48 protein-coding genes and 2 pseudogenes (1 of these 50 running past the window's edge) are annotated in these 57,671 nt (G+C 69.5%); 28 read left to right on the top strand and 22 right to left on the bottom strand.

Annotated features, from left to right (window positions below):
* The 3 genes from AB0I18_RS02690 to AB0I18_RS02680 all read left to right on the top strand — a co-directional run.
* Positions 1-546 carry the 3' portion of a sugar ABC transporter permease gene (locus tag AB0I18_RS02690; RefSeq protein ID WP_363103532.1) on the top strand. 384 nt of this gene lie to the left of the window's left edge, so only the last 546 of its 930 coding nucleotides appear in the window; its start codon lies beyond the left edge, outside the window; it ends in the stop codon at positions 544-546.
* A gap of 26 nt (positions 547-572) precedes the next feature.
* Positions 573-1,415 (top strand): carbohydrate ABC transporter permease, encoded by an 843-nt coding sequence (locus AB0I18_RS02685; RefSeq protein WP_363103536.1) that lies wholly within the window; start codon positions 573-575, stop codon positions 1,413-1,415.
* A 112-nt stretch (positions 1,416-1,527) separates the two neighbouring features.
* Positions 1,528-4,029, top strand: a complete 2,502-nt coding sequence (locus AB0I18_RS02680; RefSeq protein WP_363103531.1) for a CBM35 domain-containing protein — start codon at positions 1,528-1,530, stop codon at positions 4,027-4,029.
* Between the two features lie 148 nt (positions 4,030-4,177).
* Here the strand turns inward: AB0I18_RS02680 and AB0I18_RS02675 are convergent, their stop codons facing one another.
* Complete coding sequence (locus AB0I18_RS02675) at positions 4,178-5,032, bottom strand: calcium-binding protein (protein ID WP_363103530.1); 855 nt, start codon at positions 5,030-5,032, stop codon at positions 4,178-4,180.
* 487 nt (positions 5,033-5,519) lie between these two features.
* Here AB0I18_RS02675 and AB0I18_RS02670 point away from each other — a divergent pair, with 487 nt between their 5' ends.
* The gene (locus tag AB0I18_RS02670) at positions 5,520-6,338 is read left to right on the top strand and encodes a hypothetical protein (protein WP_363103529.1); all 819 of its coding nucleotides are present in this window, start codon (positions 5,520-5,522) and stop codon (positions 6,336-6,338) included.
* A gap of 279 nt (positions 6,339-6,617) precedes the next feature.
* Here the strand turns inward: AB0I18_RS02670 and AB0I18_RS02665 are convergent, their stop codons facing one another.
* The 9 genes from AB0I18_RS02665 to AB0I18_RS02625 form a co-directional block, all read right to left on the bottom strand.
* On the bottom strand, positions 6,618-8,054 hold the full coding sequence (locus AB0I18_RS02665) for an aldehyde dehydrogenase family protein (protein WP_363103528.1): 1,437 nt from the start codon (positions 8,052-8,054) through the stop codon (positions 6,618-6,620).
* On the bottom strand, positions 8,051-9,583 hold the full coding sequence (locus AB0I18_RS02660) for a GMC family oxidoreductase N-terminal domain-containing protein (protein ID WP_363103527.1): 1,533 nt from the start codon (positions 9,581-9,583) through the stop codon (positions 8,051-8,053). Before AB0I18_RS02660 ends, AB0I18_RS02665 begins: the two co-directional genes overlap by 4 nt.
* Positions 9,584-9,691: 108 nt before the next feature.
* Positions 9,692-10,657: a helix-turn-helix domain-containing protein gene (locus AB0I18_RS02655; protein WP_363103526.1), complete on the bottom strand. Its 966-nt coding sequence runs from the start codon at positions 10,655-10,657 to the stop codon at positions 9,692-9,694.
* Between the two features lie 185 nt (positions 10,658-10,842).
* On the bottom strand, positions 10,843-11,847 hold the full coding sequence (hpaD, locus tag AB0I18_RS02650; RefSeq protein WP_363103525.1) for a 3,4-dihydroxyphenylacetate 2,3-dioxygenase: 1,005 nt from the start codon (positions 11,845-11,847) through the stop codon (positions 10,843-10,845).
* Entirely contained in the window at positions 11,844-13,331 is a 1,488-nt protein-coding gene (gene hpaE / locus AB0I18_RS02645) for a 5-carboxymethyl-2-hydroxymuconate semialdehyde dehydrogenase (RefSeq protein WP_363103524.1), read from the bottom strand. Before hpaE ends, hpaD begins: the two co-directional genes overlap by 4 nt.
* Positions 13,328-14,260: a 4-hydroxy-tetrahydrodipicolinate synthase gene (gene dapA / locus AB0I18_RS02640; RefSeq protein ID WP_363103523.1), complete on the bottom strand. Its 933-nt coding sequence runs from the start codon at positions 14,258-14,260 to the stop codon at positions 13,328-13,330. Before dapA ends, hpaE begins: the two co-directional genes overlap by 4 nt.
* A complete protein-coding gene (locus tag AB0I18_RS02635) occupies positions 14,257-15,702 on the bottom strand; it encodes a fumarylacetoacetate hydrolase family protein (protein ID WP_363103522.1) in 1,446 nt (481 codons plus the stop codon). Before AB0I18_RS02635 ends, dapA begins: the two co-directional genes overlap by 4 nt.
* A complete protein-coding gene (gene hpaB / locus AB0I18_RS02630) occupies positions 15,702-17,183 on the bottom strand; it encodes a 4-hydroxyphenylacetate 3-monooxygenase, oxygenase component (RefSeq protein ID WP_363103521.1) in 1,482 nt (493 codons plus the stop codon). The genes AB0I18_RS02635 and hpaB overlap by 1 nt, the downstream gene beginning before the upstream one ends.
* Positions 17,184-17,245: 62 nt before the next feature.
* Entirely contained in the window at positions 17,246-17,749 is a 504-nt protein-coding gene (locus AB0I18_RS02625) for a flavin reductase family protein (RefSeq protein ID WP_363103520.1), read from the bottom strand.
* Positions 17,750-17,995: 246 nt separating this feature from the next.
* Here AB0I18_RS02625 and AB0I18_RS02620 point away from each other — a divergent pair, with 246 nt between their 5' ends.
* Positions 17,996-18,541 (top strand): MarR family winged helix-turn-helix transcriptional regulator, encoded by a 546-nt coding sequence (locus AB0I18_RS02620; RefSeq protein WP_363103519.1) that lies wholly within the window; start codon positions 17,996-17,998, stop codon positions 18,539-18,541.
* Between the two features lie 284 nt (positions 18,542-18,825).
* Here the strand turns inward: AB0I18_RS02620 and AB0I18_RS02615 are convergent, their stop codons facing one another.
* A complete protein-coding gene (locus tag AB0I18_RS02615) occupies positions 18,826-19,299 on the bottom strand; it encodes an ATP-binding protein (RefSeq protein WP_363103518.1) in 474 nt (157 codons plus the stop codon).
* An 819-nt stretch (positions 19,300-20,118) separates the two neighbouring features.
* On the opposite strand from AB0I18_RS02615, the gene AB0I18_RS02610 reads away from it, so the two are divergent.
* The 7 genes and pseudogenes from AB0I18_RS02610 to AB0I18_RS02580 all read left to right on the top strand — a co-directional run bounded on the left by AB0I18_RS02610 (position 20,119) and on the right by AB0I18_RS02580 (position 25,649).
* Complete coding sequence (locus AB0I18_RS02610; RefSeq protein WP_363103517.1) at positions 20,119-20,985, top strand: alpha/beta hydrolase; 867 nt, start codon at positions 20,119-20,121, stop codon at positions 20,983-20,985.
* A gap of 33 nt (positions 20,986-21,018) precedes the next feature.
* Positions 21,019-21,825, top strand: coding sequence for a strictosidine synthase (locus AB0I18_RS02605; protein WP_363103516.1), 807 nt, complete (start codon positions 21,019-21,021; stop codon positions 21,823-21,825).
* Positions 21,826-22,096: 271 nt separating this feature from the next.
* Positions 22,097-22,279: pseudogene (locus AB0I18_RS02600) on the top strand (enoyl-CoA hydratase/isomerase family protein); the annotation flags it as partial.
* A gap of 46 nt (positions 22,280-22,325) precedes the next feature.
* Positions 22,326-22,661, top strand: coding sequence for a hypothetical protein (locus AB0I18_RS02595; protein WP_363103515.1), 336 nt, complete (start codon positions 22,326-22,328; stop codon positions 22,659-22,661).
* 150 nt (positions 22,662-22,811) lie between these two features.
* Positions 22,812-23,629 (top strand): annotated as a pseudogene (locus AB0I18_RS02590) (oxidoreductase).
* A gap of 81 nt (positions 23,630-23,710) precedes the next feature.
* Entirely contained in the window at positions 23,711-24,622 is a 912-nt protein-coding gene (locus AB0I18_RS02585; protein WP_363103514.1) for an alpha/beta hydrolase, read from the top strand.
* Positions 24,623-24,962: 340 nt separating this feature from the next.
* Positions 24,963-25,649, top strand: coding sequence for a hemerythrin domain-containing protein (locus AB0I18_RS02580; protein ID WP_363103513.1), 687 nt, complete (start codon positions 24,963-24,965; stop codon positions 25,647-25,649).
* Between the two features lie 60 nt (positions 25,650-25,709).
* Here the strand turns inward: AB0I18_RS02580 and AB0I18_RS02575 are convergent, their stop codons facing one another.
* Positions 25,710-26,492, bottom strand: a complete 783-nt coding sequence (locus AB0I18_RS02575) for a polysaccharide lyase family 7 protein (protein ID WP_363103512.1) — start codon at positions 26,490-26,492, stop codon at positions 25,710-25,712.
* Positions 26,493-26,767: 275 nt separating this feature from the next.
* Between AB0I18_RS02575 and AB0I18_RS02570 the strand changes: the two genes are divergently transcribed.
* Positions 26,768-28,705: a serine/threonine-protein kinase gene (locus tag AB0I18_RS02570; RefSeq protein WP_363103511.1), complete on the top strand. Its 1,938-nt coding sequence runs from the start codon at positions 26,768-26,770 to the stop codon at positions 28,703-28,705.
* Between the two features lie 30 nt (positions 28,706-28,735).
* Here the strand turns inward: AB0I18_RS02570 and AB0I18_RS02565 are convergent, their stop codons facing one another.
* Positions 28,736-29,524 carry an FHA domain-containing protein gene (locus AB0I18_RS02565; RefSeq protein ID WP_363103510.1) on the bottom strand — a complete coding sequence of 263 codons (789 nt, stop codon included), beginning with the start codon at positions 29,522-29,524 and terminating at the stop codon, positions 28,736-28,738.
* Positions 29,525-29,794: 270 nt separating this feature from the next.
* On the opposite strand from AB0I18_RS02565, the gene AB0I18_RS02560 reads away from it, so the two are divergent.
* From AB0I18_RS02560 to AB0I18_RS02515, 10 genes are all read left to right on the top strand, one after another.
* Positions 29,795-30,220, top strand: a complete 426-nt coding sequence (locus tag AB0I18_RS02560; RefSeq protein WP_363103509.1) for a hypothetical protein — start codon at positions 29,795-29,797, stop codon at positions 30,218-30,220.
* 141 nt (positions 30,221-30,361) lie between these two features.
* Positions 30,362-30,565, top strand: a complete 204-nt coding sequence (locus AB0I18_RS02555; RefSeq protein WP_363103508.1) for a DUF2997 domain-containing protein — start codon at positions 30,362-30,364, stop codon at positions 30,563-30,565.
* 35 nt (positions 30,566-30,600) lie between these two features.
* Positions 30,601-31,143 (top strand): 4Fe-4S single cluster domain-containing protein, encoded by a 543-nt coding sequence (locus tag AB0I18_RS02550; protein WP_363103507.1) that lies wholly within the window; start codon positions 30,601-30,603, stop codon positions 31,141-31,143.
* Between the two features lies 1 nt (position 31,144).
* Entirely contained in the window at positions 31,145-32,692 is a 1,548-nt protein-coding gene (locus tag AB0I18_RS02545) for an AAA family ATPase (protein WP_363103506.1), read from the top strand.
* Positions 32,693-32,697: 5 nt separating this feature from the next.
* Entirely contained in the window at positions 32,698-34,554 is a 1,857-nt protein-coding gene (locus AB0I18_RS02540) for a hypothetical protein (RefSeq protein WP_363103505.1), read from the top strand.
* A 5-nt stretch (positions 34,555-34,559) separates the two neighbouring features.
* A complete protein-coding gene (locus tag AB0I18_RS02535; RefSeq protein ID WP_363103504.1) occupies positions 34,560-36,830 on the top strand; it encodes a hypothetical protein in 2,271 nt (756 codons plus the stop codon).
* Between the two features lie 5 nt (positions 36,831-36,835).
* Positions 36,836-38,779 (top strand): hypothetical protein, encoded by a 1,944-nt coding sequence (locus AB0I18_RS02530; RefSeq protein WP_363103503.1) that lies wholly within the window; start codon positions 36,836-36,838, stop codon positions 38,777-38,779.
* Positions 38,776-40,386 carry an Hsp70 family protein gene (locus tag AB0I18_RS02525; protein WP_363103502.1) on the top strand — a complete coding sequence of 537 codons (1,611 nt, stop codon included), beginning with the start codon at positions 38,776-38,778 and terminating at the stop codon, positions 40,384-40,386. The genes AB0I18_RS02530 and AB0I18_RS02525 overlap by 4 nt, the downstream gene beginning before the upstream one ends.
* 44 nt (positions 40,387-40,430) lie before the next feature.
* A complete protein-coding gene (locus tag AB0I18_RS02520; protein WP_363103501.1) occupies positions 40,431-40,838 on the top strand; it encodes a DUF1257 domain-containing protein in 408 nt (135 codons plus the stop codon).
* Between the two features lie 356 nt (positions 40,839-41,194).
* Positions 41,195-41,674 carry a GNAT family N-acetyltransferase gene (locus AB0I18_RS02515; protein WP_363103500.1) on the top strand — a complete coding sequence of 160 codons (480 nt, stop codon included), beginning with the start codon at positions 41,195-41,197 and terminating at the stop codon, positions 41,672-41,674.
* Positions 41,675-41,742: 68 nt separating this feature from the next.
* On the opposite strand, the gene AB0I18_RS02510 is transcribed toward AB0I18_RS02515, so the two are convergent.
* On the bottom strand, positions 41,743-42,630 hold the full coding sequence (locus AB0I18_RS02510) for an endonuclease/exonuclease/phosphatase family protein (protein WP_363103499.1): 888 nt from the start codon (positions 42,628-42,630) through the stop codon (positions 41,743-41,745).
* A gap of 361 nt (positions 42,631-42,991) precedes the next feature.
* On the opposite strand from AB0I18_RS02510, the gene AB0I18_RS02505 reads away from it, so the two are divergent.
* Complete coding sequence (locus AB0I18_RS02505) at positions 42,992-43,627, top strand: hypothetical protein (RefSeq protein WP_363103498.1); 636 nt, start codon at positions 42,992-42,994, stop codon at positions 43,625-43,627.
* Positions 43,628-43,848: 221 nt separating this feature from the next.
* Complete coding sequence (locus tag AB0I18_RS02500; RefSeq protein WP_363103497.1) at positions 43,849-44,637, top strand: SAM-dependent methyltransferase; 789 nt, start codon at positions 43,849-43,851, stop codon at positions 44,635-44,637.
* 131 nt (positions 44,638-44,768) lie between these two features.
* Here AB0I18_RS02500 and AB0I18_RS02495 read toward each other — a convergent pair whose 3' ends face one another.
* From AB0I18_RS02495 to AB0I18_RS02485, 3 genes are all read right to left on the bottom strand, one after another.
* Positions 44,769-46,298, bottom strand: coding sequence for a DEAD/DEAH box helicase (locus AB0I18_RS02495; protein ID WP_363103496.1), 1,530 nt, complete (start codon positions 46,296-46,298; stop codon positions 44,769-44,771).
* A 240-nt stretch (positions 46,299-46,538) separates the two neighbouring features.
* Entirely contained in the window at positions 46,539-46,742 is a 204-nt protein-coding gene (locus tag AB0I18_RS02490) for a cold-shock protein (protein ID WP_100580096.1), read from the bottom strand.
* Between the two features lie 369 nt (positions 46,743-47,111).
* Positions 47,112-47,489 (bottom strand): helix-turn-helix domain-containing protein, encoded by a 378-nt coding sequence (locus tag AB0I18_RS02485; protein WP_363103495.1) that lies wholly within the window; start codon positions 47,487-47,489, stop codon positions 47,112-47,114.
* Between the two features lie 107 nt (positions 47,490-47,596).
* Here AB0I18_RS02485 and AB0I18_RS02480 point away from each other — a divergent pair, with 107 nt between their 5' ends.
* Both AB0I18_RS02480 and AB0I18_RS02475 read left to right on the top strand, forming a co-directional pair.
* Complete coding sequence (locus AB0I18_RS02480; protein ID WP_363103494.1) at positions 47,597-47,962, top strand: DoxX family protein; 366 nt, start codon at positions 47,597-47,599, stop codon at positions 47,960-47,962.
* A 288-nt stretch (positions 47,963-48,250) separates the two neighbouring features.
* Positions 48,251-49,165, top strand: coding sequence for a class I SAM-dependent methyltransferase (locus AB0I18_RS02475; protein ID WP_363103493.1), 915 nt, complete (start codon positions 48,251-48,253; stop codon positions 49,163-49,165).
* 144 nt (positions 49,166-49,309) lie between these two features.
* Here AB0I18_RS02475 and AB0I18_RS02470 read toward each other — a convergent pair whose 3' ends face one another.
* Positions 49,310-50,407, bottom strand: a complete 1,098-nt coding sequence (locus tag AB0I18_RS02470) for a saccharopine dehydrogenase NADP-binding domain-containing protein (protein WP_363103492.1) — start codon at positions 50,405-50,407, stop codon at positions 49,310-49,312.
* Between the two features lie 112 nt (positions 50,408-50,519).
* Between AB0I18_RS02470 and AB0I18_RS02465 the strand changes: the two genes are divergently transcribed.
* The gene (locus tag AB0I18_RS02465; RefSeq protein WP_363103491.1) at positions 50,520-51,443 is read left to right on the top strand and encodes an NAD(P)/FAD-dependent oxidoreductase; all 924 of its coding nucleotides are present in this window, start codon (positions 50,520-50,522) and stop codon (positions 51,441-51,443) included.
* A 118-nt stretch (positions 51,444-51,561) separates the two neighbouring features.
* On the opposite strand, the gene AB0I18_RS02460 is transcribed toward AB0I18_RS02465, so the two are convergent.
* From AB0I18_RS02460 to AB0I18_RS02445, 4 genes are read right to left on the bottom strand one after another with little or no spacing between them, the layout of a single operon-like run.
* Positions 51,562-53,589, bottom strand: a complete 2,028-nt coding sequence (locus tag AB0I18_RS02460; protein ID WP_363103490.1) for a condensation domain-containing protein — start codon at positions 53,587-53,589, stop codon at positions 51,562-51,564.
* Positions 53,586-55,022 (bottom strand): class I SAM-dependent methyltransferase, encoded by a 1,437-nt coding sequence (locus AB0I18_RS02455; RefSeq protein ID WP_363103489.1) that lies wholly within the window; start codon positions 55,020-55,022, stop codon positions 53,586-53,588. Before AB0I18_RS02455 ends, AB0I18_RS02460 begins: the two co-directional genes overlap by 4 nt.
* Entirely contained in the window at positions 55,019-56,455 is a 1,437-nt protein-coding gene (locus AB0I18_RS02450) for a class I SAM-dependent methyltransferase (protein ID WP_363103488.1), read from the bottom strand. Before AB0I18_RS02450 ends, AB0I18_RS02455 begins: the two co-directional genes overlap by 4 nt.
* A complete protein-coding gene (locus AB0I18_RS02445) occupies positions 56,433-57,386 on the bottom strand; it encodes an ATP-binding cassette domain-containing protein (protein ID WP_363103487.1) in 954 nt (317 codons plus the stop codon). Before AB0I18_RS02445 ends, AB0I18_RS02450 begins: the two co-directional genes overlap by 23 nt.
* Positions 57,387-57,671: the final 285 nt, after the last annotated feature.

Here is a 57,671-nt window from a genome sequence, read left to right as displayed (position 1 = left end):
GCCGTGTTCTTCCTGCCCGTACTCATCTCGGCGCTCGCCACCGGCTACATCTTCCAGGCCCTGCTGGACCAGGACGGCGCCGTCAACGGCTTGCTCGGCACCAACATCCCCTGGCTCGGCTCGACGACCTGGACGCTGGTCCTGGTCACCGTCATCCACGGCTGGAAGTGGATGGGCCTGTCCATGCTGATCTATCTCGCCGGTCTCAAGGGCATCCCCGGCGAGATGCTGGAGGCCGCGAAGTGCGACGGCGCCAGGCCCTGGCGCACCTTCTGGTCGGTGCGCTGGCCGATGCTGGCGCCCGCCGTCACCTTCAACGTCACCACGGCACTGATCGGTTCGATGAACACCTTCGACATCGTGCAGGCCACGACGGGCGGCGGACCCGCCGCCTCCACCGAGGTCTTCAACATCTACATGTTCCGGATCTTCGGACAGGGCCTGTACGCCCAGGCCTCCGCGATGAGCCTCGTCCTCTTCCTGGTCGTGGTCGCCGTCGCGATCCCCCTGGTCGTCGGGCTGCGCCGAAGGGAGCAACTCCTGTGAGCGCCACCGTGAATCCCGCGTCCGCCATGCGTCGCGTACCCGCCGTGCATCCCGCATGGCGTTACGGCCGCCCCGCCCTCGTCCTGCTGCTCGCCGGTCTCGCCGTCGGCATCCCGCTGTGGCTGGTCGCCGTCACGTCCGCCAAACCGCAGGCCGAGGCGATCAACCCGAACCTGGACCTGCCTCGGCAGTGGCAGCCGGGAAGCAACTACGAGGACGCCGTCAGCCAGGGCGAGATGCTGCGCGGTTTCCTCAACTCCCTGCTCGTCGTGGTGCCTTCGGTCGCCCTCGTACTGATCCTCGGGGCCGGCGCGGCCTGGGTCTTCGCGCGCCGCAAGTCGAAGCTGGTCTCGGCGGCGTACGCGCTGTGCATCAGCGGACTGCTGCTGCCGCCCGCCGTCATCACCATCGTCATGGAGCTGCGGCAGCTCGGCCTCGCGGGCACCCGGCCCGGGATGATCGCCGTCTACACCGGGATGTACCTCTCCACGTCGATCTTCTTCATGACCGGCTTCATCCGGGCCATCCCCCTGGAGCTGGAGGAGGCCGCGCGGATGGACGGCGCGAAGCCGCTGCGGATCTTCCTGCGGATCGTGCTGCCGCTGCTCAGGCCGGTCATCGCCACCGCGACGATCATGGTGATGCTCTACGCCTGGAGCGACATCTTCTATGCCTTCTTCGTCCTCGGCGGCGGAGACAAGGCGACCCTGCCGCTCAACCTCTACAAGGTCGCCAGCGCACAGCTCTACCTCAACAACTGGCATCTCGTCTTCGCGTACGTCGTGGTGATGAGCCTGCCCATGGTCGCCCTCTTCCTGGTGGCCCAGCGAAAGATCGTGTCCGGCATCACCAGTGGAGCCGTCAAATGACTGGAGGTCCAACAGCGTGAGCACCCCCACCCGCACGCCCGACCGTACGAGATCCCGTATCAGGTCCCGCACCCGAACCGCCTTTGTCACAGCCGTACTTGGAGTAGCCGCCATGGCAGGCACCCTCCCCGCGACGGGAACCGCGGCCGCGGCCGCCGACCCGCAGCGCGTCTCGGTCGACCTCGCCGCCTCCGAAGGCCCGGTGATGCGCGGCGCCAACGGAACGCTGTACGGGCTCAGCGACGACGGCGTGCCCAGCGACGCCATGCTGGAACCCCTGAAGATCACCAGCATCTCGCAGAAGCCGGAGGGCGGCGCCCAGCACCCCAACGGCGACGCACTCACCGTCTCGAAGTCGTTCTTCCGCACCGGCGGCGGCGAGATCAACGTGATGATGCAGGACATCTACTCGAAGTGGCCGTACGAGGACCTCGGCATCGCGGACTACCTCCCCAAGGTCGACAAGATCGTCAAGGAGGTGTCGGCCGACCCGAACAGCGACCGCTTCGTCTATATCCCGTTCAATGAGCCCGACCAGATCTGGTACCACCTCGGCACCTCCGACCAGGCCCAGTACGAGGTCAACCGGGACCGGTTCTTCAAGGACTGGAAGACGGTGTACGAGCGGATCCGCGCGATCGACCCCGACGCCAGGATCGCCGGCCCGAACGAATCCGGCTACCACACCCGCCTGCTGACCGACTTCCTCGCCTTCGCCAAGCGCGAGAACGTCCTCCCCCAGATCATGACCTGGCACGAGCTGGACTCCAGCTCGCTGAAGAACTTCCAGGGGAACTACGACAACTACCGCTCGATCGAGAAGAACCTCGGCATCGCGCCGCTGAAGATCAACATCGACGAGTACGCCAACCGCCGCGACCTGTCCGTGCCCGGGCAACTCGCGCAGTGGGTCTCGATGTTCGAGCGGAACAAGGTGTACGCCAACCAGGCCTACTGGGACGCGGCCGGCAACCTCGACGGCAATGTGGTGCGCTCGAACATCCCGAACGGCGGCTGGTGGTTCTTTCGCTGGTACGCCGGACTGACCGGCAACACCGTCAAGGTGACGCCACCGCAGGCCAACACCGTCGACACCCTCCAGGGCCTGGCCTCGTACGACACGAAGCGCCGCCAGGCGCAGGTCCTGCTCGGCGGCTCCGCCGGTGACTCCGACGTCGTCGTACAGAACGTCTCCCGGTCCGTCTTCGGCCGCACGGTCACCGCGACCGTCGCCGAGTCCGCCTGGTCCGGCTACGAGGGCCAGCACGCGACGCCACGTGTCCTCGCCCGTACGAAGGTCAAGGTCGCGGCCGACGGTTCGGTGACCGTCCCGCTGCGCGGCATGCACAAGATGTCCGCGTACCGGATCGTCCTCACCCCCGGCGGCTCGGGTACCCCGTCCACCTCCTCGGTTCCATGGGCGGCGTCGTACGAGGCCGAGGACGCGGCCATCACCGACGGCAAGGTCTACACCCAGGGCACGGTCAGCAACGCCAACGGTTACGCGGCTTCCGGGACGAAGGACGTCGGTTCGCTCAACACGGCCTCCAGCAAGGTCGACTTCACGGTGACGGTGCCCAAGGCCGGGACGTACGACCTGGCGGTCCTGTACGGCAACCAGTCCGGGACACCCGCCACACAGAAGCTGTCGGTCGACGGCGGTGATCCGGTCACGGTCTCCTACCCCTCCACCGAGAACTGGACCTACCGCGCCAAGAAGGACCTCAGCGTCGAACTCCCCGCCGGCACCCATGTGCTGACGCTGGCCAAGGGAGACGCCGAGGTCACCCTCGACCGCATCGACCTGACCGCGCGTACCGCGTCGGTGCCTTCCGCCTCGTACGAGGCCACGCTGGCGGACATCAGCGGAAAGCTGGCCTACGACTACTCGTCGTCGGCCGGAGTGGGCACGGGCTCCCTCGTCCTGCACTCCGGTTCCGGCTCCGGTTCCGGTGACAAGGTGGTCTTCGATGTCTACGCGCCGCGTGACGGCTACTACACGGTGACGCCGCGCACGTCGGCGGCGGTGAAGCTCTCCCTGCACGGAGAGACGGTGACGGCGGCGCCGGGCAAGGCTCTGCGGATGTATCTCGTGGCGGGCAACAACCGCGTCGCGATGACGGCTGTGGGCAGCTACGGGAAGGTCTCCGTCCGCTCCCTCGATGTCTCGGGCGCCGGTTCGACCTCCGGCACACTCTCCTACGAGGGCGCCTCGGCCACCCTCGCGGGCGGTGCCAAGCTCGTCGACTCCGCCCACGCCTCCGCCGGTTCCTACATCGGCTGGCTCGGCAACAGCGCCGACAGCACCGCCGGGTTCACGGTGGACGCACCCAAGTCCGGCCGCTATGTGCTGGTCGTCCACTACGCGCACAACGACCGGCGCGACAACGGCCACTCCTACAACACCGACATCATGTCCCGTACGGCGGACATCACGGTGGGAACGGGAGCGCCTCAGAAGGTCACCTTCAAGAACACCTGGAGCTGGGACGACTACTGGACGCTGGGTGTCCCCGTCGACCTCAAGAAGGGCTCCAACAAGGTGACCTTCACAAACGCGAGTGCGTGGGCCCCGAACATCGACCGCATCGAACTGGGCCGAGTTCTCGGTTAGCCGCCGCGCGACTGGTCGACGTGGTGGCTTCGCCTGCCCGTCCCCGCACCAGTGGATGAGCACGTAGTTCACGCCGGGCCGGATCTCGACAGAGATCCGGCCCGGCGCCACAGCCGGAGGCGCCGGAGGCTGCTGCGGGCGGGTTTCCTCAGTCCTGGTGTACCTGGTTGGTCCCCGGGCCGCCCGAGAGCGTGTCCGTTCCCTGGCCGCCGTACAGCGTGTCGTTGCCGCTGTTGCCGTAGATCGTGTCGTTGCCCTCCTCGCCGTAGAGGGTGTCGTTGCCCCGGCCGCCGTAGATGAAGTCGGCGTCGGTCAGGCCGTGGATGACATCGTTGCCGTCGTCGCCGTACATGTGGTTGTCGGTGGGATCGGCGCCGCCGGTCAGGGAGTCGTTGCCGGCGCCGCCGTAGCAGTCGGTCGCGCAGTCGGTGATGGTGTCGTCACCGGATCCGCCGTAGGGGCCGACGCTCCAGACACCGCCGCCACCGTTGAGGCGGTCGTTGCCGTCGTCGCCGTACAGCACGTCTGCCCCGGAGGCCGTGAGCACGTCGTCACCGGGCCCTCCGTAGATCGAGGAGTAGGCGTTGCTGTCGGCGTCGACCGTCGCCGTGTCGTTGCCGTCTCCGAGGTTGACGTCGTAGTTGTCCGAGTCGTCGGAGCCCAGCGGGGCCTCGGTCGCGCACCGGACGACAGTGCGGTCGGTCGCCGAGGGATATGTGCACTCGTCGATGGCCGCCGCGCTCGCATCGATGGTGATGTCGCCCTGATCGCGGAACGTGAGGACGTGGTAGGACTCCCACTCACCCCTCTCCTCGATCTCCTCCGAGACCGTCAGGTTGTTGACCTGCCCGGCGGCGCCCTTGTACCAGAGCTCGCCTTTCTCGTGGACGACGGAGGCCACCGTCGTGGCCGCGTGGGCGGTGGGTGCCGCGAATAAGGCTCCCCCCAGGGCGAGGGCGAACGTGGCTGTGACGGCAACCGTCCTGGTCCTGTATGTGCGCATGCGGAAGTAACCCTTCGTGGAAGCGGATTCAGTGGTGGCGAGTGGTCAAGGTGGTCAAGGTGGTGGAGGGGCGGTCAGGGCATCGCGGAGGACGCCGCTGAAATCCCTCGCTCCGCGTGGGTCCGGAGTTGTGTATGGGGTGGTTGTTGTTTCCGAACACTCCGTTAGACACCGCACCAGCGACGGGGGTTGCACCGGAGAATGCCTGAATTCCCAGTTGCCGACGGATTGAGGTGAATGGTGAACTCAGGCTTTCGGCAGGCAGAACGGAATGGTGTACGGCCGGGAAACGTGAGCACTTTTCCCTCACCGTCGTCCGCCAACGAGGTTGCCGCTGCCGCAAAACACAGTTTCCGCGCGCAGCCCAGCGAGGTAGCGTCTGCGTTGTGAGGTGATCTCCCAAGCGGCGTTCCCGGACGCCGCAGACGCGGACCGATCTGGTTGTCCGCAGCCGACGCTGCGGAAGTTTCCGCATGGAGTGACCACTATGGGACACCACAGTCCTGCTGCTCTCCGGCTCGTTGCCGGCCACACCCCTGAGTCCACACTCGAAGCCTTCGTCTCCCGAGCCATCGCCGATCCCGGCGTGGTCGGGCTCATCCTGAGCGGTTCTCAGGTGCACGAGGACATGTCGACCGCCTACTCCGACTACGACGTCCATGTCGTCGTCCAGGACTCCGTCACCTCGCCACTCAGCGCACTGGACGGATTCCGCTCCGCTCACCTCGACCTCGTGGTCATGACGCTCGACGAATTCCGCCGTCGTGGCCTGCCCGGCGACTCGCACGGCTGGTACCACTACGCCTACGTCCACGCCAAGGTGCTGTTCGACCGGCTCGACGGGACGATCAGCGAGCTCCTCACCGCGAAACGGACGCCGACCCCCGCCGAAGCGCGTACGGCTGTCGACGGCTACCTCGACGCCTACGTCAACCAGGCCTACCGCTCCCTGAAGAGTCACCGTGACGGACGGGCAGAGCAGGCACACCTGGACGCGGCCGAGAGCATCCCGTACGCGCTGGAGGCGATCTTCGCTCTGCACCAACGGGTCAGGCCCTACAACAAGTTCCTCCAGTGGGAGTTGGAGCGGCACCCACTGGGCGATGGCGAATGGAGCGCCGGTCAGCTGCTGCCCACCATCCGCCGCATCCTGTCCGACGGCGCCCCGGACACCCAGCGCTCCCTCTTCACAAGCATCGAACGGGCAGCTCGCGATGCCGGTCACGACCAGGTCCTCGACTCCTGGGGAGACAGCCTGGATCTCCTCCGCCGACAGACCCTGACCCCGCCCCGCGGCACCGCCTGATCCCGACCGCCTGCCGCAGGTCCAGCGGGTTCAGACACCCGCTGGACCGCTCACACCAGCACGGCACCGCACTGCCACCCCCACCTGTGCCCAGACCGATCGACGATGCACTCACCGAGCCGCGGCGGCTGGTTGCCCATTACCTCCCTCGTTGAGCTCTACCGACCGCCATGCGGCCGCTGTACGAGGACCACGCGTCGGCTGCGTGGTTCTTCGGGGCCCGGACAGCCGCGCGGTCCGAGCCCTCGGGGCTGCCTGTCCGCGCCGGGGGCGGGCACCTCAGGCGAGCGATGTCCACACGCTCTTGACCTCCGTGTAGGCGTCGATGGCTCCGCTGCCCATCTCCCGGCCCCAGCCGCTGGCCTTGTATCCGCCCCAGGGGGCGGCGGCGTCCACGGGGTTGGGCATGTTGATGAACACCGTGCCCGCCCGGACGGAGCCCGCCACGCGGTGCGCCGCGCCCACGTCGCGGGTCCATACGGCCGCCGCCAAGCCGTACTCGCTGTCGTTGGCGCGGGCGACGGCCTCGTCCTCGTCGTCGTACGACAGGACCGACAGCACCGGGCCGAAGATCTCCTCCCGGGCAATGCGCATGTCGTCCCGTACGCCCGTGAACACGGTCGGCCGGTAGAAGAAGCCCGGCAGATCGTCGACGGAGGCCCCGCCGGCGAGCAGTTGGGCGCCTTCCTCGACCCCGCTGCGCACGAGTGCGTGGACGTGGTCACGGTGTTCGCCGGTGACCAGGGGGCCGAGCTCGGTGTCGGGCGCGCTGCCCGCGCCGAGTCGCATCCCGCCGACGGCCTTGGCGCAGCGCTCGGCGAACTCGTCGGCGAGGGAGCGGTGGACGAGGAACCTCGTGTAGGCGGCGCACACCTGGCCGCTGTTGAGCAGCGCGCCCTGGAGACAGCCCGCCACGGCCGCGTCCAGGTCGGCGTCGGGCAGGACGAGGCTCGGTGCCTTGCCGCCGAGTTCGAGCGAGACCCGCTTGAGGTTGCCCGCGGAAGCCCGGACGATGTCCCTGCCGGTCTCGGTCGAACCGGTGAAGGAGACCTTGTCCACACCGGGGTGCTCGACGAGGGCCCGGCCGGCCTCGGGACCACCGGTCAGCAGGTTGACGACACCGTCCGGCACACCGGCCGCCCGGCACAACTCGACGAGCCGCACCGTGGTCATCGGGGTCTGTTCCGCGGGTTTGACGATCACGGTGTTCCCGCAGGCGAGGGCCGGTGCGATCTTCCAACTCGCGATCATGAGCGGGAAGTTCCACGGGGTGATCAGCGCGCACACCCCCACCGGCTCGCGCTTGGTGTACTGCAGCACGCCGGGGATGGACAGTGGCGCCGTCTCGCCGTAGATCTTGGTGACCCAGCCCGCGTAGTGGCGGAAGTGCTCGGCAGCGGTGGCGACGCTGACCGCCATGGAGACGCCGAGCAGCTGGCCTTGGTCGCGCGTCTCCAACTCGGCCAATTCATCGGCGTGTTCTTCGATGAGGTCGCCGATGCGCCACAGGATCCGGGCGCGCCGGGCCGGGGTGAGTCCCGCCCACTCCGGGTTCTCGAAGGCGGCGCGGGCGGCCCGTACGGCCGCGTCGGCGTCCGCGGTCCCCGCCAGGGACACCTGGGCGTGGGGTTGCCCCGTCGCCGGGTCCAGGGTCTCGAACTCCGCTCCGGAGGACGCGGCCTGCCATTCGCCGCCGATGAAAAGGGTGTTGGTCACAGCTGTGCTCCCAGGATGAGGTCGGCGCAGCGCTCGCCGATCATGACGGCAGGTGCGTGGGTGTTGCCGGAGGTGATGGAGGGCATGACGGAGGCGTCCGCGACGCGCAGCCCGGCCACGCCGTGGACGCGCAGCTGCGGATCGACGACCGCCATACGGTCGATGCCCATCCGGCAGGTGCCCACCTGGTGGTGGTAGCTGAGGAGGGTCCGCTTGATGTACGCGGCGACCTCCGCGTCTGTCCGTACGTACGGTCCGGGTGCGATCTCGCGGGCCCGCCAGTCGCCCAGCGACTTCTCCTCGCCGATCTCCCGCACCTGCTGCACGGCCCGCACCATGGCCGCGAGGTCCGACGGCTCGGAGAAGTAGCCGGGGTCCAGGGCCGGAGCCTGGCTGGGGTCGGCCGAGCGCAGCCACAGGCGGCCACGGCTGAGCGGACGGATCGTCCCGGCGAGGACCGAGAAGCCGTGGCCCTCCCCCGGAACGTTCATGTCGGGCACCGGCAGGGGCAGGTGCGACATCAGTGGCTGCAGGTCCGGCACGGCCAGCGCCGGGTCGGACTTGGCGAAGTAGTGGGCCTCCAGCTTGTTGGCCGTACCCTGCGGCACCAGCCGTGCCGACTCCCACACCACCGGAGCGAGGGTGTGGTCGTGCAGGTTCGCGCCCACTCCCGGCAGGTCCGCGGTCGCCCCGATCCCGAGGTCCCGCAGCTCGTCCGCCGGCCCGACACCGCTGAGCAGGAGCAGCTGGGCCGAGCCGACGGTGCCGCCGGACAGGATCACGTCCCCTTCGCAGCGGATCTCCGTCGTACGGCCCTCGCGCAGCACCTCGACGCCCCGCGCCCGGCCACCGTCCACCAGGACGCGCGTGACCGCCGCGCCGGTCATCACCGTCAGCAGCGCACTGTCGAGCACCGGCTCCATGAAGGCGGTCCACGCACTGACCCGCTTGCCGTCGCGGATGTTGCGGTGCAGCAGGTTCACGCCGAGCTGGTCCTGGCCGTTGCAGTCGTCGTTGTACGGGATCCCGTAGTCCTGGCATGCCTCGACGAAGGCGGTGGTAACCGGGTTGGGGGCGTGGTTCCGGCTGACGGGCAGCGGGCCGCCGGCCCCGTGGTAGGCCGACGCGCCGTCCTCGAAGTCCTCCGAGCGCTTGAAGTACGGCAGCACCTCGTCGTACGACCAGCCCGCAGCCCCCTGGTAGGCCCAGCTGTCGTAGTCGGCCCGGTTGCCGCGGACGTAGATCATGCCGTTCAGGGCGCTGGAGCCGCCGAGGACCTTGCCGCGCGGCCAGAACACCTGGGTTCCGGAGGCGTGCCGCTGGGGTTCGGTGGTGTACGCGTGGTCCTGCGGGGAGTTCCACAGTTCCCACAGGCGCCCGGGGTCGTGGATGGCCGGGTTGTCGTCCCGGTCGCCCATCTCGATCAGCAGGACGGTCCGACCGGCATCCACGAGTCTGCGCGCGAGCGCACAGCCCGCGGATCCGGCGCCCACCACGATGTGGTCGTAAACGGTGTGTGTTGCTCGCATGCCGGGAGGCTCACAGACGCATGGGCTACCGGCTTGTGCGGCGGTGCACCGTGTCTTGCGGAGGCGGGCACGAACGGCGGTCCGCCGTACTCGGGACCTGAGCGCTCGCTAGGCGCCCAGCGCCGTGCGGCCGGCCCCGCGTGCCTCCGACGGGCTCATGCCGTAGGCGCTCTTGAAGGCGTGGCTGAAGTGGGCGGGGTCGGGAAAGCCCCAGCGGCTTCCGACGGTGGCGACGGGCATAGGGGCGAGCGCGGGGTCCGCGAGGTCGCGCAGACACTCGGCGAGGCGACGCTCCCGGAGCCAGCCCGAGACCGTGTACCCCCGCTCGGCCAGCAGCTTGTAGAGGAAGCGCCGCGAGATGTGGTGGGCGTCCGCGATCCGGTCGGGGCCGAGCCCCGGGTCGGAGAGCCGCTGCTCCATGTACGTGAGGATCCGCTGGGCCAGCAGTTCCCGCCCGTCGTCCTGCTGCGTCACGTGCACGGCGCACCGGTCCGAGAGCATCGCGCCGACCAGGTCGACCACGCTGTCCGCGAGCCGCGGCGTGCCGAGAGCGTCCAGTTGCCGCACCTGCCCGGCCAGTCCGCACAGGAACGGGTGCACCACGGGCCCCAGTCCGTCGCCGCACGACACGGTGGTGGCGATCACGCGGGTCAGGTCGCGCTCGGGCAGCCGGAGCATGACCCGCGGGAACATCAGCACGAGTGTGCGGTACGGCTGGTCGAAATCGAGTGTGTACGGGTGCCGGGTGTCGTAGATGGCCAGCTCGCCCGGCTTGAGCAGGGCCTGGCGGTCCGCCTGGGTCAGCATGCACCGCCCGGCCAGTTGAAGACTCACCTTGACGAAATCGGCCGGGTCGGTGGCGATGTGCCTACGGGTGTGGGCGACGACGTGCGGATCCGCGGCCACCACGGACACCTGCACCGCGCCGAGCTGGGCGGTGTGCAGAGAGGCGCGGAAGTCGGGAACCTCGCGCGGCAGCGCTTCCAGCGGCACAAAGCTCTGGCCGACCACTTCCCGCCAGAACTCGAAGCGTCCTGCGGAGGTGTCGTCCGACGGAGTCGTCATCGAGGGCATGAGTCTCCTCTGCGGGTCCTTCGGCAAACCGGCAGGTAGGCGTGCCGCCGGATGCTAACTGTCGTATCCGGTTTTTACAAAGAGTGATGAATGGGGTGGATGGGAAGATCTCGTGACTACCGAGGGTGCGGTGAGGGGTCCCGGAAGGGCGCGAAACACCTCCGAGTCCCCCACCGCCCGGAGTATCAGCCGAGGCCGTCCGCACCCACCTGAACCGCGGACTCGTCGAGGACGGTGTCGGTCACCGGCTGCGGGCGTCCGTCCAGGTCGAGGACGGGGGCGGCCTCCTTGTACCAGGACTCGATGACGGCGTTGCCCCAGAAGTCGCGGCGGCGGTCGTCGCGGACGTTCCATCGGTACGTCTCATGGTCCGGGTCGCCGGTGTAGTAGTCGGAGGTGTAGATCTCCACGCGGTGGCCGTCGGGGTCGCGCAGGTAGAGGTAGAAGGCGTTGGAGACGCCGTGCCGGCCGGGGCCGCGTTCGATGTGGTGCTCTTTGTGCAGCGAGCCGAACAGGTCGGCCGCGCGCAGGACCTGGTGGGATTCGTGGGTCGCCACCCCGACATGGTGCAGGCGCGGCCCGGCGCCGCCGGTGAAGGCGACGTCGTGGACGGTCTGCTTGCGGTACATCCAGGCCGCGTACAGCTCGTGCTCGTCGCCCTCGATCGTTTCCGAGCAGCCGAAGCCGAGGGACTTGTAGTGGGCGTAGGCGGCCGGGATGTCGGGGGTGCAGATGTTGAAGTGGTCGAGGCGGGCGATCTCGGCGCCGTGGCGGAGGTCGTAGCGCTGGATGAGGCGTTCGGCGCGGTCGATCTCGTGGAAGAACTCCACGGGGAAGCCGAGCGGGTCGATGACGCGGACCGCGTCGCCGATGCCGTGTGTTCCCTCGCCCTTCTTCACGCGCCGGACGGGACGGCCAAGGTCGGCGAAGAACTTCTCTGCCTTGTCGACGTCCTCGGGGGTGCGGACGCGATAGGAGATGTGGTCGAGGGCGGCCAGGTCGCCCTTGCGCAGCACCAGCGAGTGGTGGGTGAGTTCGTCCGTGCCGCGCAGGTACAGCGACTCGGCGTCCTCGTACTGGATGTGGAAGCCGAGCATGTCGACCCAGAACCAGCGGGCCGCGCCGAGGTCGGTGACGGCGAGCTGGGCGTAGGCGGACCGGACGACGTCGGGGGCGTTCGAGGTGGTCATGAGGTGACTCCGAAGCGGGGGGTGTGCACCTCGGCGAGGGCAACGTGGACGATCTTCGATTCGGTGTAGAAGTCGATGCTGTGCGCGCCGCCCTCGCGGCCGACACCGGAGGCCTTGACCCCGCCGAAGGGGGTGCGCAGGTCGCGGACGTTGTGGGAGTTGATCCAGACCATGCCGGATTCGACGGCGTGCGCGATGCGATGGCCGCGCTTGAGGTCCGAGGTCCAGACGTAGGCGGCCAGGCCGAACTGCGTGGCGTTCGCGAGGTCGATCGCCTCGGTCTCGTCGTCGAAGGGGGCGACGGCCACGACGGGGCCGAAGATCTCCTCCTGGAAGATCCGGGCGTCGCGTTCGACGTCGGCGAAGACGGTGGGCTGGAGGTAGTTGCCGTCGGCGAGGTGGGCGGGGCGGGTGCCGCCCGCGACGAGGCGGGCCTCCTTCTTGCCGATCTCCACGTAGTTCAGGACGCGTTCGTAGTGCTCGGGGTGGACCAGCGCACCGACCTCGGTGGCCGGGTCGGAAGGGAGCCCGACGCGTACGTTGGCGGCCCGCTCCGCCAGTCGCCGGGTGAACTCCTCGTACAGCGGGCGCTCGACGAGGACGCGTGAACCGGCCGTGCAGCGCTCGCCGTTGAGGGAGAACACGCCGAACACGACCGAGTCCAGGGCGGCTTCGAGTTCGGCGTCGGCAAACACGACGACCGGGGACTTGCCGCCCAGCTCCATCGACACCGTCTTCAGGTGCTCGGCGGAGGAGCGGATGATGTGCCGGCCCGTGTCGGAGGAACCGGTGAAGGAGATCAGCGGCACGTCCGGGTGGTCGACGAGGGCCTGGCCGGCCTCCTCGCCGATGCCGTGGACGATGTTCACCACTCCGGCCGGGACGCCGGCCTCGTCGAAGATCTCCGGCCAGAGGGACGCCGACAGCGGGGTCCACTCGGCGGGCTTGAGGATCAGGGTGCAGCCGGACGCCAGGGCTGGGGCCAGCTTCCAACTCTCCAACATGAAGGGGGTGTTCCATGGCGTGATCAGCCCGGCAACTCCCACAGGGGTGCGCACAACATAGCTGAACTGGTCCTCGCCCTGCCGGAACGCCTCCTCGCCCAGAGCCACGATGACATCCGCGAAGTAGCGGAAGTTCTCGGCGGCCCGGCGTGCCTGGCCGCGGGCCTGGGTGATCGGCAGCCCGGAGTCGTACGACTCGAAGGCGGCGAGCCGGTCATGACGGGCCTCGACGGCGTCGGCGATCCGGTACAGGACACCCGCGCGTGCCCGGTTGGACAGCCCGGCCCACTCCGGGAACGCGACCCGGGCAGCCGTCACCGCCCGGTCCACGTCGGCCGCGGAGCCACGCGCGGCCTGCGCGTAGGCCCTGTTGGAGACCGGGTCGGCGACGTCGAACGTGCGGCTGTCGGCCGCGTCCACCAGTTCGCCGCCGATCCAGTGCCGGATCACGGAGGGAAGGTGCTCAGGGGTGGGGCTCACTGCGCGGCTCCGATCTGCTGGGTGAGGTCTCCGCCCTCGCGGAGCAGCGCGCGGATCTTCGACAGGCCCGCGTCGGTGGGGGTGATCAGCGGCGGGCGGACATGGGGCGACGCGATACGTCCCTGCTGGTGCAGCACCCACTTCGCCGGTGCCGGGTTGGTCTCGACGAACAGGAGGTCGACGAGCGGGTGGAGGCGGTAGTGGATATCGCGGGCACCGTCGAAGTCGCCCGCCTCCCACAGCTCGTACATCCGAGCCACCGCACCGGGCGCGAGATTGGCGACGGCGGAGACGAACCCTGCACCGCCGAGCGCGAGCAGCGGCAGGCACAGCAGCTCGATGCCGGACCACACCAGCAGCGAACGCCCGCAGGCGTGCAGCACGCGCGAGAAGTGCTCGAAGTCCTTCGTCGTCTCCTTCACCCCGACGAAGTTCTCGAAGTCGGTGAACAGCCGCTTGACCGTCTCCGGCGCGATGTCGACGGCCGTGCGCGAGGGCACGTTGTAGGCGACGATCGGCAGGTCCGGGAACTCCCGGGCCACTGTCGCGTACCACTGGTACAGCGCCTCCTGCGTGGGGCGCGCGTAGTACGGCGTGATGACCAGCGCCGCGTCCGCGCCCAACTCCTGTGCGGCAGCGGTGAGTTCAAGAGTCTCGTCGAGCTTGTGGGAGCCGGTCCCGGGCAGGAACGGGACGCGGTCGCCGATCTCCTCGACCGCCGTCCGCATCCCCGCGATCCGCTCGGCCACGCTCTGCGCGCTGGGCTCGCCGGTGGAGCCGCCCAGCGAGATGCCGTGCGAACCGGACTCCAGCTGGAAGCGGATCAGCGCGCGCAGGCTGTCGTGGTCGACGGCTCCGTCCAAGGTGAACGGAGTGATGGTGGGAGCGATGGAGCCGCGGATGGTGGACGGGTCGCTGCGGAACTTCATGAGTGCTCTCCTTGCGTGCTGTGCTGCTTGCGCCACCGCTCGTACGTCTCGTGCCAGTCGGGGCCGAGGGGATACAGGCCGTCGATGTCGTGTCCGGCGCGCACCTGCTCGGTGATGAAGCGCTCCCGCTGTTCCTGCTCCCGGCAGTCGGCGATCAAGTCCTCGGCCAGCTCGGGCGGCACGACGACCACGCCGTCCGCGTCTCCCACCAGCAGGTCGCCGGGCTGCACGAGGGCTCCGCCGCAGGCGATCGGCACCCCCGTGTCCCAGGGGACGTGGCGGCGGCCGAGCACCGAGGGGTGGGCGCCGCCGTGGTAGACGGGCAGGCCCAGTTCGGTGACGGCGATGCTGTCGCGCAGGCCTCCGTCGGTGACGACCCCGGCGGCGCCGCGCTGCTGGGCGCGCAGGGCGAGGATGTCGCCGATGGTGCCGGCGGAGGTGTCCCGGCGGGCGTCCATGACCAGCACATGGCCGGGTCGCAGCTGCTCGATGGCCCGCTTCTGGGCGTTCATGCCGTTGCCGTACCGCTTGAACAGGTCCTCGCGCAGCGGCAGATAGCGCAGCGTGTGGGCGACGCCGACCATCTTCGTGTCCGGCCGTGTGGGGCGTACCCCGTCGATGGACATGTGCGGCAGTCCGCGCCCCCGCAACTGTGCGCTGAGCGTGGCGACCGCGACCGAACGCAGTCCGTCCTCGATGCGTTCGTCGAGCAGAGGCTCGGGGGTGTACGCGGCTCCGTGGGCGGCCTCGCGTTCCGCCGCGTCCGTCCTCGGCATCGCGCCGTATGTCTCCAGGGCGGGCCCGGAAGCGATGGGGTTGCGCAGCCGCCCGGTGGACTGCCCGCCGCCGGTGACCTCGACCTCGACCGTGTCGCCGGGGGAGACGACGGACGCGCCGGCCGGAGTGCCCGTCAGGATGACGTCCCCGGGCTCCAGCGTGACCAGTCTCGACAGATCGGCGACGAGCTGTCCGAAGGGGAAGAGGAGCGTGTCGGTGGTGTCGTCCTGCACGAGTTCGCCGTTGACCCAGGTACGCAACCGGAGCGCGGCCGGGTCGAGTTGGCGGGCATCGAGCAGGCGCGGCCCGATCGGGGTGAAGCCGTCGGCGCCCTTGGAGCGAAGGTTGGAGCCGCGGTCGGCGTACCGCAGGTCGTAGACCCCGGCGTCGTTCGCGGCGGTCACCCACCGCACGTGGGACCAGCCGTCCTCGGGCCGCACCCGCTGGGCCCGGCTGCCGACGACCAGGGCGATCTCGCCCTCGAAGCCCAGGAGTTCACACCCCTCCGGGCGGACGATGGCCTCCTGGGTACCTGCCAGCGACGAGGGGGGCTTGAGGAAGTAGGAGGGCTGGGCCGGGATCCGGCCGCGCTCCTTGGCCCGGCTTGGGTAGTTGAGATGAACAGCGATGATCTTCGACGGGGGGTCCCCCAGAGGGTGCGTCATCAGGAGCGCTCCAGACTGTGCTGATCCAGGCTGTGCTGGTTCAGGAAGCCCTGGACCTTCGCCTTGTACGGCTCGCGGTCGTACGACTTCACGTACGCGCCCGCCATGCGCACCGGGTCGCCGAAGAAGTAGTACTCGTACAGGGCCTGGCGGCTGGAGAAGGCGGAGATGCAGGTGTCCCAGACGAGACGGAACAGCTTCACGCGCTCGGCGCCGGTGAGGGTGGCCGACTGGAGGTAGGCCTCGATGTCGGCGGCGGCCGGGCCGGTGATGTCGAGTTCGGTCGGGGTGGCCATCAGGCCGGAGGCGCCGAGCTTGCGCAGGATCTGCGGGAAGCGCTGGTAGAGCTTGGGGTAGAGGTTGCGGGCGGCGTTGAGGGGGGCCCAGGCCGGGGTCAGCACCCCGTACTCGTTGATCTCGGCGTCCGCTTCCGCCGCGCGCAGGAAGGCGCGCAGTGTCTCCAGGGTGGTGATGATCTCGGCGATGTCCTCCTGGACGTGCTGGAACTGCTCGATGCCGATGGCCTCGGTGAGCAGGGTCACCAGTCCGAGGATGTACTCGGTCTTGGCGGTGGTGCGGGTGACGACCTGGTGGGTCATGTGCACCACGGAGGACGTCTGCGAGTAGAAGCCGTTGCACAACTCGGCGTCACCGAGGGCGAAGCAGCGCTCGAAGGGCACGTGCACGTCGTCGAAGACGACAACGCAGTCCGATTCCTCGAAGCGGGAGGCGAGGGGGTGGTCGTGGCGCGGGCGGTCGTAGTCGAGGGGCTCGCGGGCGATGTAGCGCAGGCCGGGGGTGTCGTTGGGTATGGCGAAGGCGTACGAGTACGGCTTGTCCTCCGGGGTGCCGCGGAGCACGGTCGAGGGGAAGACGAGCATCTCGTCGGCGAAGGGGGCGATGGTGGCGAGCATGCGCGCCCCGCGGATCACCACGCCGTTGTCGTCCTCCTTCACGATGCGTGCCGCGAGCTTGCCGCCCGCCTGCTGGGTACCGGCCACCGCCCGGTTGACCTGCGGCGGGATCAGCGTGTGCGTACACAGCAGATCCTCCTCGCGGGCCTTCTCGTAGTAGCGGCTGATGTTCTCGCCGAAAGCGGGGTCGGCCTGGGCGAACCAGTCGGCGGCCGAGGCGAGGGCCATCAGGGAGCTGTTCATGTAGTCGCCGGTGCGGCCGAGCATGCCGTTGCTGTGGTCGGCCCACACCTTGAACGCCTTACGGCGCTTGACGAGGTCGTCGGGTGTGCGCGGAGTGAGGAAGGACGTGCCGACCGGCTCACCGGAGGTGGGCGAGGCGTACGTCAGGACGTCCTTGTGTTCGTCGCTGTGCTGGAGGTCGTACAGCTCGGCGTAGGTCTGCACCACGTTGCGGAAAGCGGGGTGTTCCTGGATTCCTCCGGTGAGCGTCTCGCCCTGGATGTGCACGGTGGGGCGGGACCGGGAGAGGCGGTCGAGGAATTCCTTGCCGGTGCGTGCGGCCATGTGGTTCTCCTGGGAGTGCGGTGGAGTTCGAGGGAGGGGGGCGGACCGGGCGGAAGAGAGCTTCAGAAGAGGTGCTCGATGCCGTCGGTCGACTCGGTCGTGGACGCGAAACGGCTCCAGGCGTAGGTCAGGGCGTCGCCGTCGCGGTGACCGAGGTCGATGACGCGGCCGAGGACCAGGGTGTGGTCGCCGCCGTCGTACGCGCGCCAGGGCTCGCATTCCACCCAGGCGAGCGGGTCGGCCAGCCGGGGGACGCGCGCGCCCTCCGCCCAGCGGGGCTCCAGGGTGCTCGGGGCCCCCGCGAACAGCCGGGCCAGCTGCTCCTGTTCGGCGCCGAGGATGTTCACGCAGAAGGGCCCGTCGGCCAGCTGGTCGTGGCAGCGGGCCCGTCGGGCGACGCTGACCAGGACCAGCGGCGGTTCGGCGGACACGGACGTGAAGGAGTTCATGGTGGCGCCCCGCGGACCGCTGTCGGTGGCGTACGACACCACCGTGACACCGGTGGCGAAACGGGACATGCAGGCACGCAGCGCGCCGGGACTGGGGGGAGCGAATGCTTCGGGCATACGAGGCTCCTTGGGATCGATCGCACATCGCGACGCACGGCCGGGAGGAGACCTGTCCCCTCGGCGGACCCAGGGGACAAAGCGGGACGACTGATACGCAGAGCATGTAATCAATGCTTTGATTAATTGGGGACCGTACTCCCGTCGGCATCTCCGGGGAAGCCCCCAGGTGAAGGTTTTTCACGGTCCGGAAACCTGGACGACCTACCTGGCCGACCTACCTGGACCCCGACCTACACTCCGACTGTGACCCAGGAACCGGAACCGCTGGACGCCGACCACCTGCACTTCTGGTCGTTCATCGACCACGCCGTCGACCGCACCTCGCGGGAACTCCCCGGCATCGACCCGGTCGCCATGCGGCTGGTGCTCACCCTCCACCGCGCGGCCAACATGCTCGTCTACGACCTCGAATCCGCCGTACACCGGCCTCGCGGCTGGTCATGGCCCGGCTTCCGGGTGCTGTTCGCCATCTGGCTGTCGGGCCCGGTCGAGTCGAAGAAGGTCGCGGAGCTGTCCGGCATGAGCCGAGCCGCCGTGTCGGCACTGGTGAACACGCTGGAACGGGACGGCCTGGTGAGCAAGGAGCGCGCCTCCTACGACGGACGCGCGGTCCAGCTCGGCCTCACCGAGGCCGGCGTGCAGGCGATCACCACTGCCTTCCAGGCACACAACGCACGCGAACAGGAGTGGGCGGGCGCCCTCAGTGAGGACGAGCAGCAGACCCTCATCGAGTTGCTCGGCAAGCTGACCACGCACTCCGCGCACTTCGACGTCCGGCATCGGACCTGAGGGGTTTTCCCAGAGCAACGAGCCGGGGGCAGGCGTCCTACCTGGCGGACGGCGACTGCTGCGCCGCCCAAGCCGCCTATCCGAGCCGACCGCATTTGCGGCACGGGCGCTCGAAACCGCAGTACCGGTTGCTGCAGGAATCTGGCGGTGGCGCCCAAGGAGGTGCGGCCCCCACCGGCCGGGGCATCACCGCATCGTGGGGCATCCCGGGTGTGAATGACGACGAGCTCTACCCCGGCGCTGGGCGTCGGCGGGTCGCCCGGTCCGTCCCCGAAGGCGGCCGGTCAGCCGATCAGACGCAGTCCGTCCTCGAAGTCGACGCGCGCGAGGTCGGCGCGCGAGACGATGCCGAGTTTGGGGAAGACGTTGGCGATCAGCACCGGCCGTTCCCCGGCCAGCTCGCCGACGAGCGTCAGCACCGCCACGCTGGTCAGGAACGGGTCCGCCACGTCGCCGCTGATGCCGAGCGCCCCGTTCAGGGCGTTGGCCTGCGGCTCGGGGAGGGTGCTGATCCGGTCCGTCACCGGCCACAGCAATTCGTGCAGCGCGGCGAAGGCCACCCCCGGCTCAAGGCGCGTGCCCCCGCATCGCAAAACGGTGAAGTCCGCAGCCGCGGACTCAGCCACGTGTTCCAGCAGGGCGGTCTTGCCGATACCGAGGCCCCCCCACAACACCAGCGTTGCCCCGTCGCCCTGCCGAGCACCGGCAAGGATCCGGTCAAGGACTGCCTGCTCATGGCGCCGTCCGTATAGGTCCATTTGCTTGAAACCGTAAGGGCCAGCTATCGCCCGAGTTACTCCTGGTACCCGCGTTCACACCAGATTTGGCAGTTCCGTGACCGATACGGTGACGGATCCGTTGCCAGCCCTTCACCAGTAGCGTCGGAAACGTGATCAGCGCATTCGCGAAACTGCCCTACGCCGTCGGCCCGACAACCCGGAGGCATCAGCATGCTCCGCCACGTCGTTCCCGCCCGGGCCTTCGACAGACAACTCCGCACACACAACCGACCGGCCGACTGCCGACCGTGAAGCAACCACCGAGAGCTCAGTGGGCGACTACTGCTTCCTGGTGAAGCTGCCGGCGTCGGCCTCGGTGAGGGTGTCGAGCCTGATGAGGCGTTTCAGCTTGGCGCGGGTGCCTTCGATGTTCTTCGGCAAAGGCGGTCCGCGAGAGCAGGGATGGTCTTCCGGGTGATCGTCAAGTGTTCGTCATCGCCGACGCGGCGCGCTCGCTGCCGCACACGCTGCGCCCCGTTCTCCGCCGTGACGTTCCCGGCTGACGGCGTGCGCCGGTGCTCGACCGGTAGGCCGCCACACGATCCCACTCATCTCGGAACTCGCTTGCGACCTCTCGGCCACTCCGATAGCATTACGGTCGTAAGCCAATAAGGATCGCCCTCCCGGTGATGGCGCTCGTGACCGGCGAGTCCCGGGCTCGGAAGGGGTGGTCGCACAGCCCCTGTCCCTTGGTGGCGTCCGCTGCAGAGCGGGTCACCACCGGCGACTGCTGATCCCGCCCGACCGGGGCAGGCGACCCGACCCGCACCGGCACGAAACAAGCAAGGAGAAGCCGTCATGAGTACCAGCGTCACCCCGAACGAGCCCGTCATCACCTCCTACGCGAAGGCCCCGGCCCGCACCATCAGCGTCGGCGGTGTCACCTACGCCTACCGCGAGCTGGGGCCCAAAGGCGGCATCCCGGTCGTCTTCTTCGTCCACCTCGCCGCGACCCTGGACAACTGGGACCCGCGCATCATCGACCCCATCGCCAGAGGCCGTCACGTCATCACCTTCGACAACCGCGGTGTCGGAGCCTCCACCGGCCAGGTGCCGGACAGCGTCGAGGCGATGGCCGACGACGCCTACACGTTCATCTCGGCACTCGGCTTCGACAAGATCGACATCTTCTCCTTCTCCCTGGGCGGCTTCGTCGCCCAGGCCCTGGTGGTCAAGCACCCCGAACTCGTCCGCAGACTCGTCCTCACCGGCACCGGGCCCAAGGGCGGCAAGGACATCGAGAAGGTGGTCGCCACCACGTACTGGGACACGCTGCGCGCCACCGCGACCCGGTCGGACCCCAAGGAGTTCCTGTTCTTCAACCGCAACGCCACCGGTAAGGCCGCCGCGCGCGCGTTCGTCAGCCGGCTCACCGAGCGCACCGTCGACCGCGACGCGAAGATCAAGGTCAAGGCGTTCCAGACGCAGCTGAAGGCGATCAAGAAGTGGGGGCGCTCCACCCCCGACGACCTGTCGAAGCTCACCCATCCCACGCTGATCGCCAACGGCGACAACGACCGCATGGTCCCCTCGGTCCTCTCCGAGGACCTGCACCGGCGCATCAAAAACAGCCAGCTCATCATCTACCCCGACTCCGGGCACGGCGGCATCTTCCAGTACCACGAGGAGTTCGCCCCGGTCGCGGTCGAGTTCCTCGCCCGATGACCACCACCTGACCAGGAAGAGAAAGGCAACACCATGAGCATGCCACCAGCCGCCGTGCAACTGGACGTGACGAAGCACCTCACCTCCTCGATCCTGTTGTGGGTGCGCACCGACCAGCCTCGCCAGACCGGCATGGACTACTGGAAGGGCCCGCACTCAGGGATCATCTCCGCCACCCCGGGCCTTCAGGAGTACCGCCAGATCCACCTCGCCGAGCACAACCCCGGCCGGTGGCCGACTACCGGCGGAGTGGAGACCTCGATCCCCGTCGACCGGAAGATCGACGGCGTCGCCGAAGTCACCTTCCGATCGGCGCTCGCGCCCGCGCAGGGGCGCACACAGACCAAGCTGGCCTACCAGGACGAGATCAACGTGTTCCGCCGCACCCTGCTCTACGCCGGCCCGCCGAACTCCTCCCGCTGGTACGACGTGGCAGGCCCGGACGAGAAGGTCGGTGCCCGCGTCCTGGTCTACCTGCGCCGCACAGACGGGGCCGGCGCGGGCGAGTTCCGCAAGTTCGTCAACAAGCAGCTCGCCCCCGCCCTCGCCGGCACCGGAGTCCTCAAGGAACTGCGCACACAGACGTTCCTGCCCTGGATCGAAAAGCTCTGGGACACCCCGAACGTCGCCCACGACAACCCCCACGACCAGCGCTTCCACGCCTCCCTCACGCTCGGCTTCACCGACACCGCAGCACGGGACGCCTTCTTCACCGGCAACCTGATCCACGACCTGTCCGACCAGCTGACACCGCTGACCTCCGCGATCCACGCCTACGACGTCACCGCCGCCCTCACCTACGTCAAGAACAGCGAGATCCTCCCGCACTACCAGGAATGAACGGCAACCGGGCAACCGCCGGGAGCAAGACCGCCGGACCCGCTCAGCAAGCCATCCCCAGACCTCCCCGCCCCGAGGACGAGAACGCGGAGCCGGCCTGGACGAATCTGGTCCTGGAACTCTCCAAGGGGCCCTACATCACCATCGCGGCCATCCGCGGACGCACCCGCGGCGGCGAACGAACTCGCCCTCGCCCTCGCCCTCGCCCTCGATTTGCGGGTACGCCAGCCGGGAGAAAGCAATCTTCGGGTAGCCGGAGGTCGGCAGCGGACTGCTCCCCGGCGGTGGCGGCACCGACCGCCTCCCCCGCGCCATCGGGCGCGACCGCGCCCTGGGGGCCATCCTCTCCAGCGACGACTACGACGCCGACAGCGCCGAGCGCTGGGGCTGGACCACCCGCGCCCTCTCGGACAGCGAACTCGACGCGTTCGTCGACACGATCGTCGGCCGGCTCGCCTCCTTCGACCACACCTCACTCACCTCGGCCAAAACCCAGATCGATGCTCGACGAAGTGCTCACCGAGCACGGCCTGACCGAGTTCACCGACACCGACCGGGCCCAACTCGTCAACGCCTGGCACCGCCTGAACCCATGGCCCGACAGCCGCGACGGTCGGCCCCAGCTGCGCGAGACCCGTATCACCGCCACCCTGTCCAACGGCAGCACCGCGCTACTCATCCACCTTGCCCGCGCCGGCCGACTGCCGTTCGACACCATCCTGTCCGCCGAACTGATCCCCAGCTACAAGCCCGACCCGAAGGTGCACCTGATGGCGGGCCCTGACCCAGGGTTTTGGACACCAGAGACACTCCGATGCCGCATCCGCGTCGGATGACGCGACGACGTCGCCAGCCCGGCCAGGGGCCAGACCTCGCGACAGGATTCCCGGATCGCCGGAGGTGAGCACTTGCCATCGGTCGCCATTCTCTATAGCCTTACGATCGTACGACAAACGATCGTAATCCAATGACGCAAGGAGCCAGTGATGGCAACAACCCAGCCGGTGGCACTCGTGACGGGAGCGTCATCGGGTATCGGCAAGACAACGGCCCGCGCCCTCGTCGCAGCGGGTTTCGAGGTAATCGGAACCGGCCGGAAAACCTCGGGACTCACCCCGCCCGCCGGGGTGACGTACCTCGACCTCGACGTGGCGAGCGATGAATCCGCCACCGCCGTCGTCGAACAGGTGATCGACCGGTTCGGGCGGATCGATGTCCTGGTCAACAACGCTGGTATCGGCTCAGCCGGTTTGCCGTCGAGGAGAACTCCGTCGCCCAAGCCCAGAGCGTCTTCGACATCAACGTCTTCGGTGTCATGCGTATGACGAAGGCGGTCCTGCCGCACCTGCGCGCCCAGGGAGGCGGACGCATCGTCAACGTCTCGTCCATCCTCGGGGTCATCCCCCAGCCCTTCATGGCCCTCTACGTCTCGGCGAAGCACGCGATCGAGGGCTATTCCGAGTCCCTGGACCACGAGGTCCGCGAGCACGGCGTCCGGGTCCTCCTCGTCGAGCCCGGCTACACCAAGACCAGCTTCGACACCAACGCCGCGCAGCCCGACACCCCGCTGCCGCTGTACGCGGAGCGACGGCGCGTCTTCGACGAGATGATCGCGGATGCGATGAAGGACGGCGACGACCCCGCCGTCGTCGCCAAAGTGATCGTCACGGCAGCCACCGACAAGAAGCCGAAGCTGCGCTACACCGCCGGCCCCCTCGCCTCACGCGTCAGCGCGGCGCGCCGCCTCGTCCCCGCCGGAACGTTCGACAAGCAGGTCCGCAAGACCAACCGGATGCCCGGCTGACCGGCTGACGTCGCCACCAGCACATCGACCTGACTGCGCGCGAAAAGCGGGCGCAGCAGTGACCTGAAGAGGAATATCACCATGGGAATCAGTCCAGAAGCACAGCAGTTCGCGCAGTTCCTCGCGAGCACGAACGCGAAGTTGGTCACACCCGGCCTCGACCTGGCCATCGTCCGCGACATCGCCGACTCTCACCACAAAGCGTCGACCGAACCGGAAGGCGTCACCTACGCCGACGTCGACGCGAACGGCGTCCCCGCCCTGTGGGCCATCCCCGAGGGTGCCGACCCCGACAAGGCGCTGCTGCACTTCCACTTCGGCGGATCCGTCACCGCCTCGATGCACTCCGACCGCAAGGCCGCCGGCCACATCGCCAAGGCGGCCGGCGCCCGCTCCCTCGTCGTGGACTTCCGCCTGGCACCCGAACACCCCTACCCCGCCCAGCTCGACGACGCCGAGACGGCGTACCGGTGGCTGCTCTCGCAGGGCTATGAGCCGCGGAACATCGGCAGCACGGGCCACTCGATCGGCGGCACCCTCGCGGTGATGCTGCCACTGCGCCTGCTCGCGAAGGGGGAGGCCACCCCGGGTGCGATCGTCAGCGTCTCGCCGTGGACCGACCTCACCATCCAGAACGCGGCAGTGGACGCCAACGAGGCAAACGACAAGATGCTCAGCCGGAACACCCTCGAACTCTTCCGGGGAGCCTGGCTGCAGGACCCCGGAGTCGACTTCACCGACCCCGCGATCAGCCTCGTGAACGCCGATCTGACCGGCCTGCCGCCCACGACCGTCCACTACGGCGAGTACGAGACCCTCGCCGACGACGGCGCCCAACTCGGCCGCCGCCTCGCGGACTTCAAGGTCACCTCCGAGGTCCACCCGATGCCCGAGGGCCAGCACTCCTTCGTCCTGGGCGCCGGACGCGTACCCGAGGTGGACCAGGCCATCCAGCAGATGGGGCAATGGCTCCGCCGCCACCTCGGCGCCTGAACAGAAGAACCCTCGTCACCGTCGGTGGTTCTCCGCACCGAGGACCACCGGCTTCTGTCCCCAGACCAGTCCCGACTCGGCGAGCACGGTCGGCCGTGCGTAACGGTCCGTTCCGAGTTCTTCCGCATCGTCGCCGGCAGGCGGACCGGACGACCTTTCCGATCGCCGGGGGCCGGCTCGGTCCGCTTCATACGCGTTTGAGCACCGCCCGGGCAGGCAGCCGAAGCGGGCACGGCCGACCACATCCAGGTGGCGTCCACGAAACCCCCGATCGGGCACGTCCGCAGCGTTGCGTCGGAAGGACGTCCGAAGCAGCACAACCCGGCAAAGGAGACGACTGATGACTGAGAAGGCCACGCCCGGTGACGCCCTGCACGGCCCCGGCCTGACCGACGTTCGCGACATGGTCATGGCACATGACGCGTTCCGTCGTGCCCTGCGCTCCGGTGCGTCTCTGGTGAGCACGGTCAACGACGGTGACCGCAAACGGGCCGGTGTGGTCGCCGACCACCTGGAGTTGATGCTCGGCCTGCTCACCCACCATCACGAGGGCGAGGACGTGTTGCTGTGGCCCATGCTGCTGCAGCGTGTGCCCGAGGAACTGGCTCCCCTGGTGCGCCTGATGCAGTCCCAGCACGAAGCGGTGCACGGGATGCTCGACGAGGTCACCGCCCTGATTCCACCCTGGCGAGTCAACCCCACCAGTGCGGCCCGCAGTCGGCTGGCCGACCGCGTCGAGCACCTGCTCGTCCTGCTGGAGGAGCATCTGCGCGACGAGGAGAAGCATCTCCTGCCGGTCGCCGCACGCACCGTCACCCAGCCCGAGTGGGACGCGGTCGCCGAACGCAACCTCAAAAGCCTGCCGCCCTCCAAGGCCCCCATGATCTTCGGCCTGTTCATGGAGGTGGGTGACCCGGAGATCATCGCGCAGCAACTCGTCAAGGCGCCTGCGCCTATCCGTCTGCTGCTGCGCCTCACCGCCCGCCCAGCCTGGCGTCGCTACCAGGCCCGCGTTTTCGACGCCTAACGATCGCCCGGCCGCATCCCACAAGCACTGGCCGCCAGGTCGGCCCCGGTGCCGCAGCGGTCAGGAGTGGGTGGCCTTGATGCCGAAGATGCGGACCTCGCCGTAGTTGTCGTCGGCGCACGGCTCGGAGTTGTCGCAGTTGGCCTGGGTGTAGGCGCCCGCCTTGAAGTAGTTGGTGTCGCCGTCGTGGGAGATCGTGGTCTGCCGTTCGCCGTTGTAGTACACGTCGATCTCCCCGTCCTCGGCCACGAACCTGGCCTCGAACTCGGTGCCCAGCTCGTAGTCGTCGGTGACGAGGTGGTGGTGGCGCTCGTCGCCGTCGGTGATGTAGAGGCTGCTGCCTTCGAGGCGGAAGACGGTGACGTCGTCATCCCCGCCGTGGACCTGCGCGCCGACCAGCCACGGCCGTTCCTCGGGCAGGGTCATGAACGCCTCTCTGACCACGAGGGTGTGGGTGCCATCCGTGGTGGACCATTCGGCTTCGTCCTCGCCGCCGTCGGTCATCTCCCGCAGCTCGGTGCGCGGGTAGCTGGAGCCTGACGTCGTCACGCCGTCGACGGCGGCCCGGAACCTGACCGCGTCGCAGCCGGATTCGGCCCGGAACCAGGGATCGGCGGCGAAGGTCGCCAGCTCGGGCTGGGTGATCTCGGTGGGATCCTCGTCCTCGCCGGTGGGCAGGGTGAGCTTCCAGTCGGTCAGGTCGAGGACCTCGGCGGGATACGTGCATCCGGCGGCCGCCGCCTGGTGCACGGCCGGGGTGTCGGCGTGTGCGGACAGCGCGAACGTGGTGGCAGAGACGGCTGCGGTGATGCCCGCCAGCAGCACGGTCCGAGTGCTTGGCACGGAGGATCTCCTCCTCGTCGAGGGTGTTCGGTTCGGGCCGACGCGCACCGTACGCGCCCCGCCGGGGACCCCTCCCGAAACTCCGGTACCGCGTGGCCGACGGAGCCGCTTTTCGGTCAGTCGTCCGATCGCTTCCGGCCGGACTGCGGCTACGCATGGGTGCGACTGATGAAGGCTCTGGGTAGACACCGCATACGGTCCGCCCTACGCAGTAGGTTCGATCCGGCGCGCGGCTCGGGCCGTGTGTTCCGGAGTCGAGCGAGGGGGGAAGATCCGTGCGTTCCGGGGAGGAGTTCGCCGACCGCTATGTCCTCAAGGAGGTCATCGGCGCGGGGCGTGGTGGCGATGTGTGGCTGGCCCACGACACGGTGGTGGGCCAGGACGTCGCGCTGAAACCGGAGCGGACGGACGGCGAGGGTGAGACCGCGGTGCGGCGGCTGCTGGGCGAGCCGCGCGCCATGGCCAAGTTCCGCGACCATCCCCACGTCGTGACCCTGTTCGACGTCGTCACCGTGGCGCCGGACGACGGCAGGAGCAGGGCGGACACCTACTGGTTCGTCATGGAGTACGTGCCCGGCGGCGGACTGGACCGGCAGCCACCGGTATCCCCCGAGCGGGCGGCCCGCATCGGTGCCCAGCTCGCCGACGCGCTGGCCGCGCTGCACGAGATGGGCATCGTCCACTGCGATGTCAAGCCCGCCAACATCGGCCTCACCCGGCGCGGTGAGGCGAAGTTGCTGGACTTCGGGGCCGCCTACCGGGTCGGCGGCAGCGAGACCATCACGGTCAACGGCCCGTACAGCTACACCCCGGACTACGCCGCTCCCGAACTGGCCCGGGGCAATGTCCCCCGGCCGGCCTCGGATGTGTTCTGCCTGGCGGCCACCCTGCACGCCCTGGTCACCGGTGTGCCGCCGCGCGGCGGCGAGCCCGAGGAGAAGGAGAGTGACGGCCACCAGGACGACCCGGACTCCTGGGAGAACACCGAGCGTCTGAGGCACTTGCAGGCCGAGCAGGGTGTCGTCGAGATGGACGCCGACGCCATGGGACCGCTGTACCCCGTGCTCGCCGCCATGCTTCACCGCGACCCTCGGCAACGCCCCGACGCCACCGAGGTCAGGCGGCTGCTGGAGGACGTCGCCGCCGGAGCCGGTCCCCAAGCCCCTGGGGACACGGCCACCCCCGCCACCGGGCGCCGACGTCGGCATCGGCCACTGATCGCGGCCGCACTCGGTGTCGGCGCCGCCGTGCTGGCTCTGGGACTCGTCGTCATCCCCGACCACGACGGCGACAGCGACGGCGACAGGAAGGCCACCACCGTGTCCGGCCAGAGCCAGAAGGAGGAGGCGCAGGCCCTGATCGGCGACCCGCACACGGCGGACGTGTGCGCCTTGGCCGACACCGCCGCGCTCGACCAGTTCGCCGACGCGGGCGTCCACAAGGACGTGGACTACGGGAACTTCGACCGCTGCGACGTGCTCGTGGGCATCGACGACAAGATCCGGATCGATGTGTCGATCCGCCTTCTTCAGGGCTCGCCGCCCGAGGGGGTCAAGCCCTCCCGCACGATCGGGAGGATCAGCGTCCTGGAGGACGAGGCGGACAGCGACGAGTGCAACCGGCTGCTGACCGCCGACGGCAACACCGAGGACACCCTGGTCCAGATCCGCGTCAACATGGGCAAGGGCGTGGTGAACGGCGGTAACGCGACCCTGTGCACGGTCGCCGAAAAAGCCGCCACGAGCGCGGCCGAAGTCCTCGACGCCGGTCCGGTCCCGCGCCGTGCATCGGCCTATCCGCAAGCCTCACTGGCCTGGGCGAACGCCTGCAAGCTCCTCGACGCCGAGGCGCTGTCCGTCGTACCCGGCCTCAGGACCGACGTACCGGACGCCGGCATCGCGAACTGGGGCTGCGAGTGGTCGAGCACCGTCGACGGGCTCGACGCGGAGGTGAGCTTCTTCCGGGACCAGCCCAAGTCCGCTCAGGACGGCGCGGTCCTCACGCTCAGTGGATACCGCACGGTCGTCGAGTCGAACGACGACGGCGACACCTGTACGGCCTTCGTCGAGGACCACAGGTACAGCGGCCAGGACGCCGAGACCGCCGCCGAGATGGTGCGCCTGGACGTCGGCGGCGAGCGGCCCACCGACAAGCTCTGTGGGATGGCGAAGGACCTCGCGGCCTCCGCCGCCGCCCGACTCCGCGCGCGCTGACGGCAGTCGGCAGGCGTGCGGCACCGTCCCTCAGGGCATGGAGTCCGGCCAGGCCGCGTCGTCCTCCATCCGGTCGAGGTCCGGTGGTACGAGCGTCGTGGACTCCACCAACCCCTTGAGCAGGTTGTGCAGCAGACGGTTGTCGCCGGGGCGGCCCTCGGATTTGTCATGCAGCAGCGGGTACTTGAATCCGGCGCCGTCCAGACGGCGGCGTACGGCCTCCATCCGGTGCTCGATCCTGCTCTCGGTCCAGCGCCCGTCCGGGCGGAGATAGGCGAGCTGCCTGGCGGCGACGGCGTACGACAGAGGGCGCGCGTCCTCCTCGTACAGCAGATACCGCTGGCCCAGGACAACCAACAGCAGCCGTTCGTCGTCGTCGAGCGCCCAGATCCTCGGCGACACGGTATCGGCGGTCCGTCGCGCCACCGGTCCGTGGTCGTCGTGGCCCGACACGTACAGCTCGACCAGGTGCTCACGGTAGCCGGAGCCCTTCACGAAAAGCGGGGTGTACCCGGCGTCGAGGGGGATCGCCTCGGTGCTGACGTGCATCATCCGGCCGCGCGGCAGCCGGACGAGTTGCTTTCCGGTGTTGCGCAGCCACCACAGCCCCTGGCGGTACGACAGCTCTCCGTGCTGGCGGCTCACACTCTGGTCGTCGATGCCGACCCCCAGGTCCACGTCCGGCTCCAGGCCGCGCCCGAAGCGAAGCGTACGGCCCGGCCTGGGCGGCGCCATGAGCTCACCGGTGACGGTACGGGCATGCAGGGTCCCAGGCGTGGTGGGCGCGACACCCCGCGCGAGGCTGGCGGAGAGGGTCATCGCTGGTCTCCTCGGTTCGTGGGCTTGTCGGTGCGTGGGCCTGTCGGTACGCAGACGGAGTTGTGACCAGTGTCCGCACCCGCTGCGGGACCCCTCCCCGATTCTGGCCCGTATCAAGAGGCGTACCCCGGCTCAGGGGTAGGAACTGCTCTTGGCAGGTCGTCACAAGGGGCCCGCCGGGAGGGGTCCCGGTGCCTCGGGTGGACGATCCCGTGCACGACCCGGCGCGGATGACCTCGGACCGCCGGACCTCAGCACAGGGAGGACACGATGAGCGGCTCACCGTACGACGACCACCTGCCGGAACGGAATCCGGCCGAGCGACCCGTACAGATCAACGCGGCCGCCACGCTGCTGATCCTTTCCGCGTTTCTCGTCTGCACCATCGCCGTGTACGACCCGGCGATGACGCAGACCGTGTACCTGCTGCTCTTCGTCACCATCGGTGCGGCCATCCGCTTCTGCAAGGGCGGACACATCGCCCGTATCACGGCTACGGTGACGGCCGCGCTGCTCCTTCTCTATCTGGGCCCGTTCGCGATCTGGGGGTTGGCGAACATCGGCAGCGTGTTCCAGGAGGACTTCGGGCCCCAGGCGATGCTTGCCTTCATCGCCTCCTGCGCCGGTGTCGGCCTTCTCTACGTGTCGCGCAGCCGCGCCTACTTTCGCGCGCACCGGCGCCAGTCCGTCCGGTGACGCCCGGGGACGACATCGCGAGTCGCCGTGCGGGAGCGGCTGCCCCGGCGATCCGGAGCACAGCCTCCCGCCCTCGGGACCCCTCCCGAGTTCCTTCCAGCACAGTGGACGGAGTCATTTCCCCGGGAGAAAGGCGAGTTGATGGCGGAGGAGAGCGTCGAGGTCGTGATCGCGCGGGACGGCACCGTGGAGGTGCACGTCCAAGGGGTCGAGGGCACGCGGTGTCTGCGGGACACGGACGAGTTGGTCCGGCTGCTCGGCGGGGATGTGCAGCACCAGGTGCTCACCGAGGAGGCCTATCAGCAGGCCGAGTCGGCGGAACAGGACCGGTTGTGGCAGGGGTGAGCGGCCTGGACACGCCGTGGCGGCTGCATGCCGTCATGCCCCGAAGTGCCGCCAACGGCCCGGGGGTTCGCTACGTCGTCTGGAGTCAGGGCTGCGCTCTGGGCTGCCCGGGGTGCTTCAATCCCGAGACCCACTCGGCGGCGGGCACCGCTCTCGTTCGCACGGCCGGCGAGGTGGCCGAGGAGGCGCTGGCCGGCGTACCGCATATCGAGGGCGTCACCCTGACCGGCGGCGAGCCGCTGGAGCAGCCCGCCGCGGTCGCCGCGTTCTGCGCCGAGCTACGGGCCCGCAGCGGGCTGTCGGTGATCGTTCTGACCGGGTTCACCCGCGCCGAGATCGAGACGGATCCGGCACGGTCGGCGGCCGTCGCCGACGCCGATCTGGTGATCGCCGGACGCTACAACGCGCGACTGCGGCTGGCCCGGGGACTGCGCGGCTCGTCGAACAAGGAGTACTGGACGCGCACCGGGCGCTACACGGCGGACGACCTGGCCGCCGTACCGGAGTTGGAGATCACGGTCACGGACGACGCAACGCTGACTTTCACCGGCATGGCCGCGCCGGAAGGGGAGTTCTGACGTGGGCACGGTGAACATCCAGGACGAGATCCGGCTGTATCTGCGCGCCCGGGTGGCACTGATCGTGCTGGTCACGGTCGAGGAGCAGCGGGCGCTGGAGGTGCTCGACCAGGTACGGCGCGACCGTGATCCGTCGTCCGACCTCGTCATCTGGGACGTCGCCGACGGCCTGGAGTCCGCATCGGGCCGACAGCTGCCCAAGGCGGCCACCCCACCGGACGCGCTGGCCAAGATCCAGGAGCTGGCGCAGAAAGATCCGCGCCGCCGTGACCTGTACGTGCTCAAGGACTTCCACGCCTTCTGGGAGCGCGACCCGGCGGTCCGCCGGCGCCTGCGCAACCTCGCCCACAAGCTCGTCTTCACCGGCTCCTCGCTGATCGTGACCACCCCGGTGCGCACCCTCCCGGTGGAGCTGGGCGACGACGCCGTGGTGGTGGAGATGCCGCTGCCCGAGGCCGACGCGCTGCGCCGCGAGCTCGACCACCTCATCGACAGCACCAAGGGCGTGAAGTCCACGCTCACCCCGGCGGGCCGCAGCCGCCTGGCGCAGGCCGCACTGGGTCTGACCGCGGCCCAGGCGCGGCGGGCCTTCGCCAAGGCCATCGTGCGCGACGAGGTGCTCGACGACCGCGACATCGAGGCCGTGCTGGCCGAGAAGAAGGCCGTCATCCGGGAGAACGAGGCCCTGGAGTTCTACGGCGCCGAGGAGAGCCCCGACGACCTGGGCGGCCTGGACGTGCTCAAGGAGTGGCTGCGGCTGCGCGAGCGCGCCTTCGGCGACGCCGCCCGCGAGTTCCGCCTTCCCGCCCCCAAGGGCATCGCGCTCATAGGCATCCCCGGCACCGGCAAGAGCCTCACCGCCAAGATGATCGGCGGACTGTGGCGGCTGCCACTGCTGCGCCTGGACGTCGGCGCGCTGTTCGGCTCGCTGGTCGGCGAGTCGGAGGAACGGGTACGGCGGGCGCTGCGGCTGGCGGAGACCGTCTCCCCGTGTGTGCTGTGGATCGACGAGGTGGAGAAGGCGCTGGCGTCCGGCGGCCACGACGGAGGCACCTCGCAGCGCGTGTTCGGCACCGTCCTGACCTGGATGCAGGAGAAGACCGCGCCGGTGTTCGTGGTGGCCACCGCCAACGACGTCAGCGCGCTGCCCCCGGAGACACTGCGCCGCGGCCGGTTCGACGAGGTGTTCTTCCTCGACCTGCCCACCGAGGAGGAACGCCGCGAGATCATCACCGTCCATCTGCGCAAGCGCGGCCGCAAGCCGGAGATGTTCGACGTGTACCAACTGGCCCGGGACTGCGACGGGTTCGTCGGTGCCGAACTGGAACAGGTCGTCGTGGACGCGATGTACGAGGCGTTCGCCGAGGAACGCGACATCACCACCGACGACATCGCCCGCGCCGCCGCCCGCACCGTGCCGTTGAGCAAGTCCCAGCGCGAGGTCATCGAGGATCTGCGCACCTGGCTGCGCGAGGGCCGCGCCCAGTCGGCCTCCGTCACCGGAACGGACGGGGGACCGGCGCAGCGGGCACCGGTACTGGAGGTGTAGGCGGAGTGAAACGTCTCACCGATGAGGCCGCGCGGCAGCTGATACGGCGGACCGGCGGCCGGCACGCGAACGGATCCCGGGAACTGCGGGCGCGGTGGGCCTGGCGGCGACTGGTGCGCCTGTGCGCCTCGGGAGACCCGGCCGCACAGGACGCCGTACGTGCCGTAGCCGGGAACCTGCCAGAGCCGGATGTCATAGACCTGCTGGCGGTGGCCCCGGCGGAGCCCGCCGACCGCGCCGCGTACCTGGCCCTGATCGGGCAGGGCGCCCAGCGGCAGGCCCTCGATCCCGACGGGTCGTTGCTGGCGCTGGCCTATCGCGCGGCGGCTCCCGAGGTCCGCGAGCGGCTGCGTACGGCCCTGGCCGCCGAGGGCGACGCCGACGTCATCCGGGTGGTGGTCAGCGGGGATCAGCGCGACCGGATCGCCGAGCTGTCGGACGGCGAACTGGACTATCTGGGGCATCAGTTGGCCGAGCACCGGCGGTGGGACGAACTGCGTCGCCTCATCCGTGACCTGCCCGTGGCCAGGGCGGTGGCCGCGGCTCAGCTACTGCCCGTAGCGGAGTATCCGGGAAACGACGCCGAACTGTTCTCGATGCTCGCCGAGCGGTCCGCCCGGCAACTCCTGGCCACCGTCGAACGGTTGCCGGCCACCCGTCTCATCACCCACGACACCGGTGGAAGCTATCTGGGGGCTTCGCTCTCCCCGGACCTGTCCGAGGTGGCCCTGAGATATGGGAAATGGAAGCGGGGGCAGCACAACGAGATCCATGTGGAGACACTGCGGATCGGCACCGGTGAGACGACCCATCGTTTCCGCGGAGACCCGCTGAGGGATGTGGACAGCGGAAACTCGATACTGCACCTCGGCGACGAGATCCTCGTCAGGCTGGAGGGTGAGGACCTCCGCTACCAGATCGTCCGGGTTGTCCCCGAACTCAGGGCCCTCGGCTCGCCCTCCGCGCTGTCCGACATGCGGAGGGCGAGCGGTGGAGCAGTGCTCGTGTGTCCCACGGGACTTGCCTTCGTGGACCCGGGCGCACACACCTTGAGACGTCTGGAGATTCCCCGGTTCAAGGACAGTGTCCACTCATTCGTCGTCAGTGACCCCTCCTGCACTCTCACGACACTTCCCGAAGACCGGCTTGTCGCGGTTTACCGCAGCCAGCAGATCTCTGTGGTGAACGAGGACGGAACCGTGCTCCATGAGACACAACAGGCCGTCGGGACCATGAGCGGGTTCAGCCCCGCGCTGTCCTTTCTCTCACCGGATTCGCTCGTGCTGCACATGAACAAGTCCTTCCCACCCCGAGGGCTCACCGAAATATGGAAGTTCCCGTCGAAAGGCGCCGCGCGCCGTACCGCCTGGCACACGGGAGCGATTCCGGACCGCTGGCCCTATGAGGAGTGGCAGGGAAAGCGACTCGACGATTCTTTCGTCACACGCATCTACAACAACGCCAACGCGCGTCAGGTCGACCCCCTCGCGCCGTGGATCCAGCGCCGCTCCGGGGTCCCGCCGACGCTCCAGAGGCTCCTGGGCAGGTCACCGGGGGGAGACATGTACCTCACCGAAGCGATGGCCTCGGGCTCCGAGCGCCTGGAGGTGCACAGCCCTCACCTGCCCGACGCGCGAGCCCTGTTGGAACGGCCGCTGCTGCACAGCACTCCGGCTGACCTGCGTCGCGCACTGGAACTCCGCCCGAAGATCGGCGACCTCGCGGTACGGGAAGCGCTCGATCTGCTCGTGGCCGTTCTGAGCGAGCGCTTCGGCGGCGACATCGCACTGGGCAGCACCACCGCCGTCCCCAGGGGCGGCCCCACCGACCTCGCCCTCGGCGAGCACGGAACGGCGGGGTGAGGCCGATGCGCCTGTGGACCGCCAGGCTCGTGCTGCGCCTCACCGGCCGTCCGCCGTGCACCTCGGTGTACGTCCGCGACGCGCTGGTGACCGTCCTGGCCGCGGCCGACGCCGGTGAGCCCGCCGCGCTGCGGTCCGTGGCCCGGGTTCTCGCGTCGCAGCGGCGTGAGGCGGTGTGGCGGGTCTGGCTGGCGGAGTCCGCACGGCGGTGGTCCTCGCCCGTGGTCACCGAGTTGGCGGCCGACGAGGCGTCTGTTCCCGTACGGGTCGTCAACGCCGCCTGGAGCGACTGGCTGGCCGAGCACGACGCCACGTTGTGGTCCCTGCTCCAGCGGTGGAACCGTCCCGCCACGGGCTCCCCCGGGCGCGCGCCGCTGAGCCGACTGGCACTCGGCGACGATGCACCCCTGGACACCCGAACCCTCACCGACACTGCCCTCCGCTTCGACCATCCCATCGGGGAGCGGGCCCGCGCACGGCTTCTCACCCTCGACGACGGGGAAACCGTCGATCTCTTCTGCACGGCGGTGGTGGAGTCGGGCACACCGGAGGCCGCTTCGTTCTGCGCGGCCCACCATCTCGCCCCTTACGATCCCGTGCAGCGCGCCGTCTTCTTCGTCCGCACCGGTCAACACGACCAGTACCGGGCGCTCGATCCCGACGGGGAACTCCTGGCGCTGGGCTACCGCGGTGCCCCGAGCAAGGCGCGCTCGGCTTTGCGGCAGGCGATGACCGGGCTCGGTGGCATCGATGTCCTGCGGGTGCTGGCCGGTCAGCGCTCGCGGGAGGAGGAGGCTGTCTCCCTCGGCCAGGGGGAACGCGCCTATCTGGTACGGCAGTTCAGGGCGCGGGGTGAATGGGACCGGCTGTGGCGGCTGACGGTGCTGCTGCCGCTGGCCGAAGCCGTGGAGGGGGTACGGGAGTTCGGGGACTGGCGGCCGCCCGGCGAGGACGAGCGCCGGATGTTCGAGACGCTCCTCGCCGCGGATGTCGAGGCCGTGAGCCGGCCTCTCAAGGCCCTTGCCGCCGGACAGTTGCCGCACGTCCGCAGCACGCTGTCCGACCTCGACGAGTGGACGACCGGCATCACGGACCTCGACTTCGCGCCGGACGGCCGGCAGCTCGCCTTCGCCACCCATGACGAGCGTGCCGGGATCGTCGATCTCGACAGCGCCGGCCTGTCCCGGCTGCACCGCCGCCTCGGGTTCTCGGCCCAGTCGGTGGCGCATCTCGGTGCGGACACCCTTGTCGTCACGGGCTTCCGGGAAAGTGTGACCGGCAGACGCTTCGAGGACACGATCTACTGCTGCGAGGGCTTCGGCCGCCGCAAGCTCCCCGTCCCGGACGATTCCGACGCCCGCGTCCACGGCCTGGCGCGCGTCGCGGGCGACCGGGCCTTCGTCGTCCTTTCCGATCACGTCCGGGACGGAGAGCGCACCTGGACGCTGTCCGCCGGACAGGCAGCCGGTTCACCGGCCGACACCAATCTCCTCGACGGTCTGCCTCTTTCGTACGCCACTACCGTGGTCGAGCCCGGCGGCCGGCTCGTCGCCGTACTCGACCGTCACCGCACCGTGGTCATCGACCTCGCCGACTCCGTGACGCACGAACTCCTCCCCAGCTGGCCCCAGGCCGCCACCGCCATGCACCACGCCGCTCTGTCGCCGTCCGCTCTCCTGCGTGCCGACAGCGAGGGTCACGTGGACGTGTGGCGGGAACCCCTGACGTCCACGGAGCCTCCCGTGTCCTGCCACCTGTGGCCCGCTCGGGAGAAGACGCTGACGAACCTCGCATGGTCACCCTCGCAACGCCGGTTCCTGGGGCTCAGCCTGCGACGGAAGAACAACGGGGAGTGTCAGCAGTACCTGGAGGTTCTCGACGTGCCGGAATCCCCTGACCGTCCCATCCCGGACTCCCTAGTCTCGTCCTCGGTCCGCCTCGGCACCCAACGCCACAAGGACCGCACCCACATGCGGTTGTCTCCCCAGGGCGATGTGCTCGCGGTGAGCCCAGGTGTGCCCCCGGTCGTCGACTTCTACCCCGTCGCCGCCACCGCCCTGCCCTCGTTCATCGGCAACCCCATGGGTCTGATGAGTTCGCAGAACATGGCGTCCGTGGCCGCCCTGCTCGACCACCCGCTCCTGGACGAGGACCACCGCACGCCACTGCACCTGCTGCACACCTGCCTGGAGCACCGTTTCCAGCACGACATCGGCATCGGTCCCGCCGATGTCGTCCTGCCCGCCGGGGACCACGACATCGAACTGGGCGGGTGAGCCGTATGGCGCGGACAATCGGCGCACGCGACGCCGCCCGGCTGGCCGAACTCGCGGCGCATACCCGGGCCGGCGGCTTCCGTGGACTGCGCGCCCGGCGGGCCTGGCGGCTGCTGGTGCGGGCGTGTGCCGCGGGAGATCCCGCCGCGCAGGACACCGTACGGGGCGCGACGGCGGACCTCTCCGCCGAGGACGCCCTCGAACTCGCGGCGGCAGCCCCCTCCCAGCCCGCCGACCATGCCGCCTATCTGGCGCTCGTCGGGCAGGAGGCCCAGCGTCGGGCGCTGGATCCTGACGGGTCGTTGCTGGCCCTCGCCTACCGCGCGGCCACGCCCGAGGTCCGCGTGCGGCTGCGTACGGTCATGGCCGCCGGGGGCGACACCGAGGTGATCCGGGTCGCGGTCACCGGCGACCGGCGGGACCGGGTCGCCGAGATGTCGTACGACGAACTCGACTACGTCGTCCGCCAGTTCGCGGAGCGCGGGGAATGGCCCGAGCTGCGCCGGCTGATCCGCGATCTGCCCCTGGCCAAGGCGGCAGCGGCGGCCGGGCTGCTGCCCGAACGCGAACGCGCCGGGGGCCCGGACGGGCTGCTTTCGACGCTCGCGCGGCAGTCCGCGGGTGAACTGCGGTCTGTGGTGGACCGGTTGCCACGGAAACAACTGATCGAGCACCACGCCTTCGGCGGTTTCCATCGCGCGTCCTTCTCCCCGGACTCCTCCGAACTTGCGCTCCGGTGTACTCCCTGGTGGAAGACCGATGCGCAGGAACTGCGGGTGATGAGACTGCGGATCGACTCCGGCAGGGCCACGGAGGTCTTCCGCCGCGGTTACGGATGGGTGACGAAATGGGACTTCGAAGACGATGACGTGATCCTGCATCTCGGTGACGAGATCCTGCTCAAGCAGGGTCGGCGCGACGGGTACCGGATCGTCCGGATCCGGCCGGACCACCAGACGCTCTGCCCGCCCTCCGAGGTCGTGAAGATGCGCCGGTCGAGCGGCGGCGCGGTGCTGGTCAGCCCCTCAGGATTGGCCTTCGCCGACCGCGGCGCGCGGGAGTTGAGGTACGTGCCCGTGCCCCGGCTCGCCGACATCTACGGGGGCGGCGACCTCCGCTTCGACATGGCCCGGTGCGCTCTCGCGACGCTGCCCGGCTCTCGGCTCGTCGCGTTCGTCGGCCTCGGGGCGGGCTGCCTGGTGATGGACGAGGACGGCCAGGTGCTGCACTCGATGCCCTTGAGCGACGAGGCGGGTCGGGCCTCCGAGTTCTTTCCCGCCCTTTCCTTCCTCTCCCCCGACAGACTGGCGCTGCACTGGTACGACAGCGGGTTCGGGCAGGACGGCCGTCTGGGCAAGGCGGACGACGTCGTCGGCCAGTTCACCGAGGTGTGGGAATTCTCCAACGGGCGCGCCCCGCGCCGGACTTCCGTGCACGAGGGCGCGATCCGGAACCGGTGGCCCTTCGACACCTGGCGGGGAATGGTCCTCGACGACTCCTTCGCCGCACGGATGGCCGGCTCGGACCGGGGGCGGACGTCCCAGGGACCCGACCCGGACTTTCCCTGGCTGCCTCGCGCCTTCTCCCCCAACCAGTGGTCCTTCCACGGCCAGAAGCTGCTCGCGATGTCGGCGGGAGGTGACATGTTCGCCGTCGCGCAGCAGTCGGTTCCGCGTGTCGAAGTACACAGTCCCCATCTGCCCGGCGCGCGGGAACTCCTCGAACAGCCCCTGCTGCACAGCACGCCGCAGGACATGTGGCGGCTGCGGGAGCTGCGCCCGCTGATCGGCGACCGTGCGGTGCGCGACGCGCTCGACCTCCTGGCCGACTGCCTCACCGAACGCTTCGGCGCCGACATCGCCCTCGGCGCCGACGGTCGCGTCCCCTCCGGCGGCCCGCACGACATCGCCCTCGGCCCGTCCACCGACAAGCCCCAAGGAACCGTATGACCACCCGAATAGGCATCGACTTCGGCACCGCCAACACCGTCGTCGCGGGCTGGGACCACAAGGCGGGCCGCGGCGTCCCCATCCCGCTGCCCGGCGTGGACGTGCTGCGCGAGGCGGGTCCCGGCCCGACCCAGCGGGTGGTGCCCTCGCTCATCGCCTACGCCCACGACGGCACCGCCCGTCGCCTCGGCGTCCAGGTCACTCCCGACCTGGACGAGGACCCCGGCTTCACCGTCTTCGCGTCCACCAAGAGCAACGTCGCAGGGCAGACCTACGACGCCGCCCGCCCGGTCGGCGACCGCAAGGTCACCGGCAGGGAAGCGGCCACCCAGTTCCTGGGCGACGTAATGGCGCTGGCCCTGCTCGCCATCGAGGACGACGACCTGGAGATCGTCGCCACGGCCCCCGTGGAATCCTTCGACGGCTACCGCGACTGGCTGGTACGGGAAGTGCGCGACGGGCTGCCCGCTGCCCGGCTGCGTGTCGTGGACGAGGCCACCGCGGCCGCCGTCGGCTACAGCGCCAGGCTCAACCCCGGCGACGCCTTCGCCGTGATCGACTTCGGGGCGGGCACCCTCGACGTCTCCGTCGTCCGGGTACAGGAACCGGACGAGGCGGGTTCCGGCGCCGCGGTGCGCACCGTCGCCAAGCGGGGCCTGGACCTGGGCGGCAACACCATCGACGCGCTCCTCGCAGAGCACGCCATCGGCCACCTCTCCCTGCCGCACGGTGACCAGATCGGCCGCAACCAGGTCTTCCGCCGCCTCCTGGCCTCCGCCGAGCGGGCCAAGCGGGAGCTGGCCACCGCCGATCGCGCCGTGATCCGCGCGGCCGACGCCCGTACCGATCAGGTGCACCAAGTCACCGTCACCCGCGGCGAGTTCGAGACCCTCCTCAAGGACAAGGGAGTGCTGCGCCGGATCAACCAGGCTCTGCGGTCCTGCCTCGACTCCGCCGCCGCGCGCGGCTTCGGCGGCGAGGACATCCGGGCCGTCTTCCTTGTCGGCGGCAGCTGCCTCATCCCCGCTGTGCAGGACCTGGTGCATCTGCACTTCGACCCCGACGTGGTGCGCCTGGACCGGCCGTTGGAGGCGGTGGCGGCCGGCGCGGCCGGAATCGCCGGCGGCAGCGAGCTGTTCGACCACATCCAGCACGACTACGCCATCCGGCACGTCGACCACGACACCGGCGCCTACGAGTTCGAGACCCTGGTGGAGGCCGGCACCCCCTACCCCACTGATGAACCGGTCAGGACGCTCACCGTCAGGGCGGTGCACGACATGCAGCGCAAGCTCGGCCTGGCTGTCTACGAACTCGCCCACGCCACCTACCGGGACGCCAGTGCCGAACTGGAGATCGCCTTCGACACCGGCGGCGGCGCCCGCACCGTGACCGTCACCCCGCAACAACGCCAGCAGCGCTCCATGCTCTGGCTCAACGAGGACAGCCCCACCTTCCTGGAGGCCGACCCTCCCGCTGCCGCCGGAGAGGACCGCTTCCGCCTCGACTTCCGCGTCGACGCCCACAAACGCCTCACCGTCACCGCCTACGACCTGCGTCGCCACACGCTGCTCCTGGACCGGCAACCGGTCGTCCGCCTGGCGTGACCAGTCGGCGCCTCCCCTCCCGTCATGACATCCGAGGAGTCCTCATGTCCCACTTCACCCGTGTCCGCACCGCATTGCGCGACCCCGACCTGCTCGTCCAGGCCCTCGCCACGCTCGGGTTCACCACCGTCGAGACCCACGACACCCCGCAGACCCTCTACGGCTACCAGGGCGACGCCCGCCCCGACCGCGCCGAAGTGATCATCCGCCGCCGCCACATCGGCCGCCTCAGCAACGACATCGGCTTCCGCCGACGTGACGACGGCGCCTTCGAGGCCGTCATCAGCGAGTACGACCGGTCCCGCTACGACCAGCCATGGCTGACCCGGCTCGCCCGCGCCTACGGCCACGCCGCCGCACTGCGATACGCCGAGGACAACGGTTACGAGGTGGACTCCGACGTACTCGAGGACGACGGCCGCCGCCGCCTCGTCCTGCGCCGCTACACCTGAAGCAGCACTCACACATCACCGACCACGCCCGCATGCCGTCACCGCCGCCGTCACGAACCCTGCCAACTGGGCTTCCACTGAGGCCCCTTCGTACCCGATGCCCCTGGGGTGGACGCTCCAGCAGTAAGCCGCTCGTGTCCGCTCGCACAGTCACGTCGGCCGCCCCGTCACAAACCGCAGCTCACACCGCCCACCTTCCGCGGAGCGCCCCGCCCGGGACTGGGCGCCGAACTGCGCCGGGCCGGGCGAGCGCCCGGTGATTCGCTTCCCCACAAGCCCATTCCGCTCCCCCGTTGCTCCGTGCGCATCCCCTCGTACGGGTGACACCACCGGCCTGCCCACACCACAATGCGCGCGTGGACAACATCACCGTCCGTCCGGCCGCCCCTCATGAACTGGACGTCGTTGCCGAGCTTCGATGGCAGTGGGTTCTCGAAGAGCAGGGCGCACCTGTCACCGAGCACGAGGAGTTCGTGGAGCACTTCGTCAGCTGGGCACGAGAGAACGCATCGTCGCATCGCTGTACGGTCCTGGCCCGCGATGAGGCGATCATCGGTATGGCCTGGCTGGCCATCCTCCAGCGGGTACCGAGCCCGCGCGCTCCGCAACGGGCGTCGGGCGACCTGCAGTGCGTGTACGTCGTTCCCGGCGAGCGGGACAGTGGCCTGGGCGGCAGGCTCCTCGACGCGATCCTGATCAGTGCCAGGGAACTCGGACTCGAACGCATCACCGTGCACTCCACTCCGCGCGCGATCCCCGCCTACTCCCGCCACGGATTTGAACCTTCTCCCCGGCTGCTCCACACCCACGTCGCGCGCACCACCTCCTATCCCTGAGGACAGCAGCCATCGGCGGCGAAACGACCGCCATCGCCATTGCCTTCGCAGACAGGTGCGCTCCGCGATCAGGGCTCAAGTCTGATGCCGGCGGCGACCGGCAGGTGGTCGCTGCCGGTGGCGGGCAGAGTCCAGACGTCGGTGACGGTCGCCGAGCGAGTCATGACGTGGTCGATCCGCGCCATGGGGAAAGCCGCAGGCCAGCTGAAGGCGAAATCCCGCCCTGCCGAATTCGTCCGCGAGGTGACCGGGGCGAGTCCGCGGTCGTCCAGCGTGCTGTTGAGGTCACCCAACAGGATCACCTCGTCCAGCTTCTCGGCGGCGATGGCCGCCCCCAGCAGTTCGGCGCTCTCGTCCCGCCAACCGGAACTCAAGCCGTTCCATCGGACGCGGACCGAGGGCAAGTGGACGACGTACACCGCGATATCACCCCGTGGCGTACGTGCTCTGGACCGCACCCCACGGTTCCAGCCGTCCCCGATCCCCTCCGGCTTGATGTCCAGCGCCCGGACATCGGACAGCGGATGTTTTGACCAGAGTCCGACAGTTCCCTCGACGGCACGGTAGGGATAGCCCGGTGCCAGGGCCGTCTCGTAGACCGGCAACGCGCCGGACGTCAGCTCCTCCAGCGCGATGAAATCCGGCGCGGCCTCGATCAGGGCATCCGCTGTACCGACGGGGTCGTTGTTCTCGTCGCTGACATTGTGCTGGATCGCCGTGATGTCGTGTGCACCACGATCCTCAGCCACAAGCAGGCCACCGTAGAGGTTCCCCCAGACGCCCACGGGCAACAGCAGGGCCACCAGCGCGGTGACCGAACGCCGCAGCAGTGCCAGAACGAACAACAACGGCACGGCCAGACCGAGCCAGGGCAGAAACGTCTCCAGCAGGCTGCCGACGCGGCCCACGGTGTTGGGCACAGCGGAGTGGAACGCCAGTAGGGCCGCGGTCAGCACGGCAAGTGACGCGAGAACACGTCCACGCGCCCAAGGTGACCGGCCGGTGGCAGTCATCGACCCGGGCGCCGCACTCCCCCGCTTCACGAAGTCCCACCCATCCGTTGCCTGCGTCGGCACAAGCTGTCAGGCTGCCTTGCACTCACCTTGAAGGTTGAAAACGAGACATCGCTCGATGCAGGCAACTGGGGTCACCGGCGTGCCATCAACGCTGCCATCCCAATAGGTACGCAGACCACAGCAGTTGTGTTCGAGGCCGCAGATCTGCCGGGCAGCCTGGAACATCACGGATCATGGCCTGGATGATGCGAGTACGATCCGCCTTCAGCATCACATTGTTGTACGAGGAGAGGTAACTGCCATGTCCGAAGTCGAGTCAGTGACCACGGAACTCAAAACGCAGTACGCCGCTCAGGTAACTGCGGACCTGGAGCGCAACTCCAAGGAACAAGAACGTATCAGCGCCGAACTAGCCGTTCTTCAGGAGCAGTTGGGCGCACTGCAGCGTGATCACGCCCTGTTGGTGAACCTGCAGGAGACGCTGGGCGGAGAGCCCCTCGCGGAAGCCGGTCCGGTCTCGGACGAGAGCGTCACGCCTGTGCCCTCGGTACCGAAGCAGGCTTCGGCCGAGCCCACGCCGGCCAGGAAGAAGAAGGCCTCCGCCACCAAGCCCAAGAAGGCGGCAGCCAAGACTCCTGATACCCAGGCATCCACAACCGCGGCGACGCCCACACTCGTCGAGCTCATCCGCGACCACCTCGGTCAGCAGCCCGAACCGCGCTCCGCCGCGGAAATCACCGCCGCGTTGACCCAGGCTCATCCCGACCGTGACATCAAGCCCAAGGTCGTACGCACCACGGTGGAAGGACTCGTCGCCAAGGGCCGCGTCCACCGCACCAAGCAGGGCTCATCCGTCTTCTACACGGCATCCGGATCCGCTCCGGCCGACACTCCGGCCGACACCTCGCCGGAGCAGCAGGACACGGTCACGACCTGACGAGGCAGGCGCCCGCCGCACACCACCGCCGACGTGCCGAGGACACTGCCACCGCCGAGCGGGCGCCGCCCCGACCTATGTCGCCAGCCAGGTCTCCTTGGCGACCTCCCGCAAGACCGCAGGGCCGACATGCGCCAATTCCCTTTACCGACAAGCCAGATGCTGTGCCAGACTGCGGTGGCCGGAAGCACCGCTGATCCCTTCGCGCGCCGGAGCCCGCCATGACCGCCGACACCCCCCAGCCGCCACGGATCGACACGGGCAAGGCGCACCCCGCGAGGGTCTACGACTGGCTGCTGGGCGGCAAGGACAACTACCCCGTCGACGAGGCGGTGGGCGAGAAGCTGCCGCCCGAAGCGCGTGCTGCGGCCCGGCAGAACCGTCAGTTCATGCACCGGGCGGCCGCCTGGCTCGCCGCGCAGGGCATCGACCAGTTCCTCGACATCGGTACGGGCATCCCCACCGAGCCGAATCTGCACCAGATCGTCCAGCGGAGCGTACCGACCGCGAAGGTCGTCTACACCGACAACGACCCGATCGTGCTGCGGCACGCGGAAGCGCTGCTGATCAGCCACCCCGAGGGAGCCACGGACTACATCGAGGCCGATGTACGGCGACCGGACACGATCCTCGAACACGCCCGTGCCGTACTGGACTTCGACCGCCCGATCGCACTGTCCCTCATCGCGCTGATGCACTTCATCCCCGACGGGCAGGATGCCCACGGCATCGTTCGCAACCTGGTCGCCACCCTGCCGTCGGGCAGTCACCTCGTGCTGTCGCACGCGGCGTCCGATCTGTACCCGGAGTTGGCGGAACAGGTCACCGCGGAATACGCCAAGGGCGGCATCCAGCTCGGCTTCCGGACCCGCTCGGAGGTCAGCCGTTTCTTCGACGGCCTGGATCTGATCGATCCCGGCCTGGTCACAGCCCCGGAGTGGTTCAGGACGATCCCGGCGCCGGCGGCCGAGGACAGCGGCATCTACGCCGCAGTGGCACGCATCCCCTGACAGCCCACACCATGCCCGTCCCGCTACGCCGCGGCGCTGCCGCCGAGGCGGCAGACCCTCTGGCTTCCGGGACCGAGACCTACATGTACCAGTGCCCACAAGGCAGTTGACAGCCGACGCCGACGCTCGATCTAGGCGCCGCGACGGACCCGGGCGGCCTTGCGGGCCTCGGCCGTCTGGCGGGCCTCGGCAGACCGGCGGGACTCGCCACCGGCCCGCCCCGGGCGGGTACCCAGACCGCGGAAGGGGGCACCGCCGCGCTGAGGACGCTCCGCGACCGGTCCGCTGCCGCCGATGGGAACACCGGAGGGGGCCTGGGCGCCGGTGATGCGGCCCAGCTCGGCCTCGCCGGAGCGGACCTGCGTGATCTGCGGCCTGATGCCCGCGTCCGACAACAGACGGGTCATGTCCCGACGCTGGTTGGGCAGGACCAGCGTGACGACGCTGCCGGACTCACCGGCGCGGGCGGTACGGCCGCCGCGGTGCAGGTAGTCCTTGTGGTCGGCGGGCGGGTCGACGTTGACGACGAGGTCGAGGTCGTCGACGTGGATGCCACGGGCCGCCACGTTGGTGGCCACCAGCACCGTTACGTGGCCCGTCTTGAACTGGGCGAGCGTGCGGTTGCGCTGGGGCTGCGACTTACCGCCGTGCAGCGCCGCGGCCTTCACCCCGCTGTTCAGCAGGTGCTTGGTGAACTGGTCGACCGCGTGCTTGGTGTCCAGGAACATGAGCACCCGCCCGTCGCGGGCGGCGATCTCGGTGGCGGTGGCGTACTTGTCGGCGCCGTGCACATGCAGCACGTGGTGCTCCATCGTGGTGACCGCACCCGCCGACGGGTCGACCGAGTGGACCACCGGGTCATGGAGGTAACGACGGACCAGGAGGTCGATGTTGCGATCCAGCGTGGCCGAGAACAGCATGCGCTGGCCGTCGGGGCGTACCTGGTCGAGCAGTTCGGTGACCTGGGGCATGAAGCCCATGTCGGCCATCTGGTCGGCCTCGTCGAGGACGGTGATGTTCACCCGGTCCAGACGGCAGTCCTTGCGCTCGATGAGATCCGTGAGGCGGCCCGGAGTCGCGACAACGACCTCGGCACCGGCGCGCAGTGCGCCTGCCTGCCTGCCGATCGACATACCGCCGACCACGGTGGCCAGCTTCAACTTCAGCGCCCGGGCATACGGGGTGAGCGCGTCGGTGACCTGCTGGGCCAGCTCGCGAGTGGGGACGAGGATCAGGGCCAGCGGCTTCCGGGCCTCGGCGCGCTGTCCGGCCGTGCGGACGAGGAGCGGCAGGCCGAAGGCGAGGGTCTTGCCCGATCCGGTGCGCCCGCGGCCCAGGACGTCGCGGCCGGCGAGGGAGTTCGGCAGCGTGGCGGCCTGGATCGGGAACGGCTCGTTCATACCGAGGCTGGTGAGCAGTGACAGCAACTCGGCGGGCAGGTCCAGTTCGTCGAAGGTCGCAGCGGCGGGGAGGGCCGGGGTGATGGTGACCGGTAGCGCGAACTCCCCCTGGGGTGCGGAGGGACGGCGCCCGGGGCCGCCCGAACGGGCGCCGGGGCGACCCGAGCCCTGCGGACCGAAGCGGCCTCCCCGGTCGGAACCGGCGAAGCCGTCCTTGCGGTTCTTGGAAAAACGGTCGTTCGTGCGAGCTGAGCGGTTCATGGAGAACCTTCCTCGATATGGCACGTATCGAGGAATTCTCGGCGAACAAGAGCCGAACAAATTCAAGAACGAGCCGAATGTAAGAACAAAAACAGCCGCACCGCCGCATGAAAACACGACGCGCGGCACCAGAATTCCGTCAGTCGCCACCGGAATGGGCGACCAGTTTGAATCACTACAAGCAACAAGCTGGGGCCCCACCCGAAGGTGAGGGCCCCAGCTGCTTCGTGCGTTTCAGCGTCAGGCGGGGGTGATGTTCTCCGCCTGCGGGCCCTTCTGGCCCTGCGTGACGTCGAAGTTCACCTTCTGGCCTTCCTGGAGCTCACGGAAGCCCTGAGCGGCGATGTTCGAGTAGTGGGCGAACACGTCCGGGCCGCCACCCTCCTGCTCAATGAAGCCGAAGCCCTTTTCCGCGTTGAACCACTTGACGGTGCCAGTAGCCATGTCTCAAATCTCCTTCGGGGCGGTGCCCAGGTATTCACACTGTGTGAACTCCTATGTCGCCGCAATGAACCCCGCCCGGAAAACAGCACCGGACATACAAAAGCGCCCGACGACATGACGTCGTCTAAGGCACTTGAAGTTTACGGGAACCACAACTGCAACTACCGTCAAGCGTAGCACGGCGAACGCATCCGGTCATGGCGCCACAACATTTTTTCGCGAAGCCCCGACCGCATGCCGCGCAAATTTCTGAACCTGCGGCTACGAATATCCGCTTCGGCGGAGGGGACCGACGCCTTCAGCCGTGCGCGCTCCACTCGATGAAGCGGCGGTGCGCCGTCCGCCGGGACGCACCCGTTCACGCCGGGATCACCCGGGGCGATCACCGTAGGCGTCTCTGCTGGCCTCGATCTCCGCGATGTGCTCGATGGCCCAGCCGGCGAGCGCGAGCGCCGGCGTTATAAGGCTCTGACCGGTGGCGGTCAGCGCGTACTCGACTCGCGGCGGGACCTCCGGGTACACCGTCCGGGACACCAGGCCGTCGCGCTCCAGGTTCCGGAGCGTCAACGTCAGCATCCGCTGCGAGATCCCGGGTATCTGCCGCTGCAGGTCGGTGAAGCGCAGACGCCCCTGATCAAGGGTCACCACGATCAGCAGCGTCCACTTGTCGCAGATCCGGTCGAGCACAGCGCGGATCGTGCGCCCGCCGTCTCCTCGGATCATGCACGTGTGCTCGTACTGCGACATGACAACTCCTTGTGCCTAACGCACATATGTGTGCCTTTTGTAAGCCTCTCAATAGTGACCCATGATGAGGCAACTTACGTCCGGTAACTATCGCGCAAGGGGTCACTATGGACGTCTCTTACTGGATCGTCGCCGCGCTGCTGGCGGTGTTCTACCTCTACGCCGGAGGCAAGAAGGTCCTGCAGAGTCAGGAGCAACTCCAGCCCATGATGGGATGGGTCGATCGCGTCCCCATGCCGCTCGTCAGGCTCATCGGGACCCTGGAGGTCCTCGGCGCGGCAGGCATGATCCTGCCGCCGCTGACCGACATCGCGCCCTGGCTCGCCACCGCCGCGGCCATCGGCCTCGTCCTGATCCAGGTCGGGGGCATCGTGGTCCATGTCTCCCGCGACGAGGCCCGGCAGATCGGACTCAACATCGCCCTGCTGGTTGCCGCCGCCGCGGCCGCTTGGCTGGGGACCACCTGGCTCTGACCCGCGCACCAGGTGCCACGAGCGCACAACCGGCCACTCCCTGGGACGAGCAGGTGACGTACCGTCACATCACCTGCTGCGTAACCCTCTCGTGGCCTCTCAGTCAGTCCCCCGTTCCCCTCACGAGTGCCGTCGTTCACCATGCTTGATCTGTGGGCTGTTTATGCATTAACTGTCCTCCGAACGCGGCGCCCCCACTGTGCTCGCCCGTCGCAACAGGGCGCGCGCATCCCCTCTACCCCCCACATGTACGCAGTACTTTTCTCTACCTGTGAGGGACACAGAGCCATGCGAGCGTTACTCACCACCAAAACCGCCAGGCGCACCCTGCGTCCGATCGCCGACCTCATCGATCAGCGCATCCAGCGCCAGATCCGCCGCTCCCTCGGGGACGGCTCTGCCGGCGGACTGGGGCACGAGCTGACGGCCCTGCGCAACCGCCAGCGCCCCCTCGAGTTGCTGCTCGACGGGACAGGGCGCGGCGTGTCACGGCTTCCGGCCCAGGTCCATCTCACCCGCGCCGTCGACGAGTTGGCGCTGGTGACCGGGGACAAGGCCGGTGCGGAGCGTAATATCGCCCAGGCGTTCCGGCTGCTCATCGCCCTGGAGGCACTCGGGGTCGGCCGGATAGCCGGCGGCACCATGAACATCTGCGGCAAGCTCTCCGCCGTACCACTGCTCGACCCGCCGAACGACGAGATCCTGGAGATCGGCACCCTGTACGGAATGTTCGGGGCGGCCCTGATCCGGATGATGGAGCGCTCGGGACGCGACCCGCGCCTGACGATCGTGGACCCGCTCGCAGGCCTTCAGCTGCAGCCCGGTACCACCGAGGGAGCCGACCCCACCGGTACCCCCGTGCGCGGGGCCGCGGTGCGCACCAATCTGGCCCTGGCCGGCGCGGCCGGAGCCGCGACCCGGGTCCATCAAGGCTTCTCCGAGGACCCCGAGGTCCGCGCCCAGCTCTCCGACCGTTCCTACGGAGTGATCATCGTCGACGGCGACCACTCCGCCCCCGGCGTCGGCGCGGACCTGGAGTGGGCCGAGCAGATCGTCGCGCCCGGAGGCGTCGTCGTACTCGACGACTTCGGGCACCCCAAATGGCCCGGCATCAAAGAGGCCTTCGAAAAGCACATGGCCACGAACACCCGGCTGACGTTCCTCGGTCAGGTGGCGAACTCGGGCTATCTGCGCGCCTCTTGAGGTGCGGACTCGACGGGGTGACGCTCGACGGGGTGACGTGGGGGACAGCGGCCGGATCCGCTGGACGTGCCCCTCGCGTTCGGCCTCGGCCTGGGTGGCGGTCACCTGCCCACCGCCTCGTAGGAGAGCAGAGCAGACCGGTCGTCAAGCCATGTCCAGTTCGGCCACCTGGTCCGTCGCCAAGGACTGGGCGGTTGACGAGGGGTCGAGTACGTCCGCCGCGAAGTGGACGCCGGGCTTCACCTGACCGGCGAGGACGTGCTGAGCGGCCGTGGCAGCCAGAAAGCCGCTGAGTTCGTAGGAGTCCTCGGCGCGGAGGGTGAGGGTGAGGGTGGGCGGGCCGTCATCTGTGCCGTCCGTCCCGTCCCACAGCCGGAACTCCTGCCCGTACCAGGAGCCGTGGCGGCGTACGTCCGCGTCCGCGGCCCGGACGAGATCCGCCGTGTCCGTGGAGTCCAGGGCCCATGACATGGCCAGTTCTTCGGCCAGGTGCTCGCCGCCGAAGACCGTGTACCAGTGCACCCGGCCAATACCCGCGGTCTCGGCGAGCCGGACGGCCTCGGTGGACAAGAAGGGGAAGGCGGTGACCGGCCGGGGGAAGGCGGACAGTGTCAGGCCGCGCCGTGGTTCGAGTGCGCGGTCCTGGGCCTGTCCGTTTTCCCAGGCCGCGGAGGGGATGCCGTGTTCGGGGCCGCGGGCGAGCAGCACGTCACCCGCGGCGGCCGGCGTGAGTGCTGCCACACCGCCCAGGTATGCCTCCAGCCGGGCGGGCCGTGCGGCCCGGTCCAGCAGGACGCGGGGCAGGAGTCCGGACAGTCCGGGGAGCGCGCCGGCGGAGAGTACGGCGGTTCGGTTCGCGGCCGCCCACGCGCCGGTCCCGCCGTCCTGTGCGCTCAGCCGGGCGTGGAGGGGGTCGTCACCCGCCGCGTCCACGTAGTCCACCCCGTGGCGCAGTGCGGCCCGGGCGACCGTGTCCAGCACCCGGTAGGAGGGACCCGCGCAGTTGACGACGAGTCGGCAGCGGGTGAGGAACGAGTCCAGTGACGCGTCCCAGAGGTCAACTGCCTGTGCGCTGACGGCTGTTGGGGCCGCGTCGAGCGATGCGACGCAGGCTTCGGCGCGGGCCGGGTCCCGGCCGGCCACCAGGAGCGGGCCGATACCCGCCCGGTGCAGGCGGCGTACCACTGCGCTGCCGACGGCTCCGTAGCCGCCGAGGATGCCGATGGCCGCGGTGGAGTCCATGAGTTCGCCCTTCGTCGGGGGAAGTTGTGCACCATCACATGTAAATGAAAACTATTGTCATTAAGATAGCGGGCAGACAGTGGACCTTGATGACTCTGGGCAGAGGAGAACGATGTCGTACGACGTGGTCGTGGTCGGTGGAGGCCCCGCCGGTCTCAACGCGGCACTGGTGTCGGGCCGTCAGCGCCGGGAGGTGCTGCTCCTGGACAGCGGTGAACCGCGCAACGCACCGGCCGCCGAGATGCACATGTTCCTCAGCCGGGACGGCGCCTCCCCGGCCGAGCTGCGGCGCATAGGCCGTGAACAACTCGCCGCCTACCCGAGCGTGGAGATCCGGGAGGCGTTGGTGGTCACGGCGGCCGAGGAGGAGAACGGTTTCACACTGACGCTCTCGGACGGCACCACGGTGACGGGCCGCAAGCTGGTCCTGGCCACCGGACAGGTCGATGTCCTGGACCAGGTGGAGGGAGTCGGCGAACTCTTCGGCCGGGGCGTCTACCACTGTCCCTTCTGCCATGGCTGGGAGACCCGGGGCATGACCATCGCCGTGCTGGGCCGCGAGCTGCCGCAGATCATGCAGGCGCTGTACATCGCCGACCGGTTCAGCGACGACGTGGTGGTGTGCACCGACGGGCATGCGGTGCCCGAGCAGGCGGCGGGCAGGCTCGCCGCCGCCGGGATCGCCGTCGACGAGACCCCGGTCTCCCGGATCGAGGGCAAGGAGGGCGAACTGCGGCTGGTCATGACGGACGGCCGGGTGCTGGAGCGCCAGGCCGTCTACCACCGGGCGCCCACCAGGCAGCACTCCGCGCTCGCCGAGCAACTCGGTTGCGAGATGCTGCCCGACGGATGCATCCGCGTGAACGAGTTCCAGCGTACGAGCGTGCCCGGTGTCTACGCGGCCGGTGATGCCGCCCGCCTGGAGGTGCTGCCGGACGCGCTCACCTTTGTCATCACGGGGGCCGCCGACGGAGCGCGCGCCGCGGTCTGGCTGGACCAGGAGCTCTTCCGCGAGGACGCGGGGCTCGGCGGCTGACCCGGCCCGCGGCGGGAGCACGCATGCCCTGGTGCTCCCGCCGCGTGCGGTGATCCGGTGGCGGCCGGCCTCGCCGGTCGCGGTCATCCCTCGGTGGCCGATCCACCGGCACGTACGGTCATCCCGCGACGGCCGCTTCCCCGTCACGTACCGCATCGGCGAGACCGGCCACGGTGGGACGCTCCAGGAAACGGCGCGGCGCCACCCTCCCGACCCCCTTGCGGGACAGTGCGCCGAGCATCCGTACCGCCAGCAGCGAATCACCGCCCAGAGCGAAGAAGTCCGCCGCCCTGTCGGTCACCGCGCAGCCGAGCAACTCGGCCCAGTCCGCCGCGACGGCCCGCTCCAGGTCGTCGCGGAGGGGCCCCGGTTCGTCGCCGGACGCGTCCTGTGCCTGCGGGACCGACAGCCGTCCGCCTGGCGCCGTCCCGAAAGCGTCCGAATCCGATGCGTCCCATGCGGCGGGCAGCGTGACCGGGTCCGACCAACCCTCCTTGTCCACAAGGGATTCGACGGTGGTCACCACGTCCTGGAACATCCGGTCCACGTCCTCGGCGGCGAAGAGTTCCTCCACCAGCGAGAAGACGACGACGAGTTCACCGCGCAGTTCGAACAGCCGGACCTCCAGGGCGACTTGAGGGGTCCTCAGCTGCTGGTGGTGGCTGAGCAGATCGATCGTGCCGAGCGGTCCCGCCTCATGCGGGACCTCGCTGCCCAGCGCCGCGTCCACTCCCAAGGTGCTCTGGAAGACGACCGGGGCGACCGGACGTCGGGTACCGCGGCGGCGGCCCAGCTCCCGGGAGACCTCGACCCCGGTGACCAGGTGGTGCGCGAGAGCGTCCGAGATGGCCTGCTGGGCGCTGGTCGCCAGATCGGCGAAGACGGGGTTCTCGGGCAGCTCGACCGGCATGAGCATGGTGGACGAGAAGGCTCCCACCAGGCGGGGCACGTCCGGGTGCAGCGGCAGCCGGTTCAGCTGAAGGGTGTTGAGCAGGAAGTGCCGGTGACCGCAGGCACGGGCCACTGCGGCGGAGAACACGGCGAACATGGCGGCCGAGGGAGTGACGCCGTGCTGAGCACACTGCGCGCGTAGCGCGGCCCACCGCTCGGCGTCGAGCACGGCCTGCCGTGTGCCCATCAACGTGGGCCGGACGTCGGCCGGATCAGCCACCAGGGGCAGTGCCGGGGGTAGCGGGAAACCGTCGAGGCGGTTCCACCACCATTCACGGTCCTGGCGCCACTCCTCCGTGTCGGGGAGGTCGCGCAGGCTCGCGACGTAGTCGCCGAAGTCGACCTCCAGCGGGGCGAGTACCGCGTTGTAGTCGGAGACGAGGGCGAACAGATCCCGGTAGAACACCCCGGACGACCAGCCGTCGATGATCAGCAGGCTGGTGGAGGAGTGCAGCCGGGCGCGGTGCCCGGGGAGCAGGGTGAGCCGCATGTCGAGTCCACAGCCCGCGGCCGGGTCGGGTCCCTCGGTGCTCATCTCCTGCCGGATCGCCGCCACAGTGGTGGCGATCTCCTCCTCCCCCGCGGTGCTGAGATCGGTCACGCGCAGGCGCGGCATGGCCTCGGGGTCGTCCAGGGGGAGGATCCGCTGCCTGCCGTCGGGCAGGATGCGCGCCCGCAGCACCGACTGGTGCTCCGCCAGCCGTTCCAGTGCGTCCTGGAGTGCCTCGGCGATCTCCTCGTCGTCGATGTCCTCAAGGCCGATGTCCACATAGTGGTGGGCGGAACGGTAGGACAGCTCCCAGGCATCCTGCTGACCGACGAAGTAGCCCTGCTGGAGCGGCAGAAGCGGAAATGGCGCGTCCGGGTCCTCCCGCCGCTCGATGTCCAGAGCCAGCCTGCGGTGCAGCCCGCCCGCGGTGCCGCGCTCGTGGAGGAGCGCCGCCAGATGTGCCGCGGTGTGCTCGACGCGTACGTCCGACAGGGCGAGGTTCACTCCCACCCGCTTGCGGATCACCGCTGCCATGCGCACGGCGAGCACGGAGTCCCCGCCCAGGCTCAGGAAGCTGATGTCGGCCGGTATGGACGCGGTATCGGTCTCCAGGATGTCGGCCCAGACCTCGCGCACGGCCTCTACGAGGTCGGCCGGGGCGTCAGGTGCGGAAAGTGGGGATGCGGAGGTGGCGGCGGAGGTCAACGGCTGGCTCCAGACGTGGTGGTGGACAGTACGCGGTCCACGGTGTGGACGCGTGCGGGACGGACCGTCTCGGGCAGGTGGGCGAGCGCCCGTGCGACGCGGCCGGGGTCGGGCCGGTCGTGGCCGGCGGGCCGGGGTCGGCCCGCGACGACGTGCTGGCCGAGGGCGGTCAGGGGGTGTCCGTCGGGCGGCAGGACCGGGAGGGCCCGGAATCCGGCGGCGTCCAACTGCCGTGCCCACTCCCCCTCGGTGAGGAAGACCCGGTCCTGGCCGGCCCGTAGATCGGTGAACCAGCGTTCCTCGTCCGCCTGCGGCGACATCAGCAGGTACATCGAGGTGAGCGCCTGATAGTGCTCGCGGCAGGATTCGACGAGGACCAGCAGACCGTCCGGCACCAGCAGTTCCCGCAGGGCGGCGAGGGCACGGCCGACGTGGCGCGCGTTGTGCAGGACGTTCGCCGCGAGGATCACATCGTGGGAACCGGGGGTGAAACCCTGTGCCGAGGGGTCGCGGTTGATGTCGAACAGCGCCTGTCGCAGACCTTGTCGGGTGCCGAAGCGGGTCCGTGAGGTCTGCAGGAAGAACCGGGACACGTCGGTGAACAGGTAGTCGACCGGAGTGGCGCCAAGGGCACTCAGCACTGTTTCCGTCGTGCCGCCCACACCGGCCCCCGCCTCCAGAACGCGCAGCGGCCGGTTGCCGTTTTCCTGCGCAGCTCGTCGGAGGGCCTCGCCGGCGATCAGGTCGGCGGCGGCGTGGTTGGCCCAGCGGCTCGGCACGTTGTCGCGGTAGTTGCCTTCGGCCGTGGCTGTCTCGCCCTGGGGGAAGAGAACTTCCTGCAGGCTCGTGCGGTCCTGGAGCAGAAGGGGGAGTCGGTCGGCCGCGGCGAAGAAGAAACGTGTCATGGACTCCGGATAGCCCATGCCTCGGCATGCCTCGTCGAGGGTGCGACGGGCACGGGCATATTCGGCACGGTCGGGCGCGGTCAGATCCCGGTAGCAGTCGGAGTCCGGGTCCTGGGCCAGTCGGCCCTCCGCGGTCAGGGTGCGCAGCCAGCGCCGTACGATCCACGCGTGACGCGGTGCCGTACCCAGGGCCGCCACGATCTCGGCGGCCGGGTGCGGTGCCGGGTCGCGGAAGAGGCGGGTGCGGTCCAGCACGCGGGCCATGGTCAGCAGCGCGGTCTCGTCCAACAGGCGCATCAGGGGCGGGAGTTGCGCGAGGTCGTTGCCGTTCACTGCGGCGTCACCGGAGGCGGCGGCGCCGAGCACGGCCTGCTCGTCCCGGACGGTGCCCGTGGCGCGGTCGTCTCCCCGTTCGGCGTCGGCCGGACCGGCGACCAGCAGGGTGTCGCCCTCGCTGCCCGGCACCAGCTGCCAGGCGGCGACCTCGGGCAGCTCGGACAGGGCTTCGGCGACGTCCGCCACCCTCATCGCGTCGCCTCCGCCGATATGTCGTCCACCACGATCCGTGGCGGCACCGTGCCGGGCGCGGTACGGCGGACATGGTCACGCAGGACCTCCGGCAGCCGACGCCGTACGAACGCCGGCAGCGGCTCGTGGGCGAGGCGGCCGACCGGTGCCCGAACCGGGCCGTGGGACGCCGCGGTGGCGCGGTCGGCGGGTGCGCACACGGCGAGCATCCGGGGGTCGCCGTGGTCGAGCAGTACGGCGGCGTCCATGCCGGTCAGTGCCTGCCGCAGGTCATGCGGCGTTACGGCGTCCGCCGCGTCCGGGGCTTCTGCGAGCAGGGCGTTGGGGATGCCGTGCAGGACGACCGGACCGGACGCCAGCGCCGTGCGCAGAACCGTCCGCAGCCCTTCAGCCCCTTCGCCTCCGGGCCCTTGCCACGGCAGCCGGCGCACCTCGGACGAGTCGGGGCGGCCGGAGGCCGGGCCGACATGCAGGACGAGGTCGTACCGGTACCGGGTGAGTTCCGTGTCGTCGGCCATCGTGCGGGCGTGGACGCTCATCCGTACGGTTCGGGGCTGGCCGGCCAGGATCTCGCGCACGGCCTCGGGGGCGAACGACAGTTCCCCGTCCCCCGCCACGGCGGAGGCCACCCGCGCGGCGATGTCCGCGTCGGCCGCTTCGGGATCGCGGGCCCTCTCCAGCCGGGCGAAGTGGTCTTCGAGCAGGCCGGAGTGGCGGATGTCGCCGACGATCACCGTGCCGCCGTCCTCGACCGCGGCCAGCGCGTGGTGCAGGAACGCCGTCAGGTACACGAGGTTGGGGAAGCACTGGGTGACGGAGTTCAGCAGCACGCAGTCCGGACGCACACCGGGGCCGAACACCCGGTCCGTCGCCTCCCGGACGACGGGCGCCTGTGCCTCGTGGGCGGCCGCGCGCACGAAGGCGGTACGGGGCAGTGCGGCGGCGTGCAGCCGGTCGACCGCCACCTCGGCCACGTCGGTGCCGACATAGCCGTCCAGCCGCGTGTGCAGCCGGTGCGCCAACAGACCGGTACCGCAGCCGAGTTCCAGCAGCCGGCGGGGGCGCTGGGAGAGGACGAGGTCGACCGTGCGGTCGGCCCAGTCACGCATATGGGCGGCCGGCAGCGGCTTTCCGGTGTCGGAGGAGCGCCAGCCGGACAGGTCCAGGTCGTCGGCGTGCCGGCCCTCACCCGTCTCGTACACCCACTCGTACACCTCCGCCCAGTGCGCGAGGTGCTCGCGGACCAGGGGGCCCGGTACGGGAAGAACGGCAGTCGCGCTCGGGTGGGGTGTGACCAGCAGGACTCCGCCGGGGGCGGGGCGTGCGTCGGCCACCCAGGGGTGGCCGGCGATCAGAGCGGTGACCCGCCCTGCGTCGGTGGTCGTGTCGGTGGCGGTTTCAGTGATCGTTTCAGCGGTCGCTTCGTCGGACAACGGGAGGCTCCGTTCGGTCAGTACGGGGTTTCGCGGGCGTGGCGGACAGGTGGGCGGAATCCTCGGTCAGGCGACCGTTCCGCAGCGTCAGCACGTCATCCGCGCGGGCGGCCACGGCCGGGTCGTGGGTGACGGTCAGGATCGCGGTCCCTGTTGTACGGATCCGGTCCAGCAGGTCGAGTACGGACCGGGCGGTGCCGGGGTCGAGGGAGGCGGTGGGTTCGTCGAGCAGCAGTACGTCGGGGCGCGCGGCCAGGGCCCGGGCGAGAACGACCCGCTGCCGCTGGCCACCGGAGAGCAGGTGCGGGCGACATGCCGCAACGCCGGGAGGCAGCCCGACGGCCGCCAGCACCGCCTGCGCCTGGGCCAGGGCGGTGGCCCGGTCCAGGCCGTGCAGCACGGACAGCGGCCTGGCCACGGCCCGGCCCACGCGTTGGGCGGGGTTGAGTTCGTCGACGGCGCTCTGCCCGACGAGCTGCACGGCGCGGAGCTGGTCCCTGTTGCGGTGCCGGGTGGCGGCCGGCAACGGTTCGCCGTGCAGCAGCAGTGCCCCGGCGGCCGCGGGGCGGCGGCCGACGAGTGCGTGCAGCAACGTCGTCTTGCCGACGCCCGAGACACCGACGACGGCGGTCGCGCTGCCGGCGGGCAGGTCCAGATCGCAGTCCTCCAGCAGGACAGTCCCGTCGGGAGTGGTCAGCCCCAGGCGCCGGGCGGACAGGGTGATGAGCCGCCGGGGTGCTGTGGCGGATTGCGGTGCCGACTGCCGCTCGACGTTCTCCCTGCTCTCGGCCCCGGAAGGTGCCCTGGCGGGGCGAGGAGCCTCGCCGCCGAGGCCAACTCCAAGTGGAGGCGAGGGTGCCGCGAGATGGTCGGCGAGGTCGGCATCCAACTGCCCGGGAAGCACACGCGGCCCAGGCAGGCCTGCGTCCAACAGCGCACCGGACACGCCTGATCCGGGCCGGTCTCCGTCCAACAGCGCACGGGACACGCCCGGTTCAGGCCGGTCTCCGCCCGCCGGCGCGCAGGACACGCCTGGCCCGGACCGGTCTACGTCCAACAACGCACGGGGCACACCCGATCCGGACCGGTCCGCATCCAACAACGCACCGGACACGCCCGATTCAGGCCGGTCTCCGCCCGCCGGCGCGCAGGACACGCCTGGCCCGGACCGGTCTACGTCCAACAACGCACGGGGCACACCCGATCCGGACCGGTC

The sequence above is a fragment of the Streptomyces sp. NPDC050704 genome (assembly GCF_040654355.1).
Classification (GTDB): domain Bacteria; phylum Actinomycetota; class Actinomycetes; order Streptomycetales; family Streptomycetaceae; genus Streptomyces.
The sequence above is the reverse complement of the archived record's forward strand: the minus strand, read 5'-3'. Positions and strand labels throughout refer to the sequence as shown.

Coding starts and splice junctions, on each gene's coding strand:
- AB0I18_RS02685 (WP_363103536.1), top strand. CDS start 573: ATGCGTCGCGTACCCGCCGTGCATCCCGCATGGCGTTACGGCCGCCCC.
- AB0I18_RS02680 (WP_363103531.1), top strand. CDS start 1,528: ATGGCAGGCACCCTCCCCGCGACGGGAACCGCGGCCGCGGCCGCCGAC.
- AB0I18_RS02675 (WP_363103530.1), bottom strand. CDS start 5,032: ATGCGCACATACAGGACCAGGACGGTTGCCGTCACAGCCACGTTCGCC.
- AB0I18_RS02670 (WP_363103529.1), top strand. CDS start 5,520: ATGGGACACCACAGTCCTGCTGCTCTCCGGCTCGTTGCCGGCCACACC.
- AB0I18_RS02660 (WP_363103527.1), bottom strand. CDS start 9,583: ATGCGAGCAACACACACCGTTTACGACCACATCGTGGTGGGCGCCGGA.
- AB0I18_RS02655 (WP_363103526.1), bottom strand. CDS start 10,657: ATGCCCTCGATGACGACTCCGTCGGACGACACCTCCGCAGGACGCTTC.
- hpaD (WP_363103525.1), bottom strand. CDS start 11,847: ATGACCACCTCGAACGCCCCCGACGTCGTCCGGTCCGCCTACGCCCAG.
- dapA (WP_363103523.1), bottom strand. CDS start 14,260: ATGAAGTTCCGCAGCGACCCGTCCACCATCCGCGGCTCCATCGCTCCC.
- AB0I18_RS02635 (WP_363103522.1), bottom strand. CDS start 15,702: ATGACGCACCCTCTGGGGGACCCCCCGTCGAAGATCATCGCTGTTCAT.
- hpaB (WP_363103521.1), bottom strand. CDS start 17,183: ATGGCCGCACGCACCGGCAAGGAATTCCTCGACCGCCTCTCCCGGTCC.
- AB0I18_RS02625 (WP_363103520.1), bottom strand. CDS start 17,749: ATGCCCGAAGCATTCGCTCCCCCCAGTCCCGGCGCGCTGCGTGCCTGC.
- AB0I18_RS02615 (WP_363103518.1), bottom strand. CDS start 19,299: ATGGACCTATACGGACGGCGCCATGAGCAGGCAGTCCTTGACCGGATC.
- AB0I18_RS02610 (WP_363103517.1), top strand. CDS start 20,119: ATGAGTACCAGCGTCACCCCGAACGAGCCCGTCATCACCTCCTACGCG.
- AB0I18_RS02605 (WP_363103516.1), top strand. CDS start 21,019: ATGAGCATGCCACCAGCCGCCGTGCAACTGGACGTGACGAAGCACCTC.
- AB0I18_RS02595 (WP_363103515.1), top strand. CDS start 22,326: ATGCTCGACGAAGTGCTCACCGAGCACGGCCTGACCGAGTTCACCGAC.
- AB0I18_RS02585 (WP_363103514.1), top strand. CDS start 23,711: ATGGGAATCAGTCCAGAAGCACAGCAGTTCGCGCAGTTCCTCGCGAGC.
- AB0I18_RS02580 (WP_363103513.1), top strand. CDS start 24,963: ATGACTGAGAAGGCCACGCCCGGTGACGCCCTGCACGGCCCCGGCCTG.
- AB0I18_RS02565 (WP_363103510.1), bottom strand. CDS start 29,524: ATGACCCTCTCCGCCAGCCTCGCGCGGGGTGTCGCGCCCACCACGCCT.
- AB0I18_RS02560 (WP_363103509.1), top strand. CDS start 29,795: ATGAGCGGCTCACCGTACGACGACCACCTGCCGGAACGGAATCCGGCC.
- AB0I18_RS02555 (WP_363103508.1), top strand. CDS start 30,362: ATGGCGGAGGAGAGCGTCGAGGTCGTGATCGCGCGGGACGGCACCGTG.
- AB0I18_RS02550 (WP_363103507.1), top strand. CDS start 30,601: ATGCCCCGAAGTGCCGCCAACGGCCCGGGGGTTCGCTACGTCGTCTGG.
- AB0I18_RS02535 (WP_363103504.1), top strand. CDS start 34,560: ATGCGCCTGTGGACCGCCAGGCTCGTGCTGCGCCTCACCGGCCGTCCG.
- AB0I18_RS02530 (WP_363103503.1), top strand. CDS start 36,836: ATGGCGCGGACAATCGGCGCACGCGACGCCGCCCGGCTGGCCGAACTC.
- AB0I18_RS02525 (WP_363103502.1), top strand. CDS start 38,776: ATGACCACCCGAATAGGCATCGACTTCGGCACCGCCAACACCGTCGTC.
- AB0I18_RS02520 (WP_363103501.1), top strand. CDS start 40,431: ATGTCCCACTTCACCCGTGTCCGCACCGCATTGCGCGACCCCGACCTG.
- AB0I18_RS02505 (WP_363103498.1), top strand. CDS start 42,992: ATGTCCGAAGTCGAGTCAGTGACCACGGAACTCAAAACGCAGTACGCC.
- AB0I18_RS02500 (WP_363103497.1), top strand. CDS start 43,849: ATGACCGCCGACACCCCCCAGCCGCCACGGATCGACACGGGCAAGGCG.
- AB0I18_RS02495 (WP_363103496.1), bottom strand. CDS start 46,298: ATGAACCGCTCAGCTCGCACGAACGACCGTTTTTCCAAGAACCGCAAG.
- AB0I18_RS02490 (WP_100580096.1), bottom strand. CDS start 46,742: ATGGCTACTGGCACCGTCAAGTGGTTCAACGCGGAAAAGGGCTTCGGC.
- AB0I18_RS02485 (WP_363103495.1), bottom strand. CDS start 47,489: ATGTCGCAGTACGAGCACACGTGCATGATCCGAGGAGACGGCGGGCGC.
- AB0I18_RS02480 (WP_363103494.1), top strand. CDS start 47,597: ATGGACGTCTCTTACTGGATCGTCGCCGCGCTGCTGGCGGTGTTCTAC.
- AB0I18_RS02475 (WP_363103493.1), top strand. CDS start 48,251: ATGCGAGCGTTACTCACCACCAAAACCGCCAGGCGCACCCTGCGTCCG.
- AB0I18_RS02470 (WP_363103492.1), bottom strand. CDS start 50,407: ATGGACTCCACCGCGGCCATCGGCATCCTCGGCGGCTACGGAGCCGTC.
- AB0I18_RS02465 (WP_363103491.1), top strand. CDS start 50,520: ATGTCGTACGACGTGGTCGTGGTCGGTGGAGGCCCCGCCGGTCTCAAC.
- AB0I18_RS02455 (WP_363103489.1), bottom strand. CDS start 55,022: ATGAGGGTGGCGGACGTCGCCGAAGCCCTGTCCGAGCTGCCCGAGGTC.